The organism is Streptomyces sp. DSM 110735, from assembly GCF_016482685.1.
Lineage (GTDB): Bacteria > Actinomycetota > Actinomycetes > Streptomycetales > Streptomycetaceae > Streptomyces.
In genome coordinates, this window is record NZ_JACYHF010000009.1 from 55955 (window position 1) to 113625 (window position 57671).

Annotated in this window: 47 protein-coding genes, 1 tRNA gene and 1 pseudogene (1 of these 49 cut by a window edge); 29 read left to right on the plus strand and 20 right to left on the minus strand. The window is 71.5% G+C overall.

Annotation, left to right across the window (positions count from 1 at the left end; genetic code table 11):
- The first annotated feature begins 67 nt into the window (after positions 1 to 67).
- Positions 68 to 141 (plus strand) — tRNA-Ala (locus IF655_RS16340).
- 178 nt (positions 142 to 319) lie between these two features.
- Here IF655_RS16340 and IF655_RS16345 read toward each other — a convergent pair.
- Positions 320 to 796: a GNAT family N-acetyltransferase gene (locus tag IF655_RS16345; protein ID WP_199585531.1), complete on the minus strand. Its 477-nt coding sequence runs from the start codon at positions 794 to 796 to the stop codon at positions 320 to 322.
- A 69-nt stretch (positions 797 to 865) separates the two neighbouring features.
- On the opposite strand from IF655_RS16345, the gene IF655_RS16350 reads away from it, so the two are divergent.
- A complete protein-coding gene (locus IF655_RS16350) occupies positions 866 to 1672 on the plus strand; it encodes an exodeoxyribonuclease III (RefSeq protein WP_199585532.1) in 807 nt (268 codons plus the stop codon).
- A 16-nt stretch (positions 1673 to 1688) separates the two neighbouring features.
- On the opposite strand, the gene IF655_RS16355 is transcribed toward IF655_RS16350, so the two are convergent.
- Complete coding sequence (locus IF655_RS16355) at positions 1689 to 2309, minus strand: MerR family transcriptional regulator (RefSeq protein WP_199585676.1); 621 nt, start codon at positions 2307 to 2309, stop codon at positions 1689 to 1691.
- Between the two features lie 188 nt (positions 2310 to 2497).
- Here IF655_RS16355 and IF655_RS16360 point away from each other — a divergent pair.
- The 4 genes and pseudogenes from IF655_RS16360 to IF655_RS16375 form a co-directional block, all read left to right on the plus strand.
- Positions 2498 to 4024: pseudogene (locus IF655_RS16360) on the plus strand (flavin-containing monooxygenase); the annotation flags it as partial.
- A gap of 563 nt (positions 4025 to 4587) precedes the next feature.
- Positions 4588 to 5523, plus strand: coding sequence for an alpha/beta fold hydrolase (locus tag IF655_RS16365; RefSeq protein WP_199585533.1), 936 nt, complete (start codon positions 4588 to 4590; stop codon positions 5521 to 5523).
- On the plus strand, positions 5520 to 6404 hold the full coding sequence (locus IF655_RS16370) for an SDR family oxidoreductase (protein ID WP_199585534.1): 885 nt from the start codon (positions 5520 to 5522) through the stop codon (positions 6402 to 6404). Before IF655_RS16365 ends, IF655_RS16370 begins: the two co-directional genes overlap by 4 nt.
- A gap of 90 nt (positions 6405 to 6494) precedes the next feature.
- Positions 6495 to 6746: a hypothetical protein gene (locus IF655_RS16375; protein ID WP_199585535.1), complete on the plus strand. Its 252-nt coding sequence runs from the start codon at positions 6495 to 6497 to the stop codon at positions 6744 to 6746.
- A 104-nt stretch (positions 6747 to 6850) separates the two neighbouring features.
- Here the strand turns inward: IF655_RS16375 and helR are convergent, their stop codons facing one another.
- Positions 6851 to 9031, minus strand: a complete 2181-nt coding sequence (gene helR / locus IF655_RS16380) for an RNA polymerase recycling motor ATPase HelR (protein WP_199585677.1) — start codon at positions 9029 to 9031, stop codon at positions 6851 to 6853.
- A 173-nt stretch (positions 9032 to 9204) separates the two neighbouring features.
- Complete coding sequence (locus IF655_RS16385; RefSeq protein ID WP_199585536.1) at positions 9205 to 12486, minus strand: S41 family peptidase; 3282 nt, start codon at positions 12484 to 12486, stop codon at positions 9205 to 9207.
- 261 nt (positions 12487 to 12747) lie between these two features.
- On the opposite strand from IF655_RS16385, the gene IF655_RS16390 reads away from it, so the two are divergent.
- The 3 genes from IF655_RS16390 (at position 12748) to IF655_RS16400 (ending at position 16695) form a co-directional block, all read left to right on the plus strand.
- Positions 12748 to 13347, plus strand: coding sequence for a TetR/AcrR family transcriptional regulator (locus IF655_RS16390; RefSeq protein ID WP_199585537.1), 600 nt, complete (start codon positions 12748 to 12750; stop codon positions 13345 to 13347).
- Positions 13348 to 13472: 125 nt separating this feature from the next.
- Entirely contained in the window at positions 13473 to 15677 is a 2205-nt protein-coding gene (locus tag IF655_RS16395) for an MMPL family transporter (protein WP_199585538.1), read from the plus strand.
- 172 nt (positions 15678 to 15849) lie between these two features.
- A complete protein-coding gene (locus tag IF655_RS16400; protein WP_199585539.1) occupies positions 15850 to 16695 on the plus strand; it encodes an EamA family transporter in 846 nt (281 codons plus the stop codon).
- Between the two features lie 34 nt (positions 16696 to 16729).
- Here the strand turns inward: IF655_RS16400 and IF655_RS16405 are convergent, their stop codons facing one another.
- On the minus strand, positions 16730 to 17095 hold the full coding sequence (locus IF655_RS16405) for a hypothetical protein (protein WP_199585540.1): 366 nt from the start codon (positions 17093 to 17095) through the stop codon (positions 16730 to 16732).
- Positions 17096 to 17097: 2 nt separating this feature from the next.
- Positions 17098 to 18363 carry a helix-turn-helix transcriptional regulator gene (locus IF655_RS16410; protein WP_199585541.1) on the minus strand — a complete coding sequence of 422 codons (1266 nt, stop codon included), beginning with the start codon at positions 18361 to 18363 and terminating at the stop codon, positions 17098 to 17100.
- A gap of 403 nt (positions 18364 to 18766) precedes the next feature.
- On the opposite strand from IF655_RS16410, the gene IF655_RS16415 reads away from it, so the two are divergent.
- The 4 genes from IF655_RS16415 (at position 18767) to IF655_RS16430 (ending at position 21783) form a co-directional block, all read left to right on the plus strand.
- The gene (locus IF655_RS16415; protein ID WP_199585542.1) at positions 18767 to 19105 is read left to right on the plus strand and encodes a hypothetical protein; all 339 of its coding nucleotides are present in this window, start codon (positions 18767 to 18769) and stop codon (positions 19103 to 19105) included.
- A gap of 128 nt (positions 19106 to 19233) precedes the next feature.
- Entirely contained in the window at positions 19234 to 20349 is a 1116-nt protein-coding gene (locus IF655_RS16420) for an NAD(P)/FAD-dependent oxidoreductase (RefSeq protein ID WP_199585543.1), read from the plus strand.
- A gap of 135 nt (positions 20350 to 20484) precedes the next feature.
- Entirely contained in the window at positions 20485 to 21408 is a 924-nt protein-coding gene (locus tag IF655_RS16425) for an NAD(P)-dependent oxidoreductase (RefSeq protein WP_277952690.1), read from the plus strand.
- Positions 21409 to 21507: 99 nt separating this feature from the next.
- A complete protein-coding gene (locus tag IF655_RS16430) occupies positions 21508 to 21783 on the plus strand; it encodes a DUF1876 domain-containing protein (RefSeq protein WP_199585545.1) in 276 nt (91 codons plus the stop codon).
- A gap of 308 nt (positions 21784 to 22091) precedes the next feature.
- Here IF655_RS16430 and IF655_RS16435 read toward each other — a convergent pair whose 3' ends face one another.
- The 4 genes from IF655_RS16435 to IF655_RS16450 form a co-directional block, all read right to left on the minus strand.
- Positions 22092 to 23261, minus strand: coding sequence for a serine hydrolase domain-containing protein (locus tag IF655_RS16435; RefSeq protein WP_199585546.1), 1170 nt, complete (start codon positions 23259 to 23261; stop codon positions 22092 to 22094).
- An 84-nt stretch (positions 23262 to 23345) separates the two neighbouring features.
- Positions 23346 to 24113 (minus strand): energy-coupling factor ABC transporter ATP-binding protein, encoded by a 768-nt coding sequence (locus tag IF655_RS16440; RefSeq protein WP_199585547.1) that lies wholly within the window; start codon positions 24111 to 24113, stop codon positions 23346 to 23348.
- A gap of 13 nt (positions 24114 to 24126) precedes the next feature.
- On the minus strand, positions 24127 to 24888 hold the full coding sequence (cbiQ, locus tag IF655_RS16445) for a cobalt ECF transporter T component CbiQ (RefSeq protein WP_199585548.1): 762 nt from the start codon (positions 24886 to 24888) through the stop codon (positions 24127 to 24129).
- 1 nt (position 24889) lies between these two features.
- Positions 24890 to 25924 (minus strand): energy-coupling factor ABC transporter permease, encoded by a 1035-nt coding sequence (locus IF655_RS16450; RefSeq protein WP_199585549.1) that lies wholly within the window; start codon positions 25922 to 25924, stop codon positions 24890 to 24892.
- 162 nt (positions 25925 to 26086) lie between these two features.
- On the opposite strand from IF655_RS16450, the gene IF655_RS16455 reads away from it, so the two are divergent.
- Positions 26087 to 26431 (plus strand): SsgA family sporulation/cell division regulator, encoded by a 345-nt coding sequence (locus IF655_RS16455; RefSeq protein ID WP_199585550.1) that lies wholly within the window; start codon positions 26087 to 26089, stop codon positions 26429 to 26431.
- Positions 26432 to 26473: 42 nt separating this feature from the next.
- Here IF655_RS16455 and IF655_RS16460 read toward each other — a convergent pair whose 3' ends face one another.
- The 3 genes from IF655_RS16460 to hchA all read right to left on the minus strand — a co-directional run bounded on the left by IF655_RS16460 (position 26474) and on the right by hchA (position 31325).
- A complete protein-coding gene (locus tag IF655_RS16460; protein ID WP_199585551.1) occupies positions 26474 to 28135 on the minus strand; it encodes a penicillin-binding transpeptidase domain-containing protein in 1662 nt (553 codons plus the stop codon).
- Between the two features lie 96 nt (positions 28136 to 28231).
- Positions 28232 to 29863: a penicillin-binding transpeptidase domain-containing protein gene (locus IF655_RS16465; RefSeq protein WP_199585552.1), complete on the minus strand. Its 1632-nt coding sequence runs from the start codon at positions 29861 to 29863 to the stop codon at positions 28232 to 28234.
- 580 nt (positions 29864 to 30443) lie between these two features.
- Positions 30444 to 31325, minus strand: coding sequence for a glyoxalase III HchA (hchA, locus tag IF655_RS16470; protein ID WP_242488764.1), 882 nt, complete (start codon positions 31323 to 31325; stop codon positions 30444 to 30446).
- Between the two features lie 141 nt (positions 31326 to 31466).
- Here hchA and IF655_RS16475 point away from each other — a divergent pair, with 141 nt between their 5' ends.
- On the plus strand, positions 31467 to 33374 hold the full coding sequence (locus tag IF655_RS16475) for a GMC family oxidoreductase (protein ID WP_199585553.1): 1908 nt from the start codon (positions 31467 to 31469) through the stop codon (positions 33372 to 33374).
- Between the two features lie 45 nt (positions 33375 to 33419).
- Here the strand turns inward: IF655_RS16475 and IF655_RS16480 are convergent, their stop codons facing one another.
- Complete coding sequence (locus IF655_RS16480) at positions 33420 to 35174, minus strand: dolichyl-phosphate-mannose--protein mannosyltransferase (RefSeq protein WP_199585554.1); 1755 nt, start codon at positions 35172 to 35174, stop codon at positions 33420 to 33422.
- 105 nt (positions 35175 to 35279) lie between these two features.
- On the opposite strand from IF655_RS16480, the gene rsmI reads away from it, so the two are divergent.
- From rsmI to IF655_RS16510, 6 genes are all read left to right on the plus strand, one after another.
- Positions 35280 to 36128 (plus strand): 16S rRNA (cytidine(1402)-2'-O)-methyltransferase, encoded by an 849-nt coding sequence (rsmI, locus tag IF655_RS16485; protein WP_199585555.1) that lies wholly within the window; start codon positions 35280 to 35282, stop codon positions 36126 to 36128.
- 225 nt (positions 36129 to 36353) lie between these two features.
- A complete protein-coding gene (locus tag IF655_RS16490) occupies positions 36354 to 36740 on the plus strand; it encodes a hypothetical protein (RefSeq protein ID WP_199585556.1) in 387 nt (128 codons plus the stop codon).
- Positions 36741 to 36766: 26 nt separating this feature from the next.
- A complete protein-coding gene (locus IF655_RS16495) occupies positions 36767 to 37660 on the plus strand; it encodes a TatD family hydrolase (protein WP_199585557.1) in 894 nt (297 codons plus the stop codon).
- A 138-nt stretch (positions 37661 to 37798) separates the two neighbouring features.
- Positions 37799 to 39235, plus strand: coding sequence for a resuscitation-promoting factor (locus IF655_RS16500; RefSeq protein WP_199585558.1), 1437 nt, complete (start codon positions 37799 to 37801; stop codon positions 39233 to 39235).
- A gap of 150 nt (positions 39236 to 39385) precedes the next feature.
- Complete coding sequence (rsmA, locus tag IF655_RS16505) at positions 39386 to 40255, plus strand: 16S rRNA (adenine(1518)-N(6)/adenine(1519)-N(6))-dimethyltransferase RsmA (protein ID WP_199585559.1); 870 nt, start codon at positions 39386 to 39388, stop codon at positions 40253 to 40255.
- On the plus strand, positions 40252 to 41145 hold the full coding sequence (locus tag IF655_RS16510; RefSeq protein WP_199585560.1) for a 4-(cytidine 5'-diphospho)-2-C-methyl-D-erythritol kinase: 894 nt from the start codon (positions 40252 to 40254) through the stop codon (positions 41143 to 41145). Before rsmA ends, IF655_RS16510 begins: the two co-directional genes overlap by 4 nt.
- 4 nt (positions 41146 to 41149) lie before the next feature.
- On the opposite strand, the gene IF655_RS16515 is transcribed toward IF655_RS16510, so the two are convergent.
- Both IF655_RS16515 and IF655_RS16520 read right to left on the minus strand, forming a co-directional pair.
- Positions 41150 to 41740 (minus strand): Uma2 family endonuclease, encoded by a 591-nt coding sequence (locus tag IF655_RS16515; protein WP_199585561.1) that lies wholly within the window; start codon positions 41738 to 41740, stop codon positions 41150 to 41152.
- Entirely contained in the window at positions 41737 to 43002 is a 1266-nt protein-coding gene (locus IF655_RS16520; RefSeq protein ID WP_199585562.1) for an RNA-guided endonuclease TnpB family protein, read from the minus strand. Before IF655_RS16520 ends, IF655_RS16515 begins: the two co-directional genes overlap by 4 nt.
- Positions 43003 to 43289: 287 nt before the next feature.
- On the opposite strand from IF655_RS16520, the gene IF655_RS16525 reads away from it, so the two are divergent.
- The 4 genes from IF655_RS16525 (at position 43290) to IF655_RS16540 (ending at position 50532) form a co-directional block, all read left to right on the plus strand.
- Positions 43290 to 45095, plus strand: a complete 1806-nt coding sequence (locus tag IF655_RS16525) for an ABC-F family ATP-binding cassette domain-containing protein (protein WP_199585563.1) — start codon at positions 43290 to 43292, stop codon at positions 45093 to 45095.
- A 183-nt stretch (positions 45096 to 45278) separates the two neighbouring features.
- The gene (locus tag IF655_RS16530) at positions 45279 to 47123 is read left to right on the plus strand and encodes a PQQ-binding-like beta-propeller repeat protein (RefSeq protein WP_199585564.1); all 1845 of its coding nucleotides are present in this window, start codon (positions 45279 to 45281) and stop codon (positions 47121 to 47123) included.
- 37 nt (positions 47124 to 47160) lie between these two features.
- The gene (locus tag IF655_RS16535) at positions 47161 to 49611 is read left to right on the plus strand and encodes a PQQ-binding-like beta-propeller repeat protein (protein WP_199585565.1); all 2451 of its coding nucleotides are present in this window, start codon (positions 47161 to 47163) and stop codon (positions 49609 to 49611) included.
- 225 nt (positions 49612 to 49836) lie between these two features.
- Positions 49837 to 50532 carry a response regulator transcription factor gene (locus IF655_RS16540; protein ID WP_199585566.1) on the plus strand — a complete coding sequence of 232 codons (696 nt, stop codon included), beginning with the start codon at positions 49837 to 49839 and terminating at the stop codon, positions 50530 to 50532.
- Positions 50533 to 50566: 34 nt separating this feature from the next.
- On the opposite strand, the gene IF655_RS16545 is transcribed toward IF655_RS16540, so the two are convergent.
- Both IF655_RS16545 and IF655_RS16550 read right to left on the minus strand, forming a co-directional pair.
- Positions 50567 to 50920, minus strand: coding sequence for a hypothetical protein (locus tag IF655_RS16545; RefSeq protein WP_199585567.1), 354 nt, complete (start codon positions 50918 to 50920; stop codon positions 50567 to 50569).
- A 21-nt stretch (positions 50921 to 50941) separates the two neighbouring features.
- The gene (locus IF655_RS16550) at positions 50942 to 52654 is read right to left on the minus strand and encodes a sodium:solute symporter family protein (RefSeq protein WP_199585568.1); all 1713 of its coding nucleotides are present in this window, start codon (positions 52652 to 52654) and stop codon (positions 50942 to 50944) included.
- 195 nt (positions 52655 to 52849) lie between these two features.
- Here IF655_RS16550 and galT point away from each other — a divergent pair, with 195 nt between their 5' ends.
- The 3 genes from galT to galK are packed head-to-tail and all read left to right on the plus strand — an operon-like array spanning position 52850 to position 56054.
- Positions 52850 to 53941 carry a galactose-1-phosphate uridylyltransferase gene (gene galT / locus IF655_RS16555; protein ID WP_199585569.1) on the plus strand — a complete coding sequence of 364 codons (1092 nt, stop codon included), beginning with the start codon at positions 52850 to 52852 and terminating at the stop codon, positions 53939 to 53941.
- Positions 53938 to 54900, plus strand: a complete 963-nt coding sequence (galE, locus tag IF655_RS16560; RefSeq protein WP_199585570.1) for a UDP-glucose 4-epimerase GalE — start codon at positions 53938 to 53940, stop codon at positions 54898 to 54900. Before galT ends, galE begins: the two co-directional genes overlap by 4 nt.
- Positions 54900 to 56054, plus strand: a complete 1155-nt coding sequence (galK, locus tag IF655_RS16565; RefSeq protein WP_199585571.1) for a galactokinase — start codon at positions 54900 to 54902, stop codon at positions 56052 to 56054. The genes galE and galK overlap by 1 nt, the downstream gene beginning before the upstream one ends.
- Positions 56055 to 56063: 9 nt before the next feature.
- On the opposite strand, the gene IF655_RS16570 is transcribed toward galK, so the two are convergent.
- The gene (locus IF655_RS16570) at positions 56064 to 56507 is read right to left on the minus strand and encodes an N-acetyltransferase (RefSeq protein WP_242488765.1); all 444 of its coding nucleotides are present in this window, start codon (positions 56505 to 56507) and stop codon (positions 56064 to 56066) included.
- 277 nt (positions 56508 to 56784) lie between these two features.
- Here IF655_RS16570 and IF655_RS16575 point away from each other — a divergent pair, with 277 nt between their 5' ends.
- The gene (locus IF655_RS16575; protein ID WP_199585573.1) at positions 56785 to 57552 is read left to right on the plus strand and encodes a response regulator transcription factor; all 768 of its coding nucleotides are present in this window, start codon (positions 56785 to 56787) and stop codon (positions 57550 to 57552) included.
- Here IF655_RS16575 and tamR read toward each other — a convergent pair.
- On the minus strand, positions 57511 to 57671 hold the 3' portion of the coding sequence (tamR, locus tag IF655_RS16580; RefSeq protein ID WP_199585574.1) for a MarR family transcriptional regulator TamR. It continues 337 nt past the right edge of the window; the window shows 161 of its 498 coding nt (coding positions 338-498); the start codon falls outside the window, past its right edge; it ends in the stop codon at positions 57511 to 57513. The two genes, IF655_RS16575 and tamR, sit on opposite strands and share 42 nt — an antisense overlap.

Below are 57671 nucleotides of genomic sequence, written 5' to 3' on the forward strand. Positions count from 1 at the left end.
CCCTGACCAGTCCGGGAGCGGATTTCCGAGCACCCGGATCGGGATGCTAGAGTTTCACTCGTTGCAAGGGCCTGTGGCGCAGTCCGGTAGCGCACCTCGTTCGCATCGAGGGGGCCAGGGGTTCAAATCCCCTCAGGTCCACGCAGCGCCGCCTTCGAGGCGGTCACGAGATCCCCGTCCGATTCATCGGACGGGGATCTCGGCGTTTCCGGGTTCTGTTGAGCCGTCTCCCCGCGGTTTCCCCCGGCTCTTGAACCGTGGGGCGGTCAAGTCCGCTCCGCGCCAAGGCGCTTGGAACCCCGAGACCGCCCCCGCCCGGTCACAGCCGCTTGGCGAAGCAGCGGCTGCTCTCGTACTCGCGGTAGAAGCCGAACTTGGTGCAGAGGGTGTAGCCGCTGGAGGTGTAGAGGGCGATGGCCTCCGGCTGGCGGGTGCCGGTCTCCAGGACCATGCGGCGGCGTCCGGCGGCGCGGGCGTCGTTCTCCAGGGCGGTGAGCATGAGACGGGCGAGTCCGCGGCCGCGCATGTCCGCGACGACGAACATGCGCTTCAGTTCGGCGTCGCCGTCCTCGTTGCCCTCGCCGTTGCTGTCCTGGCCGCGCCAGCCGCCGGTGGCGACCGGGCGGTCGCGCTCGTCGTAGGCGATCAGATAGACGCCCCGGGGCGGGTCGAAGTCGGTGACGTCCAGCGCGGTGGCGTCGCCGCCGTCGCCGTAGCGCACGTGGTACTCGGCCTGGACCTCGTCGTTGAGCTTGACGGCGTCGGGGTGGTCGAAGCGGACGCGGCGTATGTTCATGCTGGTGACCGTACTTCCATGCGTGCTGTGGAGCGTCGTCGGGTTGTCGGGGTCTGCCGGTATCGTGCCATGGTGCTGACTGTTACCTCCGTGAACGTGAACGGGCTCCGCGCCGCCGCCAGGAAGGGCTTCGTGGAGTGGCTGGCGCGGACCTCCGCCGACGTGGTCTGCCTCCAGGAGGTGCGCGCCGAGCCGCACCAGTTGCCCGCGGAGGTCCGCGAGCCCGACGGCTGGCACGTCGTGCACGCCCCGGCCGCCGCCAAGGGGCGCGCCGGTGTCTCGCTGTACACGCGCCGTGAGCCCGACCGGGTCCGCACCGGCTTCGGCTCCGCCGAGTTCGACGGCTCCGGGCGTTACGTCGAGGCGGAGCTGCCCGGCGTCACCGTCGCCTCGCTCTATCTGCCCTCCGGCGAGGTCGGCACCGAGCGGCAGGACGAGAAGATCCGCTTCATGGGCGAGTTCCTGGCCCACCTCAAGGAGCTGCGCGAGCGGTCCGCCGCCGAGGGGCGCGAGGTCCTGGTCTGCGGCGACTGGAACATCGCCCACCAGCAGGCCGACCTCAAGAACTGGCGCGCGAACAGCAAGAGCTCCGGCTTCCTGCCCGAGGAGCGCGAGTGGCTGAGCCGGGTGCTCGCGCCCGAGGACGGCGGCTACGTCGATGTCGTGCGCGCCCTGCACCCGGGCGTGACCGGTCCCTACAGCTGGTGGTCCTACCGCGGGCGCGCCTTCGACAACGACTCCGGCTGGCGCATCGACTACCACCTGGCCACCGCCGGGCTCGCCGCCAGGGCCGTCAAGGGGTACGTGGAGCGCGCCGCCACGCACGCCGAGCGCTGGTCGGACCACGCGCCGGTGACGGTCGTCTACGAGCGCTGAGCGCCCTCGGGTCCGCTCACTCCGGTTTCCTGAGCCGTCGGTCCATCGCCAGCGACAGCTCCGCCTCCACCACGCTCCGCGCGAGCGGGCGCAGCCGGTGCAGGTCCTCCTCGGGACCGTGCCGCAGGACCAGGGAGGCGAAGAGGTCGGCGAGGGCGTCCACGTGTTCGCGGACGCGGGCGCCCGCCGCCAGCACCTCGGCCAGCGGGATGCCCTCGCGGACCAGGGCGGAGGAGACGTCGAGCAGACGGCGGCTGATGTGCACGATCTCGTCGCCGTCGGTGCCGACGTAGCCCAGCTCCAGGGCGGCGGCGAGGTTCTCCGGGGTGATGTGGTCCTCGAAGCGGGCGGCGAGTTCCTCGGGGGTCAGCCGGACCGGCTCCTCCTCGCTCGGCGGTCCCACGCCCAGCAGGTCGGCGACGTCGCGCCCGTTGTCGAGCGCCTCGGCCAGCTCGGCTATGCCGCTGAGGGTGTGGCCGCGCTCAAGGAGCGCCGAGATCGTGCGCAGCCGGGCCAGGTGGTGGTCGTCGTACCAGGCGATACGTCCCTCGCGGCGGGGCGGTGGGATCAGCTTGCGCTCGCGGTAGAAGCGCAGGGTGCGCACGGTGATGCCGGCCAGCCGGGCCAGCTCCTCCATGCGGTACTCGCGTACGCCGCCGGTCTGCTCCGCGCTGTGTCCGCCCTCTTCCGTCACGCCCGCAGCCTATGGCGTACCGCCGGTAACTTTCCTTCCGCGCCCCCTACCGCTCGGTACGGAGCTGCTCTACAGTCCCATTGCGCCAGTGTTCACTGGCAGAGTCCAAGCTGATGCGTGGAGGCTTCGGGATGGCCGAGCACGAGCATGTACGGGTGGCGGTGATCGGGTCCGGGTTCGGCGGCCTCGGGGCCGCTGTGCGGCTGCGCCGCGAGGGGATCACCGACTTCGTCGTCCTGGAGCGGGCGAGCGGGGTGGGCGGCACCTGGCGGGACAACAGTTACCCCGGCTGCGCCTGCGACGTGCCGTCGCACCTGTACTCCTTCTCCTTCGCCCCCAACCCCGACTGGCCGCGCGCCTTCTCCGGGCAGGAGCACATCCGCGCCTACCTGGAGCACGTCGCGGACACCTTCGGACTGCGCCCGCATCTGCGCTTCGACTCCGAGGTCAAGCTGATGACCTGGGACGCGGAGCGGCTGCGCTGGAACATCGAGACGGCGAGCGGTTCGCTCTCCGCCGACGTGGTGGTCTCCGCCACCGGACCGCTGTCCGACCCGAAGATCCCCGCGATCCCGGGTCTGGACTCCTTCCCCGGCAAGGTGTTCCACTCCGCCCGCTGGGACCACGACTACGACCTGCGCGGCAAGCGCGTCGCCATGGTCGGGACCGGCGCCTCCGCCATCCAGATCGTCCCCGAGATCCAGCCCAAGGTCGGTCGCCTCACCCTCTTCCAGCGCACCCCGCCCTGGGTGATGCCCCGCGTGGACCGCGCCATCAGCGGTGCCGAGCGGCGGCTGCACCGGGCGCTGCCCTTCACCACCCGGCTGCGGCGCGGGCTGCTGTGGGGCATCCGGGAACTCCAGGTGCAGGCGTTCACCAAACACCCCGAGGAACTCGGTCTGGTCGAGCGCCTGGCCAAGCGGAACATGGCCCGCGCGATCAAGGACCCGGCCCTGCGCGCCAAGCTCACCCCGGACTACCGCATCGGCTGCAAGCGCATCCTGCTGTCCAACGCCTACTATCCGGCGCTCGCCCGGCCCAACGTGGACGTGGTCGCCAGCGGGCTCAGCGAGGTCCGCGGCTCGACCGTGGTCGCCGCCGACGGCACGGAGACCGAGGTCGACGCGATCATCTTCGGCACGGGGTTCCACGTCACGGACATGCCGATCGCCGAGCGCGTGGTCGGCGTCGGCGGCGTCACCCTCGCGGAGTCCTGGAAGGGCGGGATGCAGGCGCTGCGCGGGGGCGCCGCCGCGGGCTTCCCGAACTGGCTGAGCGTCATCGGGCCCAACACCGGGCTCGGGAACTCCTCGATGATCCTCATGATCGAGTCCCAGTTGAACTACCTCGCCGACTATCTGCGCCAGCTCGACGTGCTCGGCGGGCGCGCCGCGCTCGACGCCCGTCCCGCCGCCGTCGACGCCTGGAACGACCGGGTCCAGGAGCGGATGCGGCGCACGGTGTGGAACAACGGCGGCTGCACGAGCTGGTACCTCGACGCCAGCGGCCGCAACACCACCCTCTGGCCGGGCACGACCGCCGAGTTCCGCCGCGCGGTCCGCCGGGTGGACCTCGGGGAGTACGAGGTGATCCGCGCCCGGGGGACGACAGCACCGGAGCCGCCTGGGGCGGCGACCGCCGCCGCCGGGACGGATGCGGCGAGCACGCCTGCCGCGAGCACGCCCGCTGCGGGAACGCCCGCTGCCGAGGCGTCGGCTGCCGGGGCGCCCGCTGCGGGGGAGGAGCCCGCCGCAGGTGCGCTCACTGCCGAGCAGCCCGCCGCCGAGGCGCCTGCCACGAGCACACCCGCCGCCGGAAAGCCTGCCGCCGGGACGCCTGCCGCGAACACGCCCGCTGCGGGGACGCCCGCTGCCGAGGCGTCGGCTGCCGGGGCATCCGTTGTCGAGGAGCCCGCCGCCGGGGTGTCCGCCGCGAGCACGTCCGCTGCCGGGAAGCCTGCCGCCCGGACGCCCGCTGCCGGGAAGCCTGCCGCCGGGACGCCCGCTGCGGGGACGCCCGCTGCCGAGGCGTCGGTTGCCGGGGCGCCCGCTGTCGAGGAGCCCGCCGCCAAGGTGTCCGTCGCGAGCACGCCCGCTGTCGGGGCGCCTGCCGCCGGGGAGCCCGCTGTCGGGACGCCCTCCGCCAGGAAGTCCCCCGGCGCTAAGCCCCCCGCCGCTAAGCCCTCCCCCGCTAAGCCCTCCGCCCGCAGTGAGGCCGGCGCATGAGCCGCCCCGTGCCGGTTGCCTCCGGTCCCTATGCGCCGCCTGTTCCCGACCGGACCGTGGACGTCATCTCCGCCGACGGTGCCCGGCTGCACGTCGAGGTGCACGGGCCCGAGGGCGCCCCGGCGGTCGTGCTCGCCCACGGGTGGACCTGTTCCACCGCCTTCTGGGCGGCGCAGATACGGGACCTGGTGCGCGACCACCGGGTGATCGCCTACGACCAGCGTGGCCACGGTCGCAGCCCGCTGAGCCCCGCCTGTTCCACGGACACGCTCGCCGACGACCTCGAAGCCGTCCTCGCGCACACCCTGGCGCCCGGCGAACAGGCACTGATCGTCGGGCACTCCATGGGCGGCATGACCATCATGGCGGCGGCCAACCGCCCCCGCTTCCGCGAGCACGCCGCCGCCGTCCTGCTGTGCAGCACCGGCAGCTCGGGGCTCACCGCCCGCGCCCGCGTCGTACCGCTGCCCGCCGGGCGGGTGCGCACCTGGCTGAGCGGACGCGTCCTCGGCTCGCGCGCACCGCTCGGTCCGGTCACGCCGGTGGCGAAGGCGGTCCTCAAGTACGCGACCATGGGCGCCGGTTCGGCCCCGCACATGGTGGACGCCTGCGCCCGCATCGTGCACGGCTGCCCCCGCACCGCCCGCTACACCTGGGGCGCGGTCCTGGACACGCTCGATCTCGACCACGGCGTACGGCAGTTGACCGTGCCCACCGAGGTGCTGCACGGCACCGCCGACCGGCTCACCCCCGTGGCGCACGCGCACGCGCTGGTCGCCGCGCTGCCCCGCTGCGTCGGACTGAAGGAGCTGCCAGGGGCGGGCCACATGACCCCGGTGGAGGCACCGGAGGCTGTGACCGCCCGGATACGGGAACTCGTCACCACGTACGTCGCGGGGAACGCCCCCGCATCGCTGGAGGAGGGCGCATGAGCAGGGTGGGTCTCGAAGGACAGGTCGCGGTCGTCACCGGGGCGGCGCGCGGCGTCGGGGAGCTGCTGGCGCGCAAGCTCTCCGCGCGCGGGGCGACGGTGGCGCTGGTCGGTCTTGAGGAAGAAGAGCTGAAGGCTGCCTCCGAGCGGCTGCACGGCGACGGCGGGTACTGGTACGCCGACGTCACCGATCACGAGGCGATGAGCCGGGTCGCCCGGGAGGTCAAGGAGCGCTTCGGCAAGGTGGACATCGTGGTCGCCAACGCCGGTGTGGCGAACGGGGGTCCGTTCGTGGACTCCGACCCGGTGGCCTGGCGCCGGGTGATCGAGGTGAACCTGATCGGCTCCGCCGTCACCGCCCGCGCCTTCCTGCCGGTGCTGACCGAGAGCCGCGGCTATCTCCTCCAGGTCGCCTCGCTCGCCGCGATGACCCCGGCGCCGATGATGACGGCGTACTGCGCCTCCAAGTCGGGCGTGGAGGCGTACGCGCACAGCCTGCGCGCCGAAGTCGGCTACCAGGGCGTGCGGGTGGGCGTCGCGTATCTGTCCTGGACCGACACCGACATGGTGCGCGGCGCCGATCAGGACGACGTGATGCGGGAGTTGAGGCAGCGGCTGCCCTGGCCGTCGAACAAGACCTATCCGCTGGGTCCGGCCGTGGACCGTATCGCGGACGGCATCGAGCGGCGCTCGTCGCATGTGTACGGGCAGTGGTGGCTGCGCGGGATGCAGGGGGTGCGCGGCTACCTCCCGGCGCTGATCGGCACCGTCGGACAGCGCGAGATGCGCCGCTACGCCTCCCGCCTCCAGGGGATGCGCTCGGGGCTGGTGGGCGCGGGCGGCGCGGCGGACGAGGCGGAGAGAACTACGCAACGTAACTGATCGACATGCGCTCCGTGTTCGCCCGTGTGAATCTGGTCGAGGCCCAGCAAGGGCCGATTTCCCCTCACCCCACCAGGGATGTGAACCCACATGGGTATGAAGGACCAGATCCAGGAGAAGTCCCGTCAGGCTCAGGACCAGGCCAAGGAGAAGATGGGCCAGGCTCGCGAGAAGGCTGGACAGGCCCGCGACAAGGCGGCTCAGGGCCGTGAGAAGGCCGCCGGTCAGCGTGGTCAGCAGCAGCGTGACGGCCGTCCGGAGCGCGACGCCCGCCAGGCCGGTGCCCACGAGGCGCACCGCGACCACCGCGCGGACAGCTTCGACCCGGACCACAGCGCCTAAGGGCGACGTCCGGCGTCAGCCGTGAAGGCGGGGTGCCCGGTAGGCCACCGGGCACCCCGCCCCGGCCGTCCTCTGCTCGTCCGCGAGGGCTACGTCCGCGAGGACTACGCGCCCGAGAGGACGACGAGCCGCTGGGTCGCCCGGGTCATCGCCACGTAGCGGTCCACCGCGCCCTCGATGCCCGCGCCGAACGCCTCCGGCTCCACCAGCACGACCAGGTCGAACTCCAGCCCCTTCGCCAACTCCGGTGTCAGCGACCGGACTCGGGGCCGCTCCGTGAATCCGGGATCGCCGATGACACAGGCGGTCCCTTCGGCATGTCCGGCCAGCCAGTCGTCCAGGATCTTGTCCAGCTCGGACACCGCGCCGTAGGTGACCGGAATCCCGTTGGACCGTACGGAGACCGGCACGTTGGCGTCCGGCAGCGCGGCGCGGATCACCGGCTCCGCCTCCGCCATCACCTCTTCCGGCGTGCGGTAGTTGATGCTCAGCGAGGCGACCTCCGCCCGGTCGAGACCGACCCGCGCGAGCCGCTCCTTCCACGACTCGGTGAAGCCGTGCCGTGCCTGCGCGCGGTCGCCCACGATGGTGAAGCTGCGGGACGGGCAGCGCAGCAGCAGCATCTGCCACTCGGCGTCGGTCAGTTCCTGTGCCTCGTCCACCACGATGTGCGCGAACGGACCGGCCAGCTCGTCCGTGGTGAGGGCCGGCAGCGCGTCCTCGTCGACCAGGCTGTCCTTGAGGTCCTGACCGTGCAGCATGGTCACCGCGCCCTCGCCGTCGGGGTCGGCGGCGATCACGCTGTCGATGACGGCGGCCATGCGCTCGCGCTCGGCGGCCACCGTGGCCGCCTGACGGCGCTTGGTCCGGGCGGTCTCCGGGTCACCGAGCCGCTGCCGGGCCGCGTCCAGCAGGGGCAGGTCGGACACCGTCCACACCTGCGGATCGGCGCGGCGCAGCAGACGTACCTCGTCCGGGGTGAGCCAGGGGGCGCACATGCGCAGGTAGGCGGGGACGGTCCACAGGTCACCGACCAGGTCGGCGGCTTCGAGCAGGGGCCACGCCTTGCGGAGGGTGCCGGTCAGCTCGGTGTCGGCGGCCAGCGCCCGGCGGAACAGCTTGAGCGGGACCTCCACGTCGAGCTTGTCCAGGAGGATCGTGATCAGCGCCTCCCAGATGAGGTCGCGCGCCTCGTTGTGCGGGACGCCGGTCTCCGCCGCCTCGAACGCCTCGGTCCAGTCGGCGGCGGTCAGCCGCAGCTCGGCCCAGGGGGTGGAGACGGTGAGCCCCTCGGTGGGCGGGGTCTCGTAGAAGCGCACCGCCTTCTCGATCGCCCTCACCATCTCCGCCGAGGACTTCAGCCGGGCCGCCTCCGGGTCCGCCTCGACGCCCGCCGAGGCGCCCTCCGCGACCAGGTCCCGCACGGTGCAGGTGCGCACCCCCTCCTCGCCGAGGCTCGGCAGCACGTCCGCGACGTAGTTCAGGTAGGGCTGGTGCGGGCCGACGAACAGGACCCTGCCCTTGCGGTGTCCGAGGCGCGGGTCGGAGTGGAGGAGGTAGGCGGAGCGGTGCAGGGCGACGACGGTCTTGCCGGTGCCGGGACCGCCGTCCACGACGAGGGCGCCGCGCGAGGAGGCGCGGATGATGGCGTCCTGGTCGGACTGGATGGTGGCGAGCACGTCGCGCATCCGCTCCGAGCGGTTGCTGCCGAGGGTGGCGATGAACGCGGACTGGTCGTCCAGGGCGGCGTGGTGCTCCAGTCCCTCGGTGGTGAACACCTCGTCCCAGTAGTCGCTGATCCGGCCGCGCGTCCAGCGGTAGCGGCGGCGGCTGGCCAGTCCCATCGGGCGGGCGTGGGTGGCGGCGAAGAACGGTTCGGCGGCGGGGGAGCGCCAGTCGACCAGCAGCCGTCGCCCCTCGCCGTCGGTGAGACCGAGCCGTCCGATGTAGACGGGCTCGGCGCCCTCAGGGTCGTCGGCGTGGACGACGCGGCCGAGGCACAGGTCGAGACCGAAGCGGCGCAGGGCGCGCAGCCGCGCGGTCAGCCGGTGGATCTCCAGGTCCCGCTCCAGCACCTCCCGGCCGACCCCGCCGGGCGCCCGGCGCAGCGCGTCGATGCTCGCGGACAGCTCGGCGACGGTCCGCTCCAGGCTCGCGGCGATGGCCGCGAAGTGCCGCTCGTCGGCGGCGATCAGCGCCGGGTCCGCCTTGGCGGCGAGCCGCTCGGGGAGGTCGAACGCGCGGGACTCCGGCGCGGGCTCACGCTCGGACAGCAGCGCACACATGTAGTGGATCACTCATTTCCGCAGGTTCTGGGCTCGGCGAGCGATTCTGCGGCATGAGGGGGGCCTTGCCGCAAGGCCCCCCTTGCGCTATAGCTTGTCAGTGGCGGGGAGTGCGTACTCCTCCCGTCGCCTCCTCTCCGCGCCCCTCGTCCGGGGTCACTCTCGCGGCTCTCTCAACTCTCCTCGCGCGGCGGCAGCTTGGGTCGCGAGCGGTCCGGTACGTCGCTGTAGTCGGGCGGCACCGAGGCGGGCGTCGTCTCCAGCATGTCGAGCGCGAGCCGCACCGCGTCGTCCAGTTGGGCGTAGCGCCCCTCGGCCCAGTCCAGCGGAGTGCGCAGCGCCTCCAGGTCGGGCGTGACGCCCCGGTTCTCCACGGACCAGCCGTACTCGTCGAACCACGCCGCGTTCATCGGCACCGTGATGACCGTGCCGTCCCCGAGCCGGTGCCGCCCGGTCATGCCGACGACTCCGCCCCAGGTCCGCTGCCCGACCACCGGACCGATCCCCAGCAGCTTGAACGCGGCGGTGATCATGTCGCCGTCGGAGGAGGTCGCCTCGTCGGCCAGCGCCACCACCGGACCCCGGGGCGCGTTGGAGGCGTACGACACCGGCTGCGCGTCCCGCGTGAGGTCCCAGCCGAGGATGGTCCGGGTCAGCTTCTCGATGACCAGCTCGCTGATGTGGCCGCCCGCGTTGCCGCGCACGTCCACGATCAGCGCGGGACGCGAGACCTCCAGGCGCACGTCGCGGTTGAACTGCGCCCACCCTGAGCCGCCCAGGTCGGGGATGTGCAGATAGCCGCACTTGCCGCCGCTCAGCTCCCGCACCACCTGGCGGCGCCCCGCCACCCAGTCCTGGTAGCGCAGCGGGCGCTCGTCGATCAGCGGCACCACCGCGACCCGGCGCGGACCGCCCGGCTCGCCCGGCGGCGGGGTGAAGGTCAGGTCCACGGTGGTGCCGCCGGAGCCCGCGAGCAGCGGGTACGGACCGGTCACCGGGTCGACCGGGCGCCCGTTGACGTGGGTCAGCGCCGCGCCCTCCCGGATGCCGGTGCCGGCCAGCGGCGAGCGCGCCCGGGAGTCGGAGGAGTCGCCGTGCAGGATGCGCCGGATCACCCAGTTGCCGTCCCTGCGCACGAAGTTGGCGCCGAGCAGCCCCTGTCTGCGCTGGTAGTGCGGCGGACCCTCGCTGCGCCGGGCGGGGGTGACATAGGCGTGCGAGGTGCCGAGTTCACCGAGGACCTCGCGGAGCAGGTCCGCGAACTCGTCGGGGGAGCCGACCCGTTCGACCAGCGGGCGGTACTGGTCGAGCACCCCGTCCCAGTCGACGCCGCACATGTTCGGCGCCCAGAAGTACTCCCGGATCAGGCGCCCCGCCTCGCCGTACGCCTGCCGCCACTCGGCGCCGGGGTCCACCTCGTGCAGGATGCGGCGCAGGTCCATCCAGACGGTGGTGTCGCTGTCGCCCGGCTCGGTCGCGGGCACCGCGCGCAGCTCGCCCTCGTCCACCACCACGAGCCGGGTGCCGTCGCCACTCACCTCGAACCAGTCGAGATGGCCCACGAGTTCGGACTTCTTCGCCTTGCTGAGGTTGAAGTGCTCAAGCGTCGGGCGCCCGGAGATGTCGGCGGGGTTCACGAAGGTCTCCCCGAGCGCGCCGGAGATCGGCCAGCGCAGCCAGACCAGACCGCCGCCCGCGACCGGGCGCAGCGCCGAGTACTTGGAGGCGATCACCGGGAAGGGCGTGACCCGGTTCTCCAGACCCTCCAGCTCCACCGTCACCGTGCCGCCCTCGCCGCTCTCGGTCTCCAGCGGGTCGAGCCCGCCCGCCGCCGGGCGCCCCTCGGGGTTCAGCGCGAAGGGCGAGGGCGTCGCGGAGGACAGCGGGACGAGGTACGGGCGGGAGCCGAGCGGGAAGGACAGGTCGCCGGTGTGCACGTCGTAGACCGGGTCGAAGCCGCGCCAGGACAGGAAGGCGAGATAGCGTCCGTCGCTGGTGAAGACCGGGTTCTCGTCCTCGAAGCGGCCGTTGGTGACGTCCACGACCATCCGGTCCTTGATCCGGGCCAGCTTGATCTGCCGCAGCGAGCGCCCGATGCCCGGGTGGGACCAGGTGAGCCAGGCGCCGTCGGGGGAGAAGGCGAGGTCGCGGACCGGGCCGTTGACGGAGTGGACCAGCTCGGTGACGGTGCCCGGCTCGGGACCCTCGGCGTCCTCGCCGTCCCCGGCGTTCTCGGCCACGTCGATCAGCAGCAGCCGCCCGTCGTTGGAGGCGACGGCGATCCGCTCGCCCTCCGGGTCCGAGACCATCTCCAGGACCCGCCCGAGCCTGCCCTGCGCCAGCAGCCGGGGCTCCCGGTCGCCGCTCGCGCGGGGCAACTGGGCGATGCCGATCGCGTCGTCGCCCTCGGCGTCGGTGACGTAGGCGATCTGCCCGGTCGAGCCGAGCATCTCCGGCAGCCGGACCCGGACGCCGGGGGTGTCGGCGATGGTGCGGGCGGGTCCGTCGCGGTGCGTGAGCCAGTACAGGCTGCCGCGCACCACGACCGCGCTGGCCCGCCCGGTCTCGTCCACGGAGAGTCCGTCCACGTTGTGCGCGGCGGGCACCTGGTAGGGGCGGCGCCCGGGGCTGGGTCCGCTGAGCCGTACGTCCAGCTTCCGCGAGGTGCCGGTGGGGGAGAAGTCGTCCACGATCCACAGGTCGCCCGCGCACTGGTAGACCACCCGGTCGCCGTCGGTCGAGGCGTGCCGGGCGTAGAAGGCGTCGTGGTCGGTGTGACGGCGCAGGTCGGAGCCGTCCATGGCGACGGAGTAGAGGTTGCCGATGCCCTCGTGGTCGGAGAGGAAGGCGATGCGCCCGGCGACGAACATCGGGGAGCCGAGCTGACCGTCGATGTCCTCCAGGAGCCGCTTGCCCTGGAGCCAGAGCCGGCCCATGGCGCCGCCCCGGTAGCGCTTCCAGGACGCCATCTCGTGCGGCGGGGTGCCGGTGAGCAGCAGCGTCATGTGCTCGCCGTCGATGTCGGCGACCTGGATGTCGCCGACCGGACCCCAGGGGAGTCTGCCGCCCGGGTCGCCGTCGGTGGGCACCTTGTGGGCCCAACTGAAGTACGAGAACGGCTGGCTCTGGGAGGAGACGGCCAGGATGTCGCTGCGGCCGCTCTGGTCCGGGGGCGTCCAGCCGCACACCTGGGTGTCGGCGGTGCCCCAGTGGGTCAGTTGCCGTGCGGGTCCGCCGTCGGTGCCGACCAGATGGATCTCGGGCATCAGACTGCGCCAGCTCGTGAACGCGATCTGGCTGCCGTCCGGCGAGAAACGCGGGTGACCTGCCTTGGTGCGGTCCGCCGTGAGCCGCCAGGGGCGCCCCGGCGCGTCCAGGGGCGCCAGCCAGAGGTCGTCCTCGGCCACGAAGCACAGCTCGTCGCCGTTGATGTGGGGAAGGCGCAGATAGCTCACCCATCCATGCTTTTCCGGCGGCGGGGGCGGGGCAACTCGGGCTTTCCGGACACGGCGGGAAGGGGCTCTTCGGGGGACGCCGGGTGGGCCGTTCCGGTTGACCCGGGCGCCCGTGACGCAGGACACGTACGAAACGGTTTCGTTTCGCGGGGGGCTGCGCTACCTTCGTCTCGTACGAGGTCTCCTACGCTGTGTCGTAGTGGACTTTTGTATGAAGTCCCGTACGGGACCGTGTCGTTGACCAGCGGGAGGGTGAGACCGATGACCGATGCCGCCACCGCGCGGCGCAGCAGGCTCACACCCGAGCGTGCCGCCGAGCTGTACGAGGCCGTGCTCGACCTGCTGCGCGAGGTCGGTTACGACGCCCTCACCATGGACGCCGTCGCCGCCCGCACCCGCTCCAGCAAGGCCACCCTCTACCGCCAGTGGGGCGGCAAGGCCGAGCTGGTCGCCCGCGCCATACGGCACGGAAAACCCGGGCGGATCTCCGACGTGGACACCGGTTCGCTGCGCGGCGACTTCCACGCGATCGTCAGTCACGAGGACGACTGCGCCATGGAGCAGAACAGCGCCCTGATGCGGGGTCTGGCCATGGCCGTCCACAACAACCCCGACCTGCTCGCGGCTTTCCGGGAGCACCTCGTCGAGCCCGAGATGAGTGCCCTGCGCGCGATGGTCGGACGGGCCGTGGACCGGGGCGAGGTCGCGCCGGACAACCCGGCGCTGCCCTTCGTGGTGCACATGATGATCGGCGCGTTCGCGACGCGCGCGCTCGTCGACGAACAGCCGCCGACGCAGGCGTTCCTGCGCTCGTACATCGACGCCGTGGTCCTCCCCGCCCTCGGCGTCCCCGCCTCCTGATCCCGCGTTTTCGGACAACGCCCAAGACTTCCCCGCAAGCCCACCACCTGACGTCACCGCTCACGTCGCCGGGCTGATCCCCCCTGCCCAGATGCCCGTCACGACCTGACCGGGAGTACGCCCTCGTGGCCACGTATCTCTACAAACTAGGCCGGTTCGCCTTCCGGCGGCGGCACTTCGTCGCCCTGCTGTGGATCGCGCTGCTCACCCTCGCCGGGGTGGGCGCCGCCTCCGCACCGCCCGCCGGGAACTCCTCCTTCTCCATCCCGGGCACCGAGGCGCAGCGCGCCTTCGACCTGCTGGAACAGCGCTTCCCCGGCATGAGCGCCGACGGCGCCACCGCCCGTGTCGTCTTCAAGGCGCCCGCCGGGCACAAGATGACCGACGCCGCCGAGAAGAAGGCCGTGCGGAAGACGGTCAAGGAGCTGTCCTCCGGCTCCGAGGTCGCCTCCGTCGCCGACCCCTACGCCGGACACGCCGTCAGCCGGGACGGCGCGATCGCCTACGCCTCGGTGAAGTACAAGGTCTCCGGCATGGAGCTGAAGGACGCCTCCCGGGACGCCCTCAAGGAAGCCGCCGGGCACGCCCGCAAGGCAGGGCTCACCGTCGAGGTCGGCGGCGACGCGCTCAACGCCACGCCCGAGACCGGCTCCAGCGAGGTCATCGGCATCGGCATCGCCGCGGTCGTCCTGGTCATCACCTTCGGCTCGCTCATCGCTGCCGGGCTGCCGCTGCTCACCGCGATCGTCGGCGTCGGCATCGGCGTCTCCGCGATCACCGCGCTGGCCAAGCCGCTCGACCTCGGCTCCACCACCTCCACCCTGGCGACGATGATCGGTCTCGCGGTCGGCATCGACTACGCCCTGTTCATCGTCTCCCGCTACCGCGCCGAGCTGGCCGAGGGGCGCGAGCGCGAGGAGGCGGCGGGACGTGCCGTCGGCACGGCGGGCTCGGCGGTGGTCTTCGCTGGGCTCACCGTCGTCATCGCCCTGGTCGGGCTCTCGGTCGTCAACATCCCGATGCTGACCAAGATGGGTGTCGCCGCCGCGGGCACGGTCGCCATCGCCGTCCTCATCGCGCTCACCATGATTCCGGCGCTGCTCGGCTACGCGGGGCGCACGGTCAAGCCCGCGGGAGAGAAGAGCAAGCTGCTCGGCGGCGGGCGCAAGTCCGCGAAGCCCGACCGCCCCAACATGGGTACCCGGTGGGCGAGTTTCGTCGTCCGCCGTCCGGTCGCCGTGCTGCTGCTCGGCGTCATCGGTCTCGGCGCCGCCGCCGTACCGGCCGCCTCACTCGAACTCGGTCTGCCCGACGACGGCTCCCAGCCCGTCTCCACCACCCAGCGCCGCGCCTACGACCTGCTCTCCGAGGGCTTCGGACCGGGCTTCAACGGACCGCTGATGGTCGTGGTCGACGCCAAGAAGAGCGACGACCCGAAGGCTGCCTTCACCAAGGTCGGCGACGAGATCAAGGGTCTCAAGGACGTCGTCACCGTCACCCCGCCCACGCCCAACAAGGCGGGCGACACCGCGATCATCACGGTCGTACCGAAGTCCAAGCCGTCGTCTGCCACCACCGAGGACCTGGTGCACGCGATCCGCGGCAAGGGCGACGGGATCACCTCCGCGACGGACGCGACGCTGCTGGTCACGGGCGCGACGGCGATGAACATCGACGTCTCCCAGAAGCTGAACGACGCGCTGCTGCCGTACCTCGCCCTGGTGGTCGGTCTCGCCTTCCTGCTCCTGATCGTCGTCTTCCGCTCGGTCCTGGTCCCGCTGAAGGCGGCTCTCGGCTTCCTGCTCAGCGTGCTCGCCGCCCTCGGCGCGGTCGTCGCGGTCTTCCAGTGGGGCTGGCTGTCGGGTCTGATGAACGTCGAGCAGACCGGTCCGGTCATGTCGATGATGCCGATCTTCATGGTCGGTGTGGTCTTCGGACTGGCCATGGACTACGAGGTCTTCCTCGTGACCCGGATGCGCGAGGCGTACGTCCACGGGGAGAACCCCGGGCAGGCGGTCGTCACCGGCTTCCGCTACGGCGCCCGGGTCGTCACCGCCGCCGCCGTCATCATGATCGCCGTCTTCTCCGGGTTCATCGGCTCCAGCGAGGCGATGATCAAGATGATCGGCTTCGGTCTCGCGATCGCCGTCTTCTTCGACGCGTTCATCGTCCGCATGGCCATCGTCCCGGCGGTCCTCTCCCTCCTCGGGCGCCGCGCCTGGTGGCTCCCGGCGTGGCTGGACCGCGCCCTGCCGAACGTGGACGTCGAGGGCGAGGGGCTGCGCTCGGAGTCCGACGAGGACCCGAAGCGGGAGCTGGTGCACGCCTGAGCGGTCGACGCTTCGGTACCCGTGAGGCGAACGGCCGGTGAGGAGCCCCTCACCGGCCGTTCGCCGTTCCCGCCGGACGCCCCACCGATACCCGGATGTCACCCAAACCCCTTGTACAGGCCACGTAGTGATCCGTTAGCGTGCCGGGTATGACGACGACTGGTCCTGACCGGTGACGCCGCTCGTCACCGCCGCCGTCCTGCTCGCCGCGTTCACCCATGCCGGGTGGAACGCCATCGCGCACCGGATCGACGACAAGTTGACCGGGTTCACCCTCATCGCCGGAGGCGGGCTGATCATCGGCTTGCTGATGGCCGTGTTCGCGCCGTTTCCCGCCGGTCCCTCGTGGCCGTATCTGCTCGTGTCGGCCGGGGTGCACGTCGCGTACTACGCGCTGCTGATGACCTCGTTCCGCCTCGGGGACTTCGGGCAGGCGTACCCCATCGCCCGCGGTACCGCCCCGCTGGTGGTCACCGTCCTCGCGGCCGTGTTCGCGCACGAGGTGCCGGGCGTGTGGGCGGCGGCCGGGGTCGCGGTGTCGTGCGTGGGGCTGCTGGGGGTCAGCCTCTGGGGACTGCGTGGCCGCCGCCCCGACTGGAAGGCCATCGGCGCCGCCGTCGCCACCGGGCTCACCATCGCCTCGTACACCGTCCTCGACGGCCTCGGCGTCCGCCAGGCACACACCCCGCTCGGCTACATCGCCTGGCTGATGGCACTCCAGGGCGTGGTGATCCCGGCGTACATGTGGGTGCGCGTACGCGGCGACATGGTGCGCCAGCTCCGCCCCTACGCCACCCTCGGACTCCTCGGCGCCGCCCTCTCCGTCGCCGCCTACGCCCTCGTCCTGTGGGCCCAGACCCGCGCCCCCCTCGCCCCCGTCGCCGCCCTCCGCGAGTCCTCGATCATCGTCGGCGCGGCCATCGGAGCGCTCTTCTTCAAGGAACGGTTCGGCGCGCCCCGGATCGCGGCGGCGGGACTGCTGGTGGTGGGGATCGGACTGATGCTGCACGCGGGGTGAGCGCGGTCCTGTGCGGAGCCGTCCTGCGACTGGCTCACCCCAGCGACTTCTCGATCGCCTCGAAGATGTCCGCGTCCGTCTCCCGCTGCCAGGACGGCAGCTCGGACCAGTCGGCCACATAGGCGGGCTTGGGGTCCGTGAAGTGCCTGTACATCTGGGCGGTCCAGGAGATGGCCACGAACCGGCTCTTCTGCTCACGGGTCAGCCGGGAGGCGTTGCCGTCGCTGAGGATCATCAGCTCGCGCACCTGCGCGGCGACCGCCCCCGCCGCCTCCCGCTCCCACCGCGGGGTCTCCTCCCACGGGGCGACATAGCCGGGCTTGGGCTCACCGGGGAAGTGACGCTGGACACCGGCGATCCAGGCGTCCCGGAACAATCGCGCGCCCTCGGTCTCCGACATGGCTACCCCTCTCGTGACGACGTGCTCAGCGCGACGATCTCCGCCCCCAGCTCTGCCACGCGGCGGTCCTGGCGCAGGGGGCCGAACTCGTCGTACAGATCCCGGAGTCTACGGGTGACGTACCCCGAGGACGAGGTACGAGCCAGCTCGACGGCCTCACTGCCGTAGGCGACGACCTGCTCCGGATCTCCGCGCCTCGCGCCGATGGCCGCGAGGTCAGTCAGCACCGATGCCCGCCGTCGGTACGACAGCCGCGATGCCAAAGGTCCCTGTTCCAGAGCCCCCTTCAGCGTGCTCTCGGCCAGGTCCAGGCGGCCGAGCCGTACATAGCGTGCGCCGCGTTCCTCGGCCAGCCGTGACCCGTCGAACCTGAGCCATCCGCCGTTGTTGCCGTCGGGACTCAGGCGCCGCACCTCGTCGGCCCGGTCCAACGCCCGTTCGCACGCGTTCAGATCGCCGAGACCGGCGTACGCCTCGGCCCGGACCGAGGCGACCCAGTAGCGGGTCGACAGCCCCTCGTCGCCCCGGCCTGCCAACGCTTCGGCGGCGCCGAGCATCTCGGCTGCCTGCGCGTAACGGTGCTCCGCCATCTCGACGTACGCGTGCCGGACGAGAGCGCAGGCCCACAGGTCGTACGCGCCCGCGTCCTTGCCGAGCGTCGCGGCGAGCGCGTACGAGGCGACGGCGTCGGAGTACCGGTCGGCGTCGAACGCCACCTCACCGGCCAACTGGAAGAGGTCGGCCGCCGCGGTCAGCAGGGTGCGGGTACTGCCCCGGTGTCCTGCCAGCGCCTCGGTGAGAGCGGTCAGTTGGTCGCGCACCACGGGGTACACGGAGCGCTTGGAGCGCGCCAGTTGGTAGACCTGCCAGAGGTGGCCGTTCATCCGGGCGAAGTCGGAGGGAGTCCCACGCCGGACCCCCTCCGCGAGAGCTTCGGCCTCTTCGGCCGGGAGCGCGGCAAGCGCCCCGCTGATGGTGAGCAGGCGAAGGAATTCGCGGCGGATCATCTCGTCGGGGTCTCCCGCGTCCTGAGGGCCGCCGGACTGCCGCTCCCACTCCTCCGCGTCGACCGCTCGCTGCGGTGTCAGGAGGGCGTCCAACTCGGCCAGGCTGATCTCGAGTACGGCGGCCAACGCTCGTCGCTGGGTCGGGTGGGGAGCGATTCTGCCGCTTTCCCAGCGACCGACCGTGGTGCGGTCCACGCCGACCAACTGGGCCAGTTTTTCCTGACTGTAGCCCAGGGTCCTGCGACGACGTGCCAGCCCCATGACCGTCCTTTCCCCGGCCGTCCCCGCCCCGGCTACGGCGCGTGCCCGGATCTGCGACAAGAGTGCCGCATGAACGCCGTGGATACCTCCGGCTTCGGGCGATTTCCTGGATGCCGTCCCGGAACATCGGTTATGCCAGGAGGAGTTCGGTCATGAGTGCCAGAGGTGATGCACGGGGGCGCCCGGTGGAGAGCGCTCCGAGGGAGGACTCCGTTCCTCGGCAGCGCGTTCTCATGACGCTCAGGGTCTCTCGTGACTCCGGGCGGACCTGGGGCCCGGTTGTCGAGGTGCGGGAACAGAAGGAGCGGAGGCTTCCTGAGAACCCCATCGGCCTTCCGCCCTGCTCATGCCCGCGCTGCACGGACCGCGAGCCGCGCTCGGCAACCGTCCTCGGGACGGCCCCATGACGCGCTGTAAGCACTGGCGGCGCGTGCCGGTGGACGTACTGCGGGAGGCCAGGGAACGGTCACCCTCCGGGTGCGTCGACCGCGCCGTGCAGTGCCAGCTTTCCGAACACGGCTCCCGTGATCACTACGGCTTCCTCGACGACGCCACGTACGCGACCGCGTGGTGGCTGCGCTGGGCCGGTGACGAGGCCACGCGGGTCGTACTGGCCGACTGTCCGGTGCGGAGCGACGGTGCCCCTGAGGAGAGCTGCTGCCTCTTCGCGGGGCACGGCGGGCGGCATACCTGGGACGAGGACTGGTCCGAGGGGGAACCCGTTGGACAGGGCACGGGGTAAGGCACGCTGTCGGCTGCCTGTCGGGGCTGTCAGGGGGATGTCGGTGGGTTGTCGGGCGGCGTTGGCAGGTTGGTGGAGCACCGGCTGGGCGTCTGCCCGGTCGGGTCGCGAGCAGCGAGGAGCTCTTCATGACCACTCATGTCACGATCATCGGTGCCGGACTCGGCGGACTGACGCTGGCCCGGGTGCTGCATGTGCACGGGATGGCGGCCACCGTTTACGAGGCGGAGGCGTCTCCGGCGGCGCGGATGCAGGGCGGGATGCTCGACATTCATGACTACAACGGGCAACTGGCGCTCAAGGCGGCGGACTTGATGGACGAGTTCCGGGACATCGTCCTTGAGGGGCGGCAGGCGATGCGGTTCGTCCGGCGGGACGGCACCGTGCTGCTGGACAAGGAGGACGACGGGACCGGCGGGCGGCCCGAGGCGCAGCGCGGGGAGCTGCGGCGGATGTTCCTCGACGCGCTGCCCGAGGGCACCGTGCGCTGGGGGCACAAGGTCACCGGGGTGCGTGCGCTCGGTGACGGACGGCATGAGGTGAGCTTCGACAACGGCACCTCCGTGACGACCGGGCTGCTGGTCGGGGCGGACGGGGCGTGGTCGCGCGTACGGCCGTTGCTGTCGGATGCCACGCCCGAGTACGTCGGCGAAGCCTTCGTCGAGACCTATCTGTACGACGTCGAGACCCGGCACCCCGCCGTCGCGAAGATGGTGGGCGGCGGATCGTTCGGCGTGTTCGACCCCGACGACGACGCGCAGACCATCGCCGCGCACCGGGAGAGCGGCGAGACCATCCACACCTACGCCATGCTCACCAGGTCCCTGGAGTGGTTCGCCGGAATCGACTTCACCGACACCGCCGAGGCCACCGCCCGCATCGCGGCCGAGTTCGACGGCTGGGCGCCGGAGCACACCGCCCTCATCACCGAGTCCGACACCGCCCCCGTCCTGCGCCCCCACTACGCCCTGCCCGTGGGACACCGCTGGGACCGCGTGCCCGGCGTCACCCTCGTCGGTGACGCCGCCCACCTCTCCGCCCCCAACGGTGAGGGCGCCAACCTCGCCATGCTGGACGGCGCCGAACTCGGTGAGGCACTCGCCGCGCACCCCGGCGACGTCGAGGCAGCGCTCGCCGCGTACGAGCGGGTGCTGTTCCCGCGCAGCGCCGAGGCGGGCGCCGACGCCGCCCGCAAGCCCAGCGCCGAGGAACTGGTCGCGTTCTTCGAGCAGCACCAGCAGTAGCAGTAGCAGTAGCAGTAGCAGTAGCAGTAGCAGCAGCACCAGTAGACCGGTTGAGCCACGGCGGTCGCGCCGGATGCGTCACGGCGGGCTGTGCGGTGAGTGCGGGCAGGATGGGGCACGAGCAACCGGAAGCACCTGAACCGCACCGACAGGGAGAGCCGTCACATGACGACCGCACAGCCGACCGTCGCCGTCCTGGGCACCGGCATCATGGGCGCCGCCATGGCCCGCAACCTCGCCCGCGCCGGGCTCGGCGTCCGCGCCTGGAACCGCACCCGTGCCAAGGCGGAGCCGCTGGCCGCCGACGGTGTCCGCGTCACCGGCACGCCCGCCGACGCCGTCGAGGGTGCCGACGTGGTCCTGACCATGCTGTACGACGGCGGGACCGTCCTGGACGTGATGCGCGAGGCCGTACCCGCGCTGCGCCCCGGCACGGTGTGGGCGCAGTGCACCACCGCCGGGACCGAACTCACCGGCGAACTCGCCGCCTTCGCCCGCGAGCACGACCTCCTCTTCTACGACGCCCCCGTCCTCGGTACCCGCGAGCCCGCCGAGGCGGGGGCGCTGACCGTCCTCGCCGCCGGACCGGAGGAGGGACGGGCCACGCTCGCGCCCGTCTTCGACGCGGTCGGCTCCAGGACCGTGTGGACCGGCGAGGACGGCGCGGAGGCGAGTGCCAGTCGGCTCAAGCTGGTCGCCAACGACTGGGTGCTCGCCGTCACCGCCGCGACCGGGGAGGTGCTGGCTCTCGCGCAGGCTCTCGGTGTCGATCCGCAGTCCTTCTTCTCGCTGATCGAGGGCGGGCCGTTGGACATGGGGTACCTGCGGGCCAAGAGCGCGCTCGTGCTCGACGGTCGGCTGACTCCGGCGTCCTTCGCCGTCGCCACCGCCGAGAAGGACGCGCGGCTGATCCTGGCGGCGGCTGAGCGTGGGGGTGTGCGGCTCGATCTCGCCGAGGCTACGGCTGAGCGGTTTGCCCGGGCGGGTGCGCAGGGGCATGGGGGTGAGGACATGGCCGCCGCTTACTTCGCCAGCTTCGCGGAGAAGGCTGAGGGCTGAGGGCTGAGGGCTGAGCGGGGCGCCTGCGGCGGGCGTCGACATGAGATTCGTCGCGTGCTGTCGCACCCTGGAAGCAGAGGTTTTCCGGAGGTGGTCGTCATGATGCACACCGCTGTGGGCTGGCACATCGAGCTGGAGTTCATGGAGGACGACCAGCACACGCGCGCGGTGGCCATGGTGCGTCTGCCCGACGGCAGCGAGGTGCGTGCGCATGGGCACGCTACCCGGCACCAGGTCGACAACAACCAGCCGCGGGTCGGTGAGGAGATCGCGGGTGCTCGGGCGCTCAATGAACTCGCGATGCGGTTGTTGGAGAAGGCGCACGAGGAGATCGACGAGGACTCGGGGCGGATTTCGCATCCGATCCACGTGTAGCGCGGCGGCGTGTCGTGGGGGCGGGCGTCGGTCGGCGTCCGTCCTGCGGTCGTGGTCGGTTCCGGCGCGCGCCTGCGTGTGTCGTGGGGCGGGGCCGCGGCGGGGGGTATCCGTCCTCGGTCCGGCGGGCTGCATGCTGACAAGCGCGTGGAGTTCTCGCCGGCCGCTGCGGGCGGACACCCCCCGCCACGTCCCCTCCTCGCCGTTTGCGGCCGTCCGGTGCGTTCGCCGTCCGCCGTCCGCCGTCCGCCGTCCGCCGTCCGACGTCCGCCGTGCGTGGGTCTTGTTGTACGTCGTCTTACGTTCGCTCAGGTGCGCAGTGTTTCCCTTAGTGCTCGTACCAGTGCCTGGGCCCTTGGGTCTGCTGTTACGCCTGGCTGGAAGGCGTTGGTGACGTAGCCGAAGGCGATGCCTGATTCCGGGTCTGCGAAGCCCAGGGCGCCGCCTCGGCCGGGGTGGCCGAAGGAGTGGGGGGTCAGAAGGGGGGACGCCGGGCTGTGGAGCATGGGGCCCAGGCCGAAGCGGGTGTTCACCACCAGGACCTGGTCCGGGCCAGCCGACTGTTCCGTTCGGGTCAGCTCCATCGTCTGAGGGGTGAACAGGCGTACGCCGCCGTCCACTTCGCCTATCAGGGAGGCGTACACCCGCGCCAAGCCGTCCGCCGTGGCGATGCCGTTGGAGGCGGGGAGGGCGGCGGAGCGGTAGGTGGGGGCGTTCTCGTCCGGGAGCGGGGTGATCGCTGCGAAGGCGCGGCGGGTGAGGGAGGCTGGGTTGGCGTAGGCGTCGGCTACCGCCTTCTTGGGGCGGGTGCGTAGCGCGCCCTCGATGTGTGGTGGGTCCACCGGGCCGACTCGGCCGACGCGGGACTGTTCCTGTGCGGGCAGGCCCAGCCAGAGGGTCGCGCCTGCCGGGGTGGCGATCTCGTCCGCGATCCACTCGCCCACCGGGCGGCCGGTGACGCGGCGGATCAGTTCGCCGGTGAGCCAGCTATAGGTCTGCGCGTGGTAGCCGTGCGCGGTGCCCGGTTCCCACACCGGTGCCTGGGCGGCGACGGCTGCCGCGCCGAGGTCGGGGTCGGCGGCCTGCTCGGGGGTGAGGGGGTGGTCGAGTACGGGCACGCCCGCGCGGTGGGCGAGCAGGTGCCGTACGAGGGTGTGCTCCTTGCCGTTCGCCTTGTACTCCGGCCAGTACTCGCCCACCGGCGCGTCCAGGTCCAGTTCGCCGCGCTGGTGCAGGAGGAGGAGTCCGGCGGCTACTACGCCCTTGGTCGCGGAGCGGATGATCTGGGCCGTTCCCTCCTGCCAGGGCTCGGTGCCGTCCACGTCTCGCGTGCCCGCCCACAGGTGGACGACTCGGTGGCCGTCCCGGTAGACGGTGACGGCGGCGCCGCGCTCACCGAGCCGGGCGAAGTTCGCCGCGAACGCCTCCCCGACCGCTTCGAAACCCTCGGCCACCGTGCCGTTCACGTTCGCTTCCACACCCGAGCCCCTTCACTGGCTTGCGCTCACGAGTGAAACACGGAGGCTTCGCCTTCGATTCCTCGGTGGGACACGGCTCACATGTCACGCGCCCCGCGTCACTGCCCTCGGGTCGAAGCCGAAGGGCAGCTCCAGCCGGTGCGCCCGCATCAGCGCGTCGTCACTCAGTAGTTCGCCGGTCGGGCCGTCCGCCGCGATCACTCCGTCGCTGAGGATCAGCGAGCGGGGGCACAGCTCCAGGGCGTAGGGCAGGTCGTGAGTGACCATGAGGACCGTCACGTCCAACGAGCGCAGGATGTCCGCCAGTTCGCGCCGGGAAGCGGGGTCCAGGTTGGACGACGGTTCGTCCAGGACCAGGATCTCCGGCTCCATCGCCAGTACGGTCGCTACCGCCACCCGGCGGCGCTGGCCGAAGGAGAGGTGGTGCGGGGGGCGGTCCGCGAAGTCCGCCATGCCGACCCGGTCGAGGGCGCCGCGTACCCGCTCCTCCAGCGCCGTTCCCTTGAGCCCGGCTGCTGCCGGTCCGAAGGCCACGTCCTCCCGTACGGTCGGCATGAAGAGCTGGTCGTCGGGGTCCTGGAAGACGATGCCGACCCGCTGCCTGATCTCCGCCATGTGCCGCTTGCCGACCGGCAGCCCGGCGACGGTCACCGTGCCGGTGCCGCCGCCCAGGATGCCGTTCAGATGCAGCACGAGCGTCGTCTTGCCCGCGCCGTTCGGGCCGAGCAGCGCGACCCGCTCGCCTCGGGCGATCGAGAAGTCCACGCCGAACAGCGCCTGGTGGCCGTCGGGGTAGGCGAAGGCGAGGCCGGAGACCTCCAGCGAAGCAGAAGCAGTACTCACGCCGACCATCCCAGCACACCCCTCACAGCGCCCACCCCACCAGGCAGACCACCAGCGCGGTCGCCGGGAGGGTCAGGGCGTACGACCACTGGGCGCGGGACGCGGTGACCTCGTCGATGACCGGCATCGTGCCGGAGTAGCCCCGGCTCATCATGGCGAGGTGGACGCGCTCGCCGCGTTCGTAGGAGCGGATGAACAGGGCGCCCGCCGACTTGGCGAGGACGCCCCAGTGCCGTACGCCGCGTGCCTCGAAGCCGCGGGACTCGCGGGCGATGCGCATGCGGCGCATCTCGTCGGTGACGACGTCGCCGTAGCGGATCATGAAGGAGGCGATCTGGACGAGCAGCGGGGGCAGCTTGAGCCGCTGGAGACCGAGGAGCAGTTCGCGCAGGTCGGTGGTTGCCGCGAGGAGGACGGAGGCGGCGACGCCGAGGGTGCCCTTGGCGAGCACGTTCCAGGCGCCCCACAGACCGTCCACGCTCAGCGAGAGTCCGAGCCAGTGCACCCGCGCGCCTTCGGCCACGAACGGCATGAGCACCGCGAACGCCACGAACGGCACCTCGATGAGCAGCCGCCGCAGCAGGAACCCGGCGGGCACCCGCGCCCGGTGTGCCACGCACGCCAGCAGCACGGCGTACACCCCGAACGCCCACATCGCCTCGCGCGGGGTGGCCACCACCACGATCACGAAGGCGAGCGTGGCGGCGAGCTTGGTGTGCGGGGGCAGGGCGTGCACGGGGGAGTGGCCGTGCCGGTAGAGGCGGTGGGCGTGTCCGGCGCCCATGTCAGACCTCCGCGGGCACGGAGCGCCGCCTGCGCACCGCCCAGAACACCGCGCTGCCCGCGACGACGGTCACGCCGACGCCGATCACGCCCGCGAGTCCGCCCGACAGGCGCGCGTCGGAGACGTCCTTGACGCCGTAGTCCGCGAGCGGGGAGTCCGCCGAGGCGTGCCGCTCCGACTTCCTGTCGATGCCCTGGTCGTGGGCGACCTTCTCCAGTCCGTCGGGGTTCGCGGAGGCGTAGAAGCTGACGAACCCGGCGAGGACCAGCGAGGTGACCAGACCGGTGATCCACAGGGTGCGCCGGGAGGTGCGCGCCGCCACCGGGGCGGGAGTGGCGGAAGGCGCGTCCACCAGCTCGCCGTTCACCTGCAGCCGGAGCCGCCGGCGCAGTCCGCGCGCGCCGTAGACGAGGTCGGGGCGTACGGCGACGACGGCGCCCACGGTGAGCGCGGTGATCACCGCCTCGCCGATGCCGATCAGCACATGGACGCCGATCATCGCGGTGGCGACCTTGCCGAGGGAGACGTCGGTGGTGCCGCCGATCGCGTAGATCAGCGTGAAGACCACGGCGGCGGCCGGTACGGAGACCAGCGCGGCGACGAAGGACGCGCCGGTGACCGAGCGCCGGGTGCGCGGCAGCAGCGCGAGCAGTCCCCGGAAGACGGCGTACGCGACGACGGTGGTCGTGATGGCCATGTCGGTGATGTTCACGCCGAGCGCGGTCAGCCCGCCGTCCGCGAACAGCACGCCCTGCATGAGCAGCACGACCGACACACAGAGCACCGCTGTACAAGGGCCGACGAGTATCGCGGCGAGCGCGCCGCCGAGGAGATGGCCGCTTGTTCCGGCCGCGACGGGGAAGTTGAGCATCTGTACGGCGAAGATGAACGCCGCCACCAGCCCGGCCAGCGGTGCGGCGCGCTCCTCGCCCAGCTCGCGGCGGGCACCGCGCAGGCTCACCGCGAGGGCGCCGGCGGCGACCACTCCGGTGACGGCGGAGGTCGGGGCGTCGATGAATCCGTCAGGTACATGCACAGGACGATTTTAGAGGCTTGTTGCGAACCCTTTGCAAGAGAGAGGGGGTCTCAGCTTCTGGTCTCGCGGCGCTCCAGGGGCATAAATCGGAAAATATGGGACATTAGAGACGAGGTGGCTGGACGGCACCGGCGATGTCACCCCACGTGAGAGGGCGATCCGATGTCTGTAGTCGAGCAGTACGCGCGCGCCCACATCGTCACGGACGAGGACGACCCCGGAGCCGTACCCGTGATGCTGACCTACGACCCCGACACCGACCCCTGGTCCGTCCGGGTGGGTCTGCCCGGACCCCAGGAATGGACCTTCTCGCGCTCCCTCCTTGAGGAAGGGCTGCGGGCGCCCGCCGAGAGCGGTGACGGGGACGTACGGGTCTGGCCGTGCGGCCGGGTCCAGGCGGTCGTCGAGTTCCACTCCCCGCAGGGCGTCGAGGTGGTGCAGTTCGACGTCAAAGCCCTCATGCGCTTCCTGCGCCGCACCTACACGGCAGAGCCCGTCCGCGGTTGAACCACCTGCGAACGGGCTCGCGTCTCACCTGAGTTGTGCGGGTCAGCTCCCGAGCTTCAGCAGGGTCGCGACGATCGGACCCGCCGTGTCACCGCCGTGCCCGCCCGCCTGGACGACGCCCGCCGACGCCAGGTCGCCCTTGTAGGCGGTGAACCAGCCGTTGGGCTTCTTCTGGTTGTCCACCTCGGCGGAGCCCGTCTTCGCGCCGTAGTCCGGACCGAGCCCGGACATCGCCTCGGCGGCGGTGCCGTAGGCGGCGGTGAACTGCATCAGCTCGCGCAGATCGGCCAGCGTCTTCGCCGACAGCGTGCGCGAGGCGGTCGCCAGCGTGCGGTGGTCCACCGTCGGCGCGACCAGGTACGGCTGGTGGAAGGTGCCGGTCTTCACGGTCGCCGCGACCGACGCCATGTTCAGCGGGTTCATCCGCACCCCGCCCTGCCCGATCAGCGACGCCGCCATCGGGGCACCCGACTGCACCGGCACCGAGCCGTCCAGCGTGGGGACGCCGATCTGCCAGTTGTCCAGGGAGAGACCGAAGACCTGCTGCGCCTGCTTGGTCAGGTCGTCGTTCTTCAGCTTCTTCGCCTGGCTGATGAAGGCGGTGTTGCAGGAGCGGCCGAAGCTCGCCTTGAAGGTGCCGCCCTTGATCGAGAAGTCGTCGTCGTTGTGGAACTTCCAGCCGCCGTACGTGTACGTCTTCGGGCACGGGTGCTTCTTGTCCGGCGACGCCAGACCCTTGTCGATCAGCAGCGAGGAGGTGATGATCTTCATGGTGGAGCCGGGCGCCAGCGAGCCCTGGAACGCGGTGTTGAAGCCGTGCCCGCTGTTGGCGACCGCGAGGATCTCACCGGTCGAGGCGCGCAGCGCGACCACGGCAGCCTTCTCCTGCTTGTCCACCTGCTTCTCGGCGGCAGCCTGGAGCACCGGGCTGAGCGTGGTCTTCACCGTGCCCGGGGTGCCCTCGCTGAGCGCCACCAGCGTCTTGTCGGACAGCCCTGCCTTCCCGGACGCCTTGCCGCGCACCACGCGCAGCTCCACGCCCGCCTTGCCGCCCGCCTGCTTGCCGAACTTCTCGCGCAGCCCGTCCAGCACCGTGCCGAGCGAGGGGTACTTGGCCGCCGTCAGCTCGCCGCCGTCGCGGTCCAGAGCCTTGACCGGCGGGGTGCCGGACTCGCCGGTGACGAGCTTGTCGCCGTCCTTGAGGTCCGGGTGGACGACGGAGGGCTGCCAGTCCACCACCGCCGCGCCGTCGGACTTGCGGCGCACCACGGTCAGCGAACTGTCGTACGCCAGCGGCTTGTCGGTGCCCTCGAAGGAGACGGTCGCCTTCACCGAGAACGGCACCTTCGCGCCCGCGCGCTTGCCCGCCGTCAGCGTGACGTCCTTGAGGTGGGCGTCCTTGGTGTACCCGGTGAGCAGGGCGGTGGCGGCGGGGGCGTCGTCGGTGACGGCGGCTGCCTTGGCCGGTTCGTTCTTCTGCCAGGCCGTCAGGAAGCGGGTGGCGGCGGTCTTCACCTCGATGGCGCTCGGCGGACCCGTCTTGACCTCCTTGTGGTCCGACAGGGTCCGGTCGTCTGCCGACGCGCCGCCCTCGTACAGCGCGTAGAGGCCGAAGCCCGCGCCGCCGACGACCACGGCGATCATCCCGCCGAGTACGGCGGGCCTGGTCTTCGGCCGCTCGGCGGCACGCCTTCTCTTGCCCACAGTTCCAAGTCCTCCGCGCTCTCCCCAGGGTCCCCGCAGCCCTCACACGTCCCCGACGTCGGCACCACACTAGAGTCCCCGCGCGCGGGGTCGCGCTCAGCCCATGCTCCGTAGCACTCTTGCGACAATCGGACCGGAGGCGTCGATGCCATGGCCGCCGTCCTCGGTGACCGCCGCGGCGGCCACGTCGTCGCGGTACCCGGTGAACCAACTGTTGGACTTCGTCTGGCTGTCCACCTCGGCGGAGCCGGTCTTGGCGCCGATGACGCCGCTCATCCGCCCCATCACGCCCGCGGCGGTGCCGGAGCGGGCGGTGCGGTTCATCATCGCGCGCAACTGCTGGGACGTGGCGGCGGGCAGTCCCTGCGCGGTGGCCGGCTTGCGGCCGTCCAGGCTCAGCGGCACGATCACCGGCTGACGGAAGACCCCGGTCATCGCGGTCGCGGTCACCGACGCCATGTTCAGCGGGCTCATCTGCACCTGGCCCTGTCCGATCAGCCCCGCCGCCGTGTCGGGACCGCCCGGCGCGGGCACCCGGCCGTCGAAGGACGGGACGCCGATCTTCCAGTCGTTACGGCCGATCCCGAACCGCTGCCCCGCCTCGTTGGTCAGCCAGTCCGGATGCACGTCGTCCGCGAACTTCACGAACGCCGTGTTGCAGGAGCGGGCGAAGCTCTCGGAGAGGGTGGCGTGCTCGTTGGGCGTCAGACCGGTCAGGTTGGTGAAGGTCTGGCTCTGCCAGACGGCGCTGGGCGGGCAGGGCGCCGGACCGTTCGCCGTGGTCAGACCGTGGTCGATGAGGGTCGCGGCGCTGACTATCTTCATGGTGGAGCCGGGCGCCAGCTCCCCGAGGAAAGCCGCGTTGAAGCCGTCGTCGCGGTGGTTGGCGACCGCCAGGATCTCGCCGGTGCTCGGCTTGACCGCCACCACCGAGGAGTTGGTGTAGCCGGCGACCGCCGACTCGGCAGCCGCCTGCGCGCCCGCGCTGAGCGTGGTCCTGAGCTTGCCGGTCCGCCCCTTCACCAGGGTCATCAAGGTGGTGTCGGCGGCGGTCTCCCCCTGTGTCGCGTCCTGGTGACGGATCACCAGCTCCACGCCGCCCCGCCCGCCCGCCTTGTCCCCGTAGCGCTCCCGGAGTTCGTCGAGGATCGGTCCGAGCGAGGGGTACTTCTCCCGGGTCAGCACCCTGCCGTCCCGGTCCACGGCCTCGATCTGCGGGGTGGCCGCCTCCTCGACGGTCAGCGTGTCCCCCTTCTCCAGCTTGGGGTAGACCACCGAGGGCGCCCAGTCGACCAGCGGACGGTGCGAGGTCACCCCGCGCACGACCGTCAACTTGCTGGTGTAGGAGATCGGTTCAGACTTCTCGCCGTACGACACCTTCGCGGTCACCTTGAACGGCACGGTGGTGCCGTCGGCTGTGCCGGGGGTGATGCGGACGCCGGTGATGTGCGCGTCGTCGCCGTACGCCGACAGCAACTGCTGGGCGTCCTCGGGGAAGTTGGTGTACGTCGCCGCCCGCTCGGGCTGGTTCTTCGTCCAGGCGGCGAAGAACGCCCTGCTGGTGTCGGCCACTTCATCCTTGTCGGGCGGACCGGTCTTCACCTTGGGCGCACCGGTGCCCCCGACCCCGCCCAGCGCCGAGGCGACGTTGTACATGCCGTAGCCCGCGCCGCTCAGCATCGCGACGCAGACCCCGCTGATGACGGCGACCTTGACTTTCCTGCCCATGACGCGTCCCTCCCCAGCCCCGTGTCCCCGTGGTGACCGATGCGTCCCGATGTACTGAACGCGTTCAAAAATCGGTGCGGAGGAACTGTATGCGTTCGTGGACCGCTCGTGGGTCCCTCGTGACGAGAGTTGTCGATTGTTGACCGAATGGAGATGTTGCGCGGCTGAGTGCCGTGGCGTGCGCGTATCCGTCGTGGCGCGGCGGCGTCCTCGCCGGGGTGCGCAGGGGTGAGTCCGGCCGACGTCGGACCGGCCGGACCCACCGGGGCCCCCGGCCGCCGGCCCGGCTCCGGGGTGCGTTCCGGAGCCGGGCCTCAAGGCACGGGGGCCGTGCGGGAGGCTCTCCCCCTGGGGCCTCCGGGAAGAGAGACAACCCCACTCGACCCCCCTCGCTCAAGCGTCCGGCGCCCGGGCCGACGGGGGGTTCGCCCCGGTTTGCCGGTGGCGGGCGCCGGGGTGTTCGACTGGCGCGTTCGGATGGCGAATGGAGAAACCGCAGGCGAGGGACGCGTGGGGGTGGCGAAACCTGGCGTATGGGCGGGTACCGCCTGCCGTCACGGTCCCGTTCCCGTCCTGCTTCTCAGCCTTCGTCCCGTACCGCCTCCACCAGCGTGTCCGCCGCCAGCAGACCGAGGGCGTTGGAGGCGAGCGGGCTGTCGCCGGTGAGGAGTTTGCGGTCCTGGTGGACCTGGCCGGTCATCTTGTCGTTGACGACGTTCAGTCCCTGCTCGCGCAGCAGGTCGGCGACCAGCCACTCCAGGCGTCCGGGCAGATAGCCGATCTCCAGGTTGGGTCCCTCGTCGAGCGCGTCGGGGAAGACGCAGACCGAGTAGCCCTTGAACGGCGACTCCGTCTTGCCCAGGGAGGCGGCGAGCAGCGCCGCGGGACCGTGGCACAGGGTGATGACGTACTTGTCGTTCGCCAGCGCCCAGTCCAGCGTCCGCGTCACCTCCTCGCTCCTCGGCAGCCCCACCACGGCGCCGTGCCCGCCGGGGATGAACACACCGATGTACGGCGAGTCCTCGCCGAGGTCGTCCGCGACGACGTCCGCGAGGTCCAGGGGGCTCTTGAGCTTCGGCTTGAGTGCCTCGTAGGTGGACATGACGGCTTTGTCCTCCTCCGGCAGCGCCCACAGTTCCAGCTTCGCCGGATAGCCGCCCACGGTGGCCACGTCGATGTCGAAGCCCGCCTCCATCAGATGGTGCGCGGGCAGCAGCATCTCGACGGGGTGGTTGCCGGTGGAGAACATCTTGCCGTTCTGCAGCAGGACGTAGCGTTCCGCCGAGGCGATCATCAGGACCTTTTTGTCGCCGGAATAGGCGTCCTTGTGCTTGACGCCGTCGAAATCGGTCTTCGGTGAGGTGTACTGACTCAGCGAATACGGCGAGGGGAAATAGGCGTTGTCCTCGGCCGGGTCCGGAGTCGGGTCCTTGCTCAGCTCGCCGGAAGCCGTTGCCATCATGCTCACACCCTTGTGTCGGCGATGGTTCGGGGCACCCCTCGCCCAGGCTAACCCGCGCGTACGAGCCTGTCAGAGGGGCTGCGCGGCGATGGGTGGCGAGCCTCTTTCCGCAGGTGCACAGTGGTCGGGAGGAGGCGTCGTATGGCTCGGCAACCGCTTGAAACATCCCAGGAATTCGACTTCGTCGTGGTCGGCTCCGGCGCCGGAGGCGGTCCGCTTGCCGCCGGTCTCGCCCTGGCCGGGCATCGCGTGCTGGTGCTCGAAGCCGGTGACGACCACGCGTGCCCGTACTATTCCATTCCGATCATGCAGGCTTTCGCCAGTGAAGATCCGGACATGGCGTGGAGTTTCTTCGTGCGGCACTGGGACGATCCGGAGAACCAGCGCGAGGACCGCAAATTCGTCGACGCGGAGAACGGCGTTCTCTATCCGCGGGGCAGTTCCCTCGGCGGCAGCACGACGGTGAACGCGCTCATCACCCTCTTTCCTCAGGGCAAGGAGTGGGAGCGGCTGGTGGAGCTGACCGGCGACACCGGCTGGTCCACCGAGGCGATGCGCGAGCGGTTCCGGCGCCTTGAGCACTGGCAGGGCAAGGACGCCGAGCCCCTGCCCGGCGAGACACCCGCCGAGCGGGACGCCAAGTCCCGCCACGGCACCGACGGTTGGCTCGGCACGACCCGCGCCGACCCGGGTCTGGCCGGGCGCGAGCCGAAGTTCCTCGACATCATCGGCGCGGTGGAGCGGACCGCCCGCGACCGCTTCGGCATCCCCGACGACGTGCCGCTGCCCCGCGACCCGAACGCCGCCGACACCCCGCCCGACTTCCAGGGCATGGGGTTCGTCCCGACCGCCGTGGACGACGGGGTGCGCAACGGCTCCCGCGAGCGGCTGCTCGCCGTGCGGCGGCAGGTCGGGGACCGGCTGACGATCAGGACGGACGCGCTGGTGACCCGGGTGCTCTTCGACGGCGACCGGGCGGTGGGCGTCGCCTACCGCGAGCAGCACCGGGCGTACGGCGCCTCCTCGCGGGAGACCTGCCGTCTCGACCCCGACCCGGCCGACGGGACCGAGGACGAGAGCGCCGAGGGCGCCGAGAAGGCCGCCTGCGCCACCAAGGAGGTCGTCCTGGCGGGCGGCACCTACAACACGCCCCAACTGCTCATGCTCTCCGGCATCGGACCCCGCGCGGAACTGGAGCGGCTCGGCATCCCCGTGCGCGTCGACGCCCCCGGCGTGGGACGCAACCTCCACGACCGCTACGAGGCGTCCGTGGTCGCCGAACTCGATCACGACTACGCCCTGTTCGAGGGTTCCTCACTGAACGTCCCCACCGACGGGGAACCCCGCGACGCGCTGATCGGCGAGTGGGACGACGACCACGGCGGTCCGTACTCGACCAACGGGCTGCTGGCGACGATCATCGCCGAGTCGAGCGTCGCCGACGGCGACTCCGACCTCATGCTGCTGGTGCTGCCCGTCGACTTCCACGGCTACTACCCGGGCTACGCCGAGGACGGTTCGCACGCCCGCGACCGGCTGGCCGTCGTCGTCCTCAAGGGGCACACCAAGAACCGGGGCGGCGTGGTGAGCCTGCGCTCCGCCGACCCCGCCGAGCCGCCGGACATCCGGTTCCACTACTTCTCCGAGGGCACCCCCGGCTGGCAGGAGGACCTGCGCGGGATGGTCGACGGCATCGAGATCGCCCGCGACGTGATCGCCCACGCCGCCGACGCCGGAGTCGCCCGCGAACTGGTCCCAGGTCCCGAGGTCCGCACCGCCGGTCAACTGGAGGAGTGGATCCGCACCCAGTCCTGGGGCCACCACGCCTGCGGCACCGCGAAGATCGGCGCCGACGGCGACCCCTCCGCCGTGCTCGACGGCGACTTCCGGGTGCGCGGAGTGCGGGGACTGCGCGTGGTCGACGCCTCCGTCTTCCCCGACATCCCGGGTCTGTTCATCGCCTCCGCCGTCTACCTGATCAGCGAGAAGGCAGCCGAGACGCTGCTCGCCGAGTACCCCGTCCAGGAAACGTCGACGGCCCGGCGGTGAGCCGCCGGGCCGTCGACAGGAAACGTTCACACCCGAGGGAACGGGCTACACCCAGGTGTCCAGCCACATCCGCGACCGCCACTGGTCCAGCGGGATCGCGGTCCCCGTGAACAGTGGCCAGAAGTAGATGAAGTTCCAGGCGATCAGCAGGACCAGGACGCCCGCGCCCGTCGCGCCGACCACGCGGCGGGTGTCGGACGAGTGCGCCGGACCGATGATCGCGCCGATCATCATCGCCACCGCGAGACAGAGGAACGGCACGAAGACGACCGCGTAGAAGAGGAAGATCGTCCGCTCCTGGTACATGAACCAGGGCAGATACCCCGCCGCGACACCGCAGGCGATGGCACCGGCGCGCCAGTCGCGGCGGAACGCCCAGCGCCACAGCACGTACAGCAGCGCCGCGCAGCCCGCCCACCACAGCGCCGGGGTGCCGATGGCCAGCACCTCGCGGGCGCACTTGCCCGCCGTGTCCGCCGGGCAGCCGTCGGTCCCGGCGGAGGGGGACTCATAGAAGTACGACACCGGGCGGCCCAGCACGAGCCAGCTCCACGGGTTGGACTGGTAGGTGTGCGGGGACGACAGGTGGACGTGGAACTCGTAGACCTCGTGCTCGTAGTGCCACAGGCTGCGCAGCCAGTCCGGCAGGAAGGTCCAGGAGCCGCCCTTGCCCGCGGTCGCCGCCCAGTCGCGGAAGTAGCCGCCGGTGCCGTCGGCGGGGGAGAGGATCCAGCCGATCCAGGACGCCGTGTACACCGCGATCGTCACGGGAACCGTCGCGAGGAACGTGATGCCGGTGTCGTACCTCAGCACCGCCTCGTACGGGTGCCGGGCGCCCGCGACCTTGCGCGCGCCGACGTCCCACAGCACCGCCATCACGCAGAACGCGGCCAGGATGTACAGACCGTTCCACTTGGTGCCGAAGGCCAGACCCAGCATCAGACCCGCCGCCCAGCGCCAGGGGCGCCAGCCGAAGCGGAAGCGGTCCGCGACCTCCGCGTCCGGGCGGGCGCGACCGTCCTGGTCCACCGGGAGCGCGGCGGCGAGTTTCGCGCGGGAGCGGTCCCGGTCCAGGATCAGGCAGCCGAACGCCGCCAGCACGAAGAACATCAGCACCCCGTCGAGCAGCGAGGTGCGGCTCATCACGAAGTGCAGACCGTCGAGCGCCATCAGCAGACCCGCGAGGCAGCCGAGGAACGTCGAGCGGAACATCCGCCGCCCGATCCGGCAGAGCATCAGCACGCTCAGCGTGCCGAGCAGCGCGGTCATGAACCGCCAGCCGAACGGGTCGAACCCGAAGAGCAGCTCGCCGATCCCGATCACGTACTTGCCGACCGGCGGGTGCACGACGTACGCCGCGTCCAGCGGGATGGAGAGGTGGCCGTGCGTCTGGAGGACGGCGTCGTTGGCGTTCTTGTCCCAGTTGACCTCGAAGCCGCGGTGGACGAGGGCCCACGCGTCCTTGGCGTAGTACGTCTCGTCGAATATCACCGCCCGCGGGCTGCCCAGGTTCCAGAAGCGCAGCACGCCCGCGAGGAGCGTGACGAGCAGCGGGCCGCCCCACGCCGACCAGCGGGTGATCCGGTCCGCGAGCAGCGGGGGCGCGCCAAGGACCTGCCACAGGCGCGGTGAGGGCTCGGCGTACGGCGGCACCAGGCGGTCGCGTACGTCGTCCCCTCCCGGCGCGCCTCCCGCGGGCGCGTAGCCGAATCGGCGCAGCCGCCGCTGCCAGGAGGGCCGCTCGTCGTCGGGCGGCGCCTGGCCCTGCCGGAGGTCCGTGGAGGACGCGGTACTGGTCACCGCGCCATGGTAGGGAAACGTGCTGTGGGAGTCCCGCGCATGTGCGGTACCGATTGGGACGCGATCGTTTTCCGTCCGCCCCCGGGGCCCTGGGAGGATGGGGGCGTGACTGGAACCCTTGTCCTCGCAGGTACCCCCATCGGCGACGTCGCGGACGCCCCGCCCCGGCTGGCCGAGGAGCTGGCGGGCGCCGACGTGATCGCCGCCGAGGACACGCGCCGCATGCGCCGCCTCACCCAGGCCCTGGGGGTGACGCCGCGCGGGCGCGTCGTGTCGTACTTCGAGGGCAACGAGTCCGCGCGCACCCCCGAGCTGGTCGAGGAACTGCTCGGCGGGGCGCGGGTGCTGCTCGTCACGGACGCGGGGATGCCCTCGGTCTCCGACCCCGGGTACCGGCTGGTCGCGGCGGCCGTCGAGAAGGACGTCAAGGTCACCGCGGTGCCCGGACCCTCCGCCGTCCTCACCGCGCTCGCCCTGTCCGGGCTGCCGGTGGACCGTTTCTGCTTCGAGGGCTTCCTGCCGCGCAAGGCGGGCGAACGGCTCTCCCGGCTGCGCGAGGTCGAGAGCGAGCGCCGCACCCTCGTCTACTTCGAGGCACCGCACCGCCTGGACGACACGCTCGCCGCGATGTCCGAGGTCTTCGGCGCCGACCGCCGCGCCGCCGTCTGCCGCGAGCTGACCAAGACCTACGAGGAGGTCAAGCGCGGGGGTCTCGCCGACCTCGCCGCCTGGGCGGCCGACGGCGTCCGCGGCGAGATCACCGTCGTCGTCGAGGGCGCCCCCGAACCCGGTCCCGAGGACCTGGACGCCACCGAACTCGTCCGCCGCGTCCGCGTCCGCGAGGAGGCGGGGGAGCGCCGCAAGGAGGCGATCGCCGCGGTCGCCGCCGAGGCGGGGCTGCCCAAGCGGGTGGTGTTCGACGCGGTGGTGGCGTCGAAGAAGCCGCAGGGCTGAGAGGCGTACCCGTCCCTCTCCGGTGCGCCGGAGGTGCGCCCCATGCACGGGCAAAAGGGGCGGGTCCCAGGCAAAGGGCTGCCCCCTGCCACAGGGGCGTTTCGGCAAGGGCGGCCCAAAACGGGTCCAACACTCGACAGGACGGATGCGCTCGCTCACGGTCCGGCGTCCACTGGTCGAAGGGACCACCTCGTCCCTCGCCTCCGGCGGACAAGAGGAGCGGGCATGAGCGAGATCGCAGGAACGGTCGGCCTCCGGGCGACGGCCGGCGCCGTTGTTCACGAGTCGTATTCCTTCGCCTGCATGAGCTGCGGGCACGGCTGGGAGCAGTCGTACGAGATAGCCCACCACACCGACACCGAGGGCCACGAGTGCGTCCGGTACGTCGCGGAGGGGCGGGTCGTGCCGTCCCCGCTGAGCCGCCCGGCGTGCCAGAACTGCGACGGACACGTGGTGCGGATCATGCGCGCCGGACAGGTGTCGTCGGTGCGCGCCTGCGCCCAGCCCGGGTCGCACGCCGTACGCCCTGTCGCCGCGCCGCCCCCGGAGGCGGAGCCGCACCACTGGCACCTCTCCGACCTGCTGCATCCCTTCCAGCGCCGGGCGAGCTGAGGGCGGCTTTTCCGTAGGATCGGCACATGCCTTCGAACGCCGGTCCCGCCCAGGACGACAAGCACGCTGCCCCGCCGCTCCCGGCACCCCTGGCGGTGCCCGTGGCCGACTCGCACACCCACCTCGACATGCAGTCCGGCACTGTTGAGGAGGGTCTGGCGAAAGCCGCGTCCGTGGGGGTGACGACCGTCGTCCAGGTCGGCTGCGACCTCGCGGGCTCCCGCTGGGCCGCCGAGACGGCCGCCGCGCACGACGGCGTCCACGCGGCCGTCGCCCTTCACCCGAACGAGGCGCCGCGCATCGTCCACGGAGACCCCGACGGCTGGTCCAGGCAGGGCGCGCGGGTCGCGGGCGGCGACGCGGCGCTCGACGACGCCCTCGCCGAGATCGACCGACTCGCCGCGCTCGCGCAGGTCAAGGGCGTGGGCGAGACCGGGCTCGACTACTTCCGCACCGGTCCGGAGGGCAAGGAGGCGCAGGAGCGCTCCTTCCGCGCCCACATCGAGATCGCCAAGCGGCACGGCAAGGCACTCGTCATCCACGACCGCGACGCCCACGCCGACGTCCTGCGCGTCCTGAAGGAGGAGGGCGCCCCCGAGCGCACCGTCTTCCACTGCTACTCCGGCGACGCCGACATGGCGGAGATCTGCGCCCGCGAGGGCTACTACATGTCCTTCGCGGGCAACGTCACCTTCAAGAACGCCCAGAACCTGCGCGACGCGCTCGCCGTGGCCCCCGCGGAGCTGATCCTGGTCGAGACCGACGCGCCCTTCCTGACCCCGGCGCCGTACCGGGGGCGCCCGAACGCGCCGTACCTGATCCCGGTCACCGTGCGCGCCATGGCCGCCGTACGCGGCACCGACGAGGACACCCTCGCCACCGCGCTCGCCGCGAACACGGCGCGCGCCTTCGGGTACTGAGCGCCCGTTCGAGGCGGGTATGGAGCGCCCGTTCGAGGCACGACGGACCGTAGTCGCGTCGCTTTGGAGAGTGACGCCCGCTCCGCTAGGTTCTGGGGGCCCGATCCGGACCCCTGGCCTTCTGGAGCGTGTGTCGGCGTGACCAAGTCGCAGTACGAGACGTACGGCCCCGTGGGTCCGCACGGCACCCACGGGAGCGTCGCGCCCACGGTGGCCGACCCCGGCACCGCCCTGCACGGCGCGGACACCCTGCCGTACGACCTGCCCGGCGGCCGGGACACCTACCGCCCCGCCTACGAGTCCGAGGCGTACCTCGCCACCGAGCCCGCGCTGCCGGTGCCCAGACCCGCGCCGGACGTGTACGACGAGGCGGCGGCGGGCGGACGCGCGGCGCGCAGACGGGCCAGGACCCGCGCCGGGTCCGGCTCTCGGTCCGGCTCCAGGACCGGCTCCAGGTCAGGCTCCTGGTCCGGCGAGCGCCCCGACTCCGCCGTGCGCAGGCTCGTCCCGCAGGCGCTCGTCGTCGCCTTCCTCGCGGGCGGCACCAGCGCGTTCGTCGCCGAGGACAAGTCCGTCGAGCTGACCGTGGACGGCGGCCACCGCACCCTGCACACCTTCGCCGACGACGTCACCGGGCTGCTGGAGGACGAGGGCGTCCGCCTCGGACGGCACGACGTGGTCGCCCCCGCCCCCGGCACCCCGCTCGCCGACGGCGACGAGATCACCGTCCGGCACGGCCGCCCGCTCCGGCTCACCATCGACGGCGAGCGGCGCACGGTGTGGACGACCGCCGGCACCGTGGAGGAGGCGCTGCGGCAGTTCGGGGTGCGCGCCGAGGGCGCCTACCTCTCCGTCTCCCGCTCCCAGCCCATCGGGCGCGCCGGGCTCCGCTTCGACGTCCGCACCGAGCGCACCGTCACGATCGTCGCCGACGGGCGCAGCCGCACCGTCCGCACCAACGCCGCCACCGTCGCCGAGGCGCTCGACGACGCCGGGATCGAGCTGCACGGCGAGGACACCACCTCCGTGCCCGCCACGAGCTTCCCGCGCGACGGCCAGACGGTCACCGTGCTCCGCGTGACCGGCACCCGCGAGGTCCGCGAGGAACCCCTCGCATACGCCGTGGAGCGCACCGAGGACCCCGACCTCTTCCAGGGCACCGAGGTCGTCGACCGCCAGGGCAGCCCCGGGCTGCGCCGGTCCACCTATCTGGTGCGCACCGTCAACGGCGTACGGCAGCGCCCCCGCCTGGAGGGCACCGAGGTGGTGCGCGAGCCGCGCCGCGGGAAGGTCCGGTTCGGCACCCGCCCGCGCCCCGCCACCCCGAGCGGCGGCGACCACCTCAACTGGCACGCCCTCGCCGTCTGCGAGTCCGGCGGGCGCCCCGACGCCGTCGACCCCTCCGGCACCTACGGCGGGCTCTACCAGTTCGACGCCCCTACCTGGCACAGCCTCGGCGGCCACGGCCGCCCCCAGGACGCCCCGGCCGAGGAGCAGACCTACCGTGCCAAGAAGCTCTACCAGCGACAGGGAGCCAGCCCGTGGCCGCACTGCGGGGGACGGCTGCGCGGCTGAACGGGCGCGCTGCGCGGTCGTACGGAGCGGGGACCTGCCCCTCCCGCGACGCCGTACGGAACAGGGACCGGGCGTTCCCGCGACGCCGTACGCCCCCGTCGCGGGAGTCCGCCGCGCGGGAGGCGCCCCGCCGCCCCGTACCCTTGTTCCGTGAGTAGCCCCACCCCCGACGCCCTGCTCGGACCCGCCGACATCCGCGAACTGGCGGCCGTGCTCGGCGTCCGGCCCACCAAGCAGCGCGGTCAGAACTTCGTGATCGACGCCAACACGGTCCGCCGCATCGTCCGCACCGCCGGAGTGCGCGACGACGACGTGGTGGTCGAGGTGGGACCGGGTCTCGGCTCCCTCACCCTCGCCCTGCTGGAGGCAGCCGACCGGGTCACCGCCGTCGAGATCGACGACGTGCTCGCCGCCGCGCTGCCCGCGACCATCACCGCCCGGATGCCCGAACGCGCCGCCCGGTTCGCGCTCGTCCACTCCGACGCGATGCTCGTCGAGGAGCTGCCGGGCCCGCCGCCCACCGCGCTCGTCGCGAACCTGCCCTACAACGTCGCCGTCCCCGTGCTGCTGCACATGCTCGACACCTTCCCGAGCATCGAGCGCACCCTGGTGATGGTCCAGTCCGAGGTCGCCGACCGGCTCGCCGCCGCGCCCGGCTCCAAGGTGTACGGCGTGCCGTCGGTGAAGGCGAACTGGTACGCCGAGGTCAAGCGCGCCGGTGCCATCGGGCGCAACGTCTTCTGGCCCGCGCCGAACGTCGACAGCGGGCTCGTCTCGCTGGTCCGCCGCACCGAGCCGATCGAGACCACCGCCACCAAGAAGCAGGTCTTCGCGGTCGTGGACGCCGCCTTCGCGCAGCGCCGCAAGACCCTGCGCGCCGCGCTCGCGGGCTGGGCCGGTTCGGCAGCCGCCGCCGAGGCGGCTCTCGTCGCGGCAGGGATCTCCCCGCAGGCGCGCGGCGAGTCGCTGACGGTCGAGGAGTTCGCGCGGATCGCGGAGCACAAGGGGGCGGGCGCGTGAGCGTCACGGTACGCGTACCGGCCAAGGTCAACGTCCAGCTCGCGGTCGGCGCCGTACGCCCCGACGGCTTCCACGACCTCGCCAACGTCTTCCTCGCGGTCGGTCTCTACGACGAGGTCACCGTGACCCCCGCCGACGAACTCCGGATCACCTGCGAGGGCCCGGACGCCGCGTCGGTCCCGCTGGACCGCACCAACCTGGCCGCGCGTGCCGCGATCGCCCTCGCCGGGCGCCGGGGCATCGAACCGGCGGTCCACATCCACATCGCCAAGGACATCCCGGTCGCCGGGGGCATGGCGGGCGGCAGCGCGGACGGCGCGGGCGCGCTGGTCGCCTGCGACGCGCTGTGGCGCACGGGGGCGTCCCTCCCGGAACTCCTCGACATCTGCGCCGAGCTGGGCAGCGACGTGCCCTTCAGCCTGGTCGGCGGCGCGGCTCTCGGTCTCGGCCGCGGCGAACGCCTCACCCCGCTCGACATCGGCGGCGGCTTCCACTGGGTCTTCGCGATGGCGGAGCGCGGTCTGTCCACCCCGGCGGTCTTCCGCGAGTTCGACCGCCTCGCCGAGGGCCGCGACATCCCCGAACCCGTCGCCTCCCCGGACCTCCTCGACGCCCTCGCCAAGGGCGACCCGGACGCCCTCGCCGCCACCCTCTCCAACGACCTCCAGCCCGCCGCGCTCTCCCTCTACCCGGAACTCGCCGCCACCCTCGCGGCGGGCCACGCGGCAGGCGCCCTCGCCACCCTGGTCTCCGGCTCCGGCCCCACGACCGCCTTCCTGACCCGCGACCCGGAATCGGCGACGAAGGTCGCGGAGGCGCTGCTGACCTCCGGCACGTGCAGGACGGTACGGGTGGCGTCCGGTCCTGCGCCGGGGGCGTTGGTGGTCTGACGCGTCAGAGCTGGTCGACGGCGGTCAAATCGATGCCGATGAGATAGGGCTTGTCGACCTTGATCTGGTCGCGGTGCATGCCCATGTGCACGTAGGACCTGGTGAGCGGGTCGAGTTCGTAGACATGGACGACGGGCTTGCCGTTCGTCGCCTCGACGCGCCAGAAGTTCGGAATTCCGGCGGCGGCGTACTTCTGCGGCTTGGTCGTGCGGTCCCGGGACTCGGAATCGGGCGAGACGACTTCGACGGCCAGGAGGACATCCTTGGCCAGGAAGCTGACCTGGGCGCGCCCGCTGAGTGCGTCGGCCCAGGTCACGATGACATCTGGTTCGAGACCGTTGTGCTCATCGAGGATGACGGTCATTTGCCGACTGACCTTGTACTCGTCCGGTCGGTCGGCACGAAGGCCGCTCACCAGCAGGTCGACCCCGACGGAGTGGTACGTGGACTGCGGCCGCGCGAGTACCAGGGTGCCGTCGATCAGCTGAATATGCGGCGGAAGGCCGGGCATCGTGAGCAGGTCGTCCACGGTGAAGCCGTCTTTGGGCGGCACGTGCCAGCGGCTGTACTGCGATGCCGACTCGGACTCGGTCATGGTTCCTCCCGTGACCCCACCCTCGCGTGCACGCGAGGGCTTCCTGGATCGCTGGCTGTGCAGCGTCGCAGAGGGCCGGCCCGGCCCCTGTTGAGGATGTTCAGAGCGCCGACGCGATCCGCGTTTGCTGTGAAGCGGCACGCCATGCACGCGAACCTCGCCTGGGTGACGCGGTTCCCCTTCGCGATATGCCCGCAGCTGGGGCAGGAGAGGGAGGTGTTGCGGGGGTCCACCGCGACGACGGTCCGACCGGCGCTTTCAGCCTTGTTGGCGAGGATCGCGAGGAACACCCCCCAACCCGTGTCGAGAATCGACCTGTTGAGCCCGGCTTTTGCGGCCCGTTGGTTCGGGAGGAAGGCGCCAGGCTGTTCGGGGTCGGGCTTGGGTACGGGCGCTTTGGTCATGCCCGCGACGTTCAGCCGTTCGTGGGCGATCACTTGGTGGTCGCGGACAAGCATGAGAGCGGTCTTGTGCGCGTGATCCAGGCGTCGGCGCCGGATCTTCGCGTGGATCCTGGCCACCTTCCGTGCGGCGGCGCGGTGCTTCTTCGTGCGCCGTTTGGCACGCCTGGGAAACGTCGCCAGCTGCCGTTGTGCCTCGGCGAGTTCCTGGGCCGCTTCTCGGAGGAAGCGGGGGCTGGCGATGTGCTTGCCGTCCGATGTGGTCAGGAAGTGGGTGATGCCCATGTCGATGCCGATGACCGCGTCCGTCTGTGGCAGGGGTTCGGCGGGAACGTCGCAGGACAGGACGACGTACCAGCGGCTTCCCTCGCGTTTGACCGTGACCGTCTTCACCCGCCCCTTGACCGGGCGATGCTGATGAACGCGGATGTGTCCGATGCCCTGGATCCGCACGCGGGTCTGCGGATCGTGCGGGGTGGAGTGCCAGCGGCAGCCGTCGCCGTCCCTGGGAAAGACGACGGTGTCAAAGCGCCCAACGCCTTTGAAGCGAGGGTATCCGGGCGTTGCACCGCTCTTCACGCGGCGGAAGAACGCGGTGAACGCCCTGTCGAGGCGGCGCAGCGTGGCCTGCTGGGAGGAGAAGGACCAGCGGTCCTGCCGCTCAGGGTCGAATGCGCGGATCTCCTTCAGCTGCGCGGACTGGCCGCCGTACGTGATTCTCGTCATCGAACTGTGCCGGTAGGCGTCCCGGCGCTCCTGGAGCGCGCCGTTGTAGAGGGAGCAGTGGTTGGCCAGCATCTCGCGAAGTGCCTGGGCCTGACGGGTCGTGGGGCGAAGGAGGAACTTGTATGTGCGGATCACGTCTGCTCCCCTTCCCTTTTGTCCCCTGTGCCTGCATAGGACCCAGCCGCCCCTGGCCGCCTCGTACTCAGCCGCCACCACCGATCATGCGTTCCATGCGCGCGCGGCCCTGGGAATCGGTCGCCGTTCACCTCATCGAGGGACACCCCAGCGACCCACAGTCACTTGATCAGCGGTTGGAGACCTGAGCACCTCATCGCGCAGGGTGACCACCCCCTCTCGATCCGCCACCCCCACTACAGGCCCTACGCTTGAAGGCTGATCCGCCCCGCGCGCACAGGAGTGAAATGGCCGTCAACCTGGTCAATGTCGAGAACGTCAGCAAGGTCTACGGCACGCGTGCCCTGCTGGACGGTGTCTCGCTCGGTGTGTCGGAGGGGGACCGGATCGGGGTCGTCGGGCGGAACGGGGACGGGAAGACCACGCTGATCCGGATGCTCGCGCGGCTGGAGGAGGCCGACAGCGGGCGGGTGACGCACTCCGGGGGGCTGCGGCTCGGCGTGCTGACGCAGCACGACTCGCTCGATCCGGAGGCGACCGTCCGGCACGAGGTCATCGGGGACATGGCCGACCACGAGTGGGCGGGCAACGCCAAGGTCAGGGACGTGCTGACCGGGCTGTTCGGCGGGCTCGACCTGCCCGGGTTCCCCAAGGGGCTGGACACCGTCATCGGTCCGCTCTCCGGCGGTGAGCGGCGCCGTATCGCGCTGGCGAAGCTGCTCATCGAGGAGCAGGACCTCGTCGTCCTGGACGAGCCCACCAACCACCTCGACGTCGAGGGCATCTCCTGGCTGGCCCGGCATCTGCGCGAGCGCCGCTCGGCGCTGGTGTGCGTCACCCACGACCGCTGGTTCCTGGACCAGGTCTGCACCCGCATGTGGGACGTGCAGCGCGGTGATGTGTACGAGTACGAGGGCGGCTACTCCGACTACGTCTTCGCCCGTGCGGAGCGCGAGCGCATCGCCGCCACCGAGGAGGTCAAGCGGCAGAACCTCGTGCGCAAGGAGCTGGCCTGGCTGCGCCGGGGCGCGCCCGCCCGTACCTCCAAGCCGCGCTTCCGCGTCGAGGCCGCCAACGAGCTGATCAAGGACGTGCCGCCGCCGCGCGACACCAGCGAGCTGATGAAGTTCGCCTCCTCCCGGCTCGGCAAGACGGTCTTCGACCTGGAGAACGTCTCCATCGAGGCGGGTCCCAAGCTGCTGCTCCAGCACGTCACCTGGCAGCTCGGTCCCGGCGACCGCATCGGTCTGGTCGGCGTCAACGGCGCGGGCAAGACCTCCCTGCTGCGCGCCATGGCCCAGGCCGCCCGCACCGAGGGCGAGGCGCAGCCCGCCGCCGGACGCATCGCGGTCGGCAGGACGGTCAAGCTCGCCTACCTCTCCCAGGAGGTCGCCGAACTCGACCCCAGCACCCGGGTATTGGAAGCCGTGCAGCAGGTGCGTGAGCGCGTCGACCTCGGCAAGGGCCGTGAGATGACGGCGGGTCAGCTCTGCGAGACCTTCGGCTTCAGCAAGGAGAAGCAGTGGACGCCGGTCGGTGACCTCTCCGGCGGTGAGCGCCGCCGTCTGCAGTTGCTGCGCCTGCTCATGGACGAGCCCAACGTCCTCTTCCTGGACGAGCCCACCAACGACCTCGACATCGAGACCCTCAACCAGTTGGAGGACGTCCTCGACGGCTGGCCAGGATCGATGATCGTCATCTCCCACGACCGCTTCTTCGTCGAGCGCACCACCGACAAGGTGTACGCCCTCCTCGGTGACGGCACGCTGCGGATGCTGCCGCGCGGTATCGACGAGTATCTGGAGCGGCGGCAGCGGATGGAGGAGGCGGTCGCCGCGTCCGCTCCCGCCCCGAAGAGCGCCGCCGCCCCCGAGCGCAGCGCCGCCGACCAGCGCGCCGCGAAGAAGGAACTCCAGAAGATCGAGCGCCAGTTGGACAAGATCTCCGAGAAGGAGACCAAGCTCCACGCGGCCATCGCGGACAACGCCACCGACTTCGGCAAGGTGGCCGAACTCGACGCCCAGCTCCGGGGTCTCGCCGACGAGCGCGAGGAACTGGAGATGCGCTGGCTGGAGTTGGCCGAGGACGCGTAACGACGGCATCACGGGCCGGTCCTCCCTTGGGAACGCTTGGGAGGACCGGCTCTCGTGCGCTGCTGTGCTGTCGGCGGCGGGTGATAGAAAAGAGCCGTTCGGGGGAGCGCGCGCCGGCCTGCGGGTCGGCCACCGCCTCGGAGCACTTGGCTAAAAATCAGTGGACGAGGGGGAACAGCGCTGATGACTCAGCCACCCGGTCAGCCGCCGCAGGGCGGATTCGGAGCACCGCAGGACCAGCCGCCGCAGGGCCACCAGCCCCCGGCGCAACCGCCGCACGGCCAGCCTCCGCAGGGTCAGCCGCCGCAGAGTCCGCCTCCGCAGAGTCCGCCGCAGCCCGGTTTCGGCGCTCCGCAGAACGCCCCGCAGAACGCCCCGCAGGGTCCCCCGCCCCCCGCGCAGCCGCCCAACACCCCGCCCCAGCAGCCCGGTTACGGCTTCCCGCAGCAGCCGCCCGGACCCTACGCGCAGCCGGGTCCGTACGCCCAGCAGCCGGGTCCCTACGGCTACCCGCCCCAGCCCGGCGGTCCGTACGCCCAGCAGCCCGGTCCCTACGGCTACCCGCAGCAGCCGTACCCCGGCGCCCCCGGCACCCCGCCCGGCTCCGGCGGCAACGGCAAGAAGGTCGCCGTCATCGCGGGCGCCGTCGCCGCCGCGCTGCTCCTCGTCGGCGGCACGGTCTACGCCGTGACCTCCGGCGACTCCGGCGGCAAGAAGCCCGTCGCGCACCAGAGCGACGACCCCAAGCCGACCGTCACCGCCCCGGTCGACCCGGGCGACGGCAGCGGCGACGGCGGCTCCGACACCGACGACCTCAACGCGGGCCGCAAGCCCGGCGAGGCGAAGGTCCTCTGGTACAAGACCGCCCCCGACGCCCCCGGTTCGGGCGCGGACGCCCCGGGCATGTGGATCACCGGACGTACGGCGGTGAAGGCGGCGTACAAGCAGGTCTTCGCCTACCGCGTGACCGACGGCACCCCCGCCTGGGCGCCGATCTCCTTCCCGCAGAAGATCTGCGCGGTCACCCCGGACCCCGCCGACGGCAAGATCGTCGTCGGGTACATGAACGGCGTCAGCGACCGCGCCAAGTGCAACCAGCTCCAGCAGATCGACCTCGACACCGGCAAGAAGGGCTGGCACGGCGAGGTCCCCGACGGCGGGCTGTTCGACAGCGCGATGAACGTGCAGCTCGTCACCAGCGGCAACACCCTGCTGGTCGGGCGCTCGCAGTCGGGCGTCGCGTTCGACATCCGCACCGGGCACAAGATGTACGAGTCCAAGAAGTACGGCGAGGACTGCTTCCCGGTCGGCTTCACGGGCGGCGGCGGACGGCTGGTCCAGGTCGCCTCCTGCGGCGCCGGTCGCAGCGACGAGCACGACGAGGTACGACAGCTCGACGCGGTCACCGGCAAGGTGAAGTGGACACAGAAGATCAAGAAGGGCTGGCGGGTCCAGCACGCGTACGCGGTGAACCCGCTGGTGATCTACCTCGTCAACGACGACAAGAAGGCGTGGAACATCTCCACCCTGACCGACGGCGGCACGTTCCGCTCCGAGGTGAAGGTGGACGAGAAGTTCACCACGAGCTGCGGATGGGCGGTGCTCAACCGCGCGCTCCAGGGCTGCCAGGGTGCCGTCGTCTCCGGCGACACGCTCTATCTGCCGACCAGCAGGACCACCGGACCCAACGAGATCGTCGCCGTCAGCCTCGCCACCGGCAAGGAGAAGTGGCGCGTCAAGTCCCCCACGGACGAGTCGATGACGCCGATCAAGGCGGAGGGCGGCAAGCTCGTCGCCTATGTGCACCCGTCGTACGACACCGGGGGGCGGATCGTCGCGATCCCGACCGCCGGGTCCTCGCACAAGCCGGGCACGCTGCTCCAGAACCCGTCCTCGACCGCGGAGATCGAGAACACCTTCTTCAGCAGCGCGATCGCGTGGTCCGACGGCCGGTTCTACCTCTCCTCGAACCGGCTGACCGGCAACGACGACGACAAAGAAAAGCTGATGATGGCGTTCGGCAAGTGACCCACGCCCCGCCTCCCCACCCCGAGGTACCCACCCCATGACCCAGCCACCCCCCAACGACCCCCAGCGGGACACCTCCGGTGAGGCGTCGCAGGTTCCGGCACCGCAGGAGCCGTCCCCGGCCACCTCGCAGCCGACCGACCCCGCCACGCCCGAGTCCCCGGACAACTCCGGTGCCACGCAAAGCGGTTCCAAGGCGCCTCTGAGCAAGGAGCGGGAAACCCAGGACCCGCCGACCACCCAGCTCGCCCCCGTCCCGCCGACGGACGCCCCCGAGCCTGCCGCCGAGCCCCCGGACAACTCCGCTGCCGCACAAGGCGGTTCCACGGCGTCCCTGAGCAAGGAGCCCGAGGCGCAGGACCCGCCGACCACGCTGCTGAAGCCGGTCCCGCCCGTGGACGCGACTCCGGCTGCCGCCGGGGACAACTCCGATGCGGACAAGGGTGGTTCGCAGGCATCCCCGGGCGCGCAGACCGGCGCCCAGGACCCCCCGACCACGCAACTCGCGCCCGTCCCCCAGCCGGGCGGCTTCGGCCCGCCCCAGCCGCCCACCGCGCCGGTACCGGCACCCCAACCGCCCGCGTCCCAGCCGGGGTTCGGCGCGCCCCAGCCGCCCGCCGCCGCCCCGCAGCCCGGCGGATACGGCGCGCCGCAGCCCCCCGCTGCCGCGCCCCAGCCCGGTTTCGGCGCACCCCAGGGTCAGCCCCCCGCGTCCGCGCCCGGATTCGGCGCACCCCAGGACCAGCCCGGCGGATACGGCACGCCCCAAGGCACGCCCCCCGCCGCCCCCCAGCCCGGCGGATACGGCGCGCCCCCCGGCTACGGTCCCGTCCCGCAGGGCAGCCCCACCCCCGGCTACGCCTACCCGCAGCCGTACGCCCACCCCACCGCCCCGCAACCGCACCCCGCCGCCCCGCCGCAGGCTCCCTACGGCTACCCCCAGGCTCCGCCGCCCCCCGGCTACGCCTACCCGGGGCAGCCGCAGCAGCCGTACGGCTACCCGGGCGGGCCGCAGCCGCCGTACACGCAGCACCCCACCGCGCCGTACCCCGCGCCGAAGCAGGGCGGGCAGCGGACCGTGGTGTACATCGTCGTCGCCGCCGTGCTCGCGATCGCGCTGATCGCGGGGCTCGGGTTCTGGTACGCCAACTCCGGTGACGGCGGCGGGAAGCAGAACACCGCGCACTCCTCCGGCGGCACCGGCGGGAAGAACGGCTCCGGCGGGACGGCGGGCGGCGGCAAGGAGAAGGCTCCGGCCGATCCCAGCGCCAAGCTGCTGTTCCAGGTGCCGCTGCCGCAGACCAAGAACACCGTCGTGACGGCGGGTTCCTGGCTGACGGACACGGTGTACGCCAAGTCGGGCGTCGCGGAGATCACCGGGTACGACCCCGCCGACGGCACCCGCAAGTGGACGCTCAAGCTGCCCGGTCCGGTCTGCTCGGCGAGCAGGCAGCTCACCGACGACGGACGCACCGCGATCGTCTTCCAGCCGAAGATGAACGACACCCGGGCGGGCTGCAGCCAGGTCGCCGCCGTGGACCTCGTCAAGGGCACGCGGCTGTGGACGAAGACGGTGGGGGAGGGCGACTTCCCCGTCACCTTCGACAACGTCACCGTCTCGGGCCGTACCGTCGCGGCGGGCAGCAACGAGGGCGGCGCCGCGTTCGACATCGACTCCGGCAAGGCGCTCTGGCAGCCCAAGCCGTCCGACGGCTGCTACGACGCCGGATACGGCGGGGGCGCCAAGCTCGTCGCGGTCCGCAAGTGCGGCGGCTACGACAACCCGACGCTGCACATCCAGACCATCGACCCGAAGTCCGGCAAGGTGCTCTCCGAGTACAAGATGGCCCCCGGCATCGAGTACGCCTCCGTGATCTCCACCGAGCCCCTGGTCGTCGCCGCCGACGTGGGCGACAGCGCGGGCGACGGCAGCGGCATCTCGGACTACTTCTCCATCGACAACAAGACCGGCAAGCTGCTCACCCGGATCTCCGCACCCGGCGACACCTACGCGGGCAAGTGCGACAGCATCACACGGGTCGAGGACTGCCGGGGCGTCGTCGCGGGCAACGGCAAGCTGTACCTCGCCACCGAGGAGCACGACGGCACGGGCGACAAGTACAGCAAGACCAACGAGATCGTCGCCTTCGACCTGACCACCGGCAAGCAGACCGGCCAGCGCGCCCCCGCGGGCAACGGCTACACGCTCTACCCGCTGCGCATGGACGGCACCAACCTGCTCGCCTACAACCACCCGCCCTACGACAAGGGCGGCCAGGTCCTCAGCATCGACGGCTCCTCCTTCAAGGCGACCAAGCTGCTGGAGAACCCGGCCACCCGTGACGTGCACCAGTCGGAGGCGACCATGCCGCCCGACTACGCGGAACTCCGGTTCGCGGGTGGCCGTCTGTTCATGTCCGCGGTCTTCGCGCACAAGGTGACCTACGGCAAGGAGTACCTGGTGCTCGCCTTCGGCACGGACGACTGAGCGCGCAGGACGACTGAGCGCAGGACGGCTGAGCGCACCCCGCCTCGTCCCGAGTGCCCCGGATTTCATCGGTCCGGGGCACTTCTCCGCATAGTGGCGGCGCGACGTCGAACAAGCGTGTAACTTCCGGGACATGGGGGACGAGGCGCCGGGGGGCCCTCTGTCCCCGGGGACCGGTGGGCGTCCATAGTGGGGCATCCACCGGGGGACTGGGGGGTTTGCAGTATGGGAGTGCGGCTGATGGTCGTCGACGACCACCGCCTGCTCGCGGAGGCGCTGGCCTCCGCGCTCAAGCTGCGCGGGCACCGGGTGCTCGCGGCGGCGGCACCGGCGGCGGGCGCTGCCGAGCTGGTGATCACACGGGCACCCGAGGTGTGCCTGCTGGGTACGGCGGCACCCGCCGAGCCGGGCGCCTTCGACCCGGTGGTCCGGATCAAGCGGGAGCGTCCGCAGGTGGCCGTGGTGGTCCTCGGACCCGTGCCGTCCCCGCGCGGCATCGCGGCTGCCTTCGCGGCCGGTGCCTCGGGGTACGTCCGGCACGACGAGCGCATCGAGGGCGTCGAGCGGGCCATCATGAAGGCACGGGCGGGCGAGGCTGCCGTCGCGCCCCAGCTTCTCCAGGGCGCCTTCGCGGAGCTGCTCAACCCCGCCGCCCAGCCCGACGACGAGGGGCAGCGGCTGCTGCGGCTGCTCACCCCGCGCGAGGTCGAGGTGCTGGTCCGGGTCGCGGACGGTGAAGACACGCGCCGTATCGCGGCGGGCATGGGGATAGCGCCCAGCACCGCCCGTACCCATGTGCAGCGCGTCCTGATGAAGCTCGGCGTCGGCTCCCGCCTGGAAGCCGCCGCCCTCGCCGCCCGCACCGGTCTGCTGGACAGAGCGGGACCCCTGCCGCACATGACGACGGGGCCGGAGCTGTGACGCACAGCTCCGGCCCCGCACGGTCCACGCCCGGCTAGTGAGCCGGGTCCTCCTCGCTCACGCCCTCCGCGGGGAGCGGGGGCGGGGTCGGGCGGAGCTTGAGCCACGCCAGGAAGAAGACGCCGAGGATCAGCATGCCGATGCCGGTCCACAGGTTGATGTTGACGCCCTCGGCCTTGTCGATCGCCGCCTGGGAGTCGGTGATCCCGGCGATCGTGACGATGATGCCGTAGACCACGAACAGTCCGCCGATGATGCGCCGCAGGTCGAAGATGCGGGCCGCGGTCGCGGACTTGCCCTCCAGCTCGGTGACCTCGCGCTGGACGTCGTGCTCGGTCGCGCCGTGCCCGCTGGTCTCGTGCTCGGGGCGGGGGGATTCTTCGGTCATGGTTTCCTCATCCTCCCGCGATCAGAACGAGAACGGGATGTAGCAGGCGGCGGCCAGGACGACGGCGCCCCAGCCGAGCAGGGCGGGCTTGCGGTACCAGGCGTCGTCGCCCTCGGCCGGTGCCTCGGACATGCCCGGCGAGGTGGTGCCGTAGACCAGACCCTGGAGTTCCTCGGCGGGCTTGGCCTTGGTGAACAGCGACACCGCGACCATGACGACCGCGCCCGCGACGAAGCCCGCGATGGCGGAGACGAAGTTGGCGCCCTGGTCGGAGGGGATCGAGATGATGCCCTGCTTGTAGAACACGAAGTAGTTGACCATCGCGGTCGCGGTGCCCGCGAGCAGACCCCAGAAGCCGGACTTGGCCGAGGCGCGCTTCCAGAACATGCCGACGATGAAGACCACGAACATCGGGACGTTGAAGAAGGAGAACAGCGTCTGGAGGTAGCTCATGATGTTCGAGAACGAGGACGCCAGGAACGCCGTGCCGACGGAGGCGGCAACACCGATCACGGTGATCAGGCGGCCGAAGCGGACGTAGTAGCCGTCCTCCTGGCCGGGCTTGACGTAGCGCGCCCAGATGTCGGTGGTGAACACGGTGTTGAAGGACGACACGTTGGCCGCCATGCCCGCCATGAACGCCGCGAGCAGACCGGTGACCGCGATGCCGAGCACGCCGTTGGGCAGCAGTTCCTGCATCAGATAGGGGATCGCGTCGTTGTACTGGAGCCCGGAACCGGCGGTGCCGATCTTGGGGACCAGGGCGGCGGCGACCAGACCCGGGATCATCACCAGGAAGACGATGAAGATCTTCGGGTACGCGGCGATCAGCGGGGTGCGCTGTCCCGCGGAGAGGTTCTTCGCGGACAGGGCGCGCTGCACCTCGGCGAAGTTGGTGGTCCAGTAGCCGAAGGACAGCACGAAGCCGAGACCGAGGACGATGGTCAGCCAGTTCGCGCCGAGCGGGTTGGTGCTGCCGATGCCGGTGCCGCCCCACGCGGTGGTGAAGTTCGCCCCGTGCGTGGCGTCCAGCTTGTGGGTCAGACCGTCCCAGCCGCCGACCTTCTTCAGACCGAGGAAGGTGATCGGGATGAGGGCGGCCAGGATCACGAAGAACTGGAGGACCTCGTTGTAGATCGCCGAGGAGAGACCGCCGAGCGTGATGTACGCGAGCACGAAGGCGCCCGCGACCACGATCGCCACCCACTGCGGCCAGCCGAGCAGTGCCTCGACCACGATCGCCAGCGCGTACAGGTTGACGCCCGCGATCAGGATCGCCGCGAACGCGAACAGGATCGAGCTGAGCAGATGGGCTGCCTTGTCGAAGCGCAGCAGCAGGAACTCGGGGACCGAGCGGACCTTGCTGCCGTAGTAGAAGGGCATCATCACGAGGCCCAGGAAGACCATCGCGGGGATGGCGCCGATCCAGTACCAGTGCACGGTGTACGCGCCGTACTGCGCGCTGTTGGCCGCCATGCCCAGGATCTCGGTGGCCGCCAGGTTCGCCGAGATGAAGGCGAGACCGGTGATCCAGGCGGGCAGCGAGCGTCCGGAGAGGAAGAAGTCCAGGCTGGTCTTCACCGAGCGGCGGGCGGCGAAGCCGATGCCGAGGACGACGACGAAGTAGATGGCCAGGATCGTGTAATCGAGCCAGTTGGTGGGGAGCCGTAGCTCCGCGGCCAGATAGGTGGGGCCCGCCGCCAGGGGCGCGGGGCCGGTCGGGGACGTCTGCATGAGAACTCGCTTCGTTGCGCGAACTGATCCAGAGCGGAACCTACGCCGCGGCCTTCAGTATTTGAACAGTTCTGTTGGTGTTCTTTGTTTGATTGTGATCGTGCGACCCGTTGTCGAGTTGTGGTTTGTTATGTTTGTTTGTGTTGAGTGATTGGGTGTGGGCGCCCCGCGGGGTGGTCGATCAAGGAGTCCGGCGTGAAGAAGACCCCGACGCAACTGGCCGACGGGCGTGAGCTGATCTACTACGACCTGCGCGACAGCGCGGTGCGCGACGCGGTGGACCGGCGCCCCCTTGAGCCCACCGTCACCCGCTCCGAGATCCGCCGCGACCCGCTGCTCGGCGACTCGGTCGCCATCGCCTCCCACCGCCAGGGCCGCACCTACCACCCCCCGGCCGACGAGTGCCCGCTGTGCCCGAGCCGGGGCGAGCGGCTGAGCGAGATCCCCGACTCCTCCTACGACGTCGTGGTCTTCGAGAACCGCTTCCCTTCCCTCGCCGGGGACTCGGGGCGCTGCGAGGTCGTCTGCTTCACCTCCGACCACGACGCGTCCTTCGCCGACCTCACCGAGGAGCAGGCCCGGCTGGTCCTCGACGCATGGACCGACCGCACCGCCGAGCTGTCCCAACTCCCCGCGGTGAAGCAGGTGTTCTGCTTCGAGAACCGGGGCGCCGAGATCGGTGTGACCCTCGGCCATCCCCACGGGCAGATCTACGCCTACCCGTTCACCACACCCCGCACCGCGCTGATGCTCCGCTCGGTCGCCGCGCACAAGGAGCAGAGCGGCGGGGAGAACCTCTTCGACGCCGTCCTCGCGCGGGAACTCGCCGGTGAGCGGGTCGTCCTGGAGAGTGAACACTGGGCGGCGTTCGTGCCGTACGCCGCGCACTGGCCGTACGAGGTCCACCTGTACCCCAAGCGCCGGGTGCCCGATCTGCTCGCGCTCGACGAGGACGCGCGCACAGAGTTTCCCCAGGTCTATCTGGAACTCTTGAGGCGCTTCGACCGGATCTTCGAGCGGGAGGGAGAGGGAAGCGCTGTGGGCGGGACTCCGAGCGAGTCTCCGACGCCGTACATCGCCGCCTGGCACCAGGCGCCGTTCGGCGACACGGGTGTCCCCGGCGCGCAGCGCGAGGACTTCGCGCTGCACCTGGAGCTTTTCACCATCCGACGCACTTCCGGCAAGCTGAAGTTTCTCGCGGGTTCCGAGTCCGGCATGAACGTATTCATCAACGACGTGCCGCCGGAGCGCGCGGCCGAGCGACTGCGAGAGGTAGCGAGTTCATGAAGTACCTGGTGACGGGTGGCGCGGGTTACGTCGGCAGCGTGGTGGCCCAGCATCTGCTGGAGGCGGGGCACGAGGTCACCGTCCTCGACAACCTCTCCACCGGCTTCCGCGCGGGCGTCCCCGAGGGGGCGACCTTCGTCGAGGGCGACATCCGCGACGCCGCCAAGTGGCTCGACGCCTCCTACGACGGCGTGCTGCACTTCGCCGCGTTCTCGCAGGTCGGCGAGTCGGTCGTGAAGCCCGAGAAGTACTGGGAGAACAACGTCGGCGGCACCATGGCGCTGCTCGCCGCGATGCGCGAGGCGGGCGTGCGCCGCCTGGTCTTCTCCTCCACCGCCGCGACCTACGGCGAGCCGGAGGAGGTCCCGATCCGGGAGTCCGCCCCGACGAAGCCCACCAACCCCTACGGCGCCTCCAAGCTCGCCGTCGACCACATGATCACCGGCGAGGCGGCGGCGCACGGACTGGCGGCGGTCTCGTTGCGCTACTTCAATGTGGCGGGCGCGTACGGCAGTTACGGCGAGCGGCACGACCCCGAGTCCCACCTCATCCCGCTCGTCCTCCAGGTCGCCCAGGGACGCCGCGACGCCATCTCCGTCTACGGCGACGACTACCCGACCCCCGACGGCACCTGCGTGCGCGACTACATCCACGTCGCCGACCTCGCCGAGGCACACCTCCTCGCCCTCGACGCCGCCAAGACCGGCGAGCACCTGATCTGCAACCTCGGCAACGGCAACGGCTTCTCCGTCCGCGAGGTCGTCGAGACCGTCCGCGAGGTCACCGGGCACCCGGTCCCCGAGATCACCGCCCCGCGCCGGGCGGGCGATCCGGCGGTCCTGGTGGCGTCCGCCGAGACGGCACGCGCCACACTGGGCTGGAACCCTTCCCGCGCGGACCTCGCCGGGATCATCGCGGACGCCTGGCAGTTCGCGCGTCGGACGCACAAGGAGCAATAGTGGGCGCAGAGTCGGTCCGGGAACGCTTCGCCGAGCTGTACGGAGCCGAGCCGGAGGGGGTGTGGGCGGCGCCGGGCCGGGTCAACCTGATCGGCGAACACACCGACTACAACGACGGCTTCGTGATGCCGTTCGCACTTCCCCACCAGGTGACGGCGGCGGTCTCGCGCCGCACCGACGGGGTGCTGCGCCTGCACTCGGCGGACATCGGGGGCGACCCCGTGGAGCTGGAGCTGTCCGCGCTGGAGCCGGGCTCCGACACGGACTGGACGGCGTACCCGGCGGGCGTCGTCTGGGCGCTGCGCGAGGCGGGCTGTGCGCTGACCGGCGCGGACATCCACCTGTCCTCCACGGTGCCGACCGGCGCGGGTCTGTCCTCCTCGGCGGCACTGGAGATCGTCGTCGCCCTCGCCCTGAACGACCTCCACGAACTCGGGCTGCCCCGCTGGCGGTTGGCCCGCCTGTGCCAGCGCGCCGAGAACGTCTACGTCGGCGCCCCCACCGGCATCATGGACCAGACCGCCTCCGCCTGCTGCGAGGAGGGCCACGCCCTCTTCCTCGACACCCGCGACCTCTCCCAGCGCCAGATCCCCTTCGACCTCGCCGCCGAGGACCTGCGCCTCCTGGTCGTCGACACCCAGGTCAAGCACGCCCACAGCAGCGGCGAGTACGGCAAGCGCCGCGCGGGCTGCGAGAAGGGCGCGGCACTGCTGGGCGTGGACGCGCTGCGGGACGTGCCGTACGAGGACCTCGACAAGTCCCTCGCGGACCTCGGCGACGAGGACGAGGTCCGCCGCCTGGTCCGCCACGTCGTCACGGAGGACCACCGGGTGGAACGGGTGGTGGCCGTGCTTCAGTCGGGCAACGTCCGCGACATCGGCCCCCTCCTCACCGAGGGCCACGCCTCCCTCCGCGACGACTTCCGCATCTCCTGCCCGGAACTGGACCTCGCCGTCGACACGTCCCTGTCAGCCGGAGCCCTCGGCGCCCGCATGACCGGCGGCGGCTTCGGCGGCTCCGCCATCGCCCTGGTGGAAGCGACCTCGGTGGACACCATCACCAAGGCGATCGAGGAGTCCTTCACGAACGCCGGGTACACGACCCCCCGCGTCTTCGAAGCGGTGCCGTCGCCGGGAGCCCGCCGCGTGCTCTGAGCGCTGCGGTCACCCCAGCTTCTTCGTCAGCGTGTACTCCGTGACCCCCGGGGGATAGTCCGGGATCTCGCAGACGATCTCGTAGCCCTGTTTGCGGTAGAAGGCGGGGGCCTGGAAGTCCCAGGTCTCCAGGCGGGCGTGGGTGCAGGCGCGGGTGGTGCGGGCGAGGTTCTCGGCGTCGGTGAGGAGGCGGGTGCCCAGGCCGGTGCCCCGGTGGGCGGTGTCGACCCAGAGGTGGGTGATGTGGAGCCAGCCGGCCCAGGTGTGGGCGACCAGGCCGCCGGAGAGGGCGCCCGCGTCGTCCAACGCCCAGACGTGGAGCGGGGTTTCCCGCGCCTCGGGGGTGCCGCGCAGGGCGGCGAGGACGGGGGAGGCCGCCGTGTTGGTGTCCCGTAGCCGCGCCCGCAGCAGAGCACGTCGGTCCTTGTCGACTTCCGTCTCGATACGAAACATGCGGCACACCATAAACGCGCAGCCCGGTCAGTTCCGCCAATTCGCCCGCCCCCGAAGGTCCCCGCCCGTACGCTGAGAAGCGGTGCCGGTGGGGGCCGGTGCCGATTCAGGGGGCGAGACAGGCGGGTACGGCACCCGCGAGGGGGGTAGCACTGTCCGCGACGGCTGGGGCCGCGCGGTCGGGCCCCTTCGCGGGTGCCGTGACCGCGAGCCGTCGTCGTTCTCCCAGCCTGGGGTCTCCCCCGCTCCCACGCGGAGCCTGGGGATAGGGGGTTACGTGGTTCGCATCCGAGTCCTGGTCGTCGACGATCACCGCATCTTCGCCGAGTCGCTCGCCGCCGCGCTCGCCGCGGAGCCGGACGTCGACGTGTTCGCCGCGGGCAGCGGTCCGGCGGCGCTGCGCTGCCTGGAGCGGGCCGCCGCGGAGGGGCGCAGGTACGACGTCCTGCTGGTCGACGCCGATCTGGGCAGGGTGCTGCCGGGCGGACGCGCCGCCATCCCCGTGCAACTGGGCGACGCCGAGGGTCCGGTGGACGGGATCTCCCTGGTCGCCGGGGTGCGCACCGCCCAGCCGGGCGTGCGCTGCGTGGTCCTCGCCGAGAAGGACGAGCCCCGCCGGGCAGCCCTCGCGCTCCAGGCGGGCGCCTGCGGCTGGGTCGCCAAGGACTGTTCGCTGTCCCGGCTGCTCACCGTCATCCGGGGTGTCCTGCGCGACGAGACGCATCTGCCGCCCGCCCTGCTCACCGGCGTCCTCAAGGAGATCACCGCCGCCCGCAAGCACCGCAGCGAGAGCGAACGCCTGGTGGAGTCGCTGACCCCGCGCGAGCGGGAGGTGCTGCGCTGCATGGTCGCCGGGCTCGGCCGCAAGGCGGTCGCGGAGCGGCTGTTCCTCTCCCCGCACACCGTGCGCACCCATATGCAGAACGTGCTGGGCAAACTCGGCGTCCACTCCACGCTCGCCGCCGTCGCGCTCGCGCGCCGGGCCGGGGTGGGACCGGTGGACCTAGCCGGGGACGTTGTCGAACGGGGCGGTCAACTGGCGTAGCAGTCCCGCCAGTTCGGAGCGCTGCGCGGTGGACAGCTCGCCCAGGATCGCCCGCTCCTGCGCCAGCAGCCCCGCCAGCGCCTCGTCCGCCCGGTCGCGCCCGGTGTCGGTCAGCCGCA

What these genes read in the sequence shown, in the direction of transcription:
- IF655_RS16345 (WP_199585531.1), bottom strand. Translation starts at nt 796, where the DNA reads ATGAACATACGCCGCGTCCGCTTCGACCACCCCGACGCCGTCAAGCTC.
- IF655_RS16350 (WP_199585532.1), top strand. Translation starts at nt 866, where the DNA reads ATGGTGCTGACTGTTACCTCCGTGAACGTGAACGGGCTCCGCGCCGCC.
- IF655_RS16355 (WP_199585676.1), bottom strand. Translation starts at nt 2,309, where the DNA reads ATGGAGGAGCTGGCCCGGCTGGCCGGCATCACCGTGCGCACCCTGCGC.
- IF655_RS16365 (WP_199585533.1), top strand. Translation starts at nt 4,588, where the DNA reads ATGAGCCGCCCCGTGCCGGTTGCCTCCGGTCCCTATGCGCCGCCTGTT.
- IF655_RS16370 (WP_199585534.1), top strand. Translation starts at nt 5,520, where the DNA reads ATGAGCAGGGTGGGTCTCGAAGGACAGGTCGCGGTCGTCACCGGGGCG.
- IF655_RS16375 (WP_199585535.1), top strand. Translation starts at nt 6,495, where the DNA reads ATGGGTATGAAGGACCAGATCCAGGAGAAGTCCCGTCAGGCTCAGGAC.
- helR (WP_199585677.1), bottom strand. Translation starts at nt 9,031, where the DNA reads ATGTGTGCGCTGCTGTCCGAGCGTGAGCCCGCGCCGGAGTCCCGCGCG.
- IF655_RS16390 (WP_199585537.1), top strand. Translation starts at nt 12,748, where the DNA reads ATGACCGATGCCGCCACCGCGCGGCGCAGCAGGCTCACACCCGAGCGT.
- IF655_RS16405 (WP_199585540.1), bottom strand. Translation starts at nt 17,095, where the DNA reads ATGTCGGAGACCGAGGGCGCGCGATTGTTCCGGGACGCCTGGATCGCC.
- IF655_RS16410 (WP_199585541.1), bottom strand. Translation starts at nt 18,363, where the DNA reads ATGGGGCTGGCACGTCGTCGCAGGACCCTGGGCTACAGTCAGGAAAAA.
- IF655_RS16415 (WP_199585542.1), top strand. Translation starts at nt 18,767, where the DNA reads ATGACGCGCTGTAAGCACTGGCGGCGCGTGCCGGTGGACGTACTGCGG.
- IF655_RS16420 (WP_199585543.1), top strand. Translation starts at nt 19,234, where the DNA reads ATGACCACTCATGTCACGATCATCGGTGCCGGACTCGGCGGACTGACG.
- IF655_RS16430 (WP_199585545.1), top strand. Translation starts at nt 21,508, where the DNA reads ATGATGCACACCGCTGTGGGCTGGCACATCGAGCTGGAGTTCATGGAG.
- IF655_RS16440 (WP_199585547.1), bottom strand. Translation starts at nt 24,113, where the DNA reads ATGGTCGGCGTGAGTACTGCTTCTGCTTCGCTGGAGGTCTCCGGCCTC.
- cbiQ (WP_199585548.1), bottom strand. Translation starts at nt 24,888, where the DNA reads ATGGGCGCCGGACACGCCCACCGCCTCTACCGGCACGGCCACTCCCCC.
- IF655_RS16455 (WP_199585550.1), top strand. Translation starts at nt 26,087, where the DNA reads ATGTCTGTAGTCGAGCAGTACGCGCGCGCCCACATCGTCACGGACGAG.
- IF655_RS16465 (WP_199585552.1), bottom strand. Translation starts at nt 29,863, where the DNA reads ATGGGCAGGAAAGTCAAGGTCGCCGTCATCAGCGGGGTCTGCGTCGCG.
- hchA (WP_242488764.1), bottom strand. Translation starts at nt 31,325, where the DNA reads ATGATGGCAACGGCTTCCGGCGAGCTGAGCAAGGACCCGACTCCGGAC.
- IF655_RS16475 (WP_199585553.1), top strand. Translation starts at nt 31,467, where the DNA reads ATGGCTCGGCAACCGCTTGAAACATCCCAGGAATTCGACTTCGTCGTG.
- IF655_RS16490 (WP_199585556.1), top strand. Translation starts at nt 36,354, where the DNA reads ATGAGCGAGATCGCAGGAACGGTCGGCCTCCGGGCGACGGCCGGCGCC.
- IF655_RS16495 (WP_199585557.1), top strand. Translation starts at nt 36,767, where the DNA reads ATGCCTTCGAACGCCGGTCCCGCCCAGGACGACAAGCACGCTGCCCCG.
- IF655_RS16515 (WP_199585561.1), bottom strand. Translation starts at nt 41,740, where the DNA reads ATGACCGAGTCCGAGTCGGCATCGCAGTACAGCCGCTGGCACGTGCCG.
- IF655_RS16525 (WP_199585563.1), top strand. Translation starts at nt 43,290, where the DNA reads ATGGCCGTCAACCTGGTCAATGTCGAGAACGTCAGCAAGGTCTACGGC.
- IF655_RS16530 (WP_199585564.1), top strand. Translation starts at nt 45,279, where the DNA reads ATGACTCAGCCACCCGGTCAGCCGCCGCAGGGCGGATTCGGAGCACCG.
- IF655_RS16535 (WP_199585565.1), top strand. Translation starts at nt 47,161, where the DNA reads ATGACCCAGCCACCCCCCAACGACCCCCAGCGGGACACCTCCGGTGAG.
- IF655_RS16540 (WP_199585566.1), top strand. Translation starts at nt 49,837, where the DNA reads ATGGGAGTGCGGCTGATGGTCGTCGACGACCACCGCCTGCTCGCGGAG.
- IF655_RS16545 (WP_199585567.1), bottom strand. Translation starts at nt 50,920, where the DNA reads ATGACCGAAGAATCCCCCCGCCCCGAGCACGAGACCAGCGGGCACGGC.
- IF655_RS16550 (WP_199585568.1), bottom strand. Translation starts at nt 52,654, where the DNA reads ATGCAGACGTCCCCGACCGGCCCCGCGCCCCTGGCGGCGGGCCCCACC.
- galE (WP_199585570.1), top strand. Translation starts at nt 53,938, where the DNA reads ATGAAGTACCTGGTGACGGGTGGCGCGGGTTACGTCGGCAGCGTGGTG.
- IF655_RS16570 (WP_242488765.1), bottom strand. Translation starts at nt 56,507, where the DNA reads ATGTTTCGTATCGAGACGGAAGTCGACAAGGACCGACGTGCTCTGCTG.